Origin of the sequence: Microbacterium sp. CH1 (assembly GCF_001595495.1) — a bacterium.
Lineage (GTDB): Bacteria > Actinomycetota > Actinomycetes > Actinomycetales > Microbacteriaceae > Microbacterium.
This window is the reverse complement of sequence record NZ_LOSO01000011.1, coordinates 381,599-436,735: the sequence shown is the minus strand read 5'-3', so window position 1 is coordinate 436,735 and position 55,137 is coordinate 381,599. Positions and strand designations below refer to the sequence as shown.

Annotated in this window: 54 protein-coding genes and 4 tRNA genes (2 of these 58 only partly in view); 26 read left to right on the top strand and 32 right to left on the bottom strand. The window is 70.5% G+C overall.

All coding sequences use genetic code 11. From position 1 onward, the window contains the following. Positions 1-1,068, top strand: the 3' portion of a protein-coding gene (locus tag AUV07_RS05455) for an aminotransferase class I/II-fold pyridoxal phosphate-dependent enzyme (protein ID WP_062634461.1). Its footprint begins 240 nt before the window's first position; only the last 1,068 of its 1,308 coding nucleotides appear in the window; its start codon lies beyond the left edge, outside the window; its stop codon occupies positions 1,066-1,068. A 46-nt stretch (positions 1,069-1,114) separates the two neighbouring features. Further along, positions 1,115-1,966, top strand: a complete 852-nt coding sequence (pdxY, locus tag AUV07_RS05450; protein ID WP_062634460.1) for a pyridoxal kinase PdxY — start codon at positions 1,115-1,117, stop codon at positions 1,964-1,966. A gap of 228 nt (positions 1,967-2,194) precedes the next feature. Here the strand turns inward: pdxY and AUV07_RS05445 are convergent, their stop codons facing one another. From AUV07_RS05445 to AUV07_RS05435, 3 genes are all read right to left on the bottom strand, one after another. After that, positions 2,195-2,749 (bottom strand): HIT family protein, encoded by a 555-nt coding sequence (locus tag AUV07_RS05445; RefSeq protein ID WP_062634459.1) that lies wholly within the window; start codon positions 2,747-2,749, stop codon positions 2,195-2,197. Beyond that, positions 2,746-4,686, bottom strand: a complete 1,941-nt coding sequence (gene thrS, locus AUV07_RS05440; protein ID WP_231868218.1) for a threonine--tRNA ligase — start codon at positions 4,684-4,686, stop codon at positions 2,746-2,748. Before thrS ends, AUV07_RS05445 begins: the two co-directional genes overlap by 4 nt. A 121-nt stretch (positions 4,687-4,807) precedes the next feature. Further along, positions 4,808-5,167, bottom strand: a complete 360-nt coding sequence (locus tag AUV07_RS05435; RefSeq protein ID WP_062634455.1) for a YnfA family protein — start codon at positions 5,165-5,167, stop codon at positions 4,808-4,810. 50 nt (positions 5,168-5,217) lie between these two features. Between AUV07_RS05435 and AUV07_RS05430 the strand changes: the two genes are divergently transcribed. The 6 genes from AUV07_RS05430 to AUV07_RS05405 all read left to right on the top strand — a co-directional run bounded on the left by AUV07_RS05430 (position 5,218) and on the right by AUV07_RS05405 (position 10,099). After that, on the top strand, positions 5,218-5,595 hold the full coding sequence (locus AUV07_RS05430) for a DoxX family protein (protein ID WP_062634453.1): 378 nt from the start codon (positions 5,218-5,220) through the stop codon (positions 5,593-5,595). Then, a complete protein-coding gene (locus AUV07_RS05425) occupies positions 5,592-6,941 on the top strand; it encodes a cryptochrome/photolyase family protein (protein ID WP_062635180.1) in 1,350 nt (449 codons plus the stop codon). The genes AUV07_RS05430 and AUV07_RS05425 overlap by 4 nt, the downstream gene beginning before the upstream one ends. Positions 6,942-6,991: 50 nt before the next feature. Beyond that, positions 6,992-7,597 (top strand): hypothetical protein, encoded by a 606-nt coding sequence (locus AUV07_RS05420; protein WP_062634451.1) that lies wholly within the window; start codon positions 6,992-6,994, stop codon positions 7,595-7,597. A 113-nt stretch (positions 7,598-7,710) separates the two neighbouring features. After that, positions 7,711-8,331 carry a copper resistance CopC family protein gene (locus AUV07_RS05415; protein WP_231868202.1) on the top strand — a complete coding sequence of 207 codons (621 nt, stop codon included), beginning with the start codon at positions 7,711-7,713 and terminating at the stop codon, positions 8,329-8,331. An 11-nt stretch (positions 8,332-8,342) separates the two neighbouring features. Further along, on the top strand, positions 8,343-8,873 hold the full coding sequence (locus tag AUV07_RS05410; protein ID WP_062634450.1) for a copper chaperone PCu(A)C: 531 nt from the start codon (positions 8,343-8,345) through the stop codon (positions 8,871-8,873). Then, positions 8,873-10,099 carry a Dyp-type peroxidase gene (locus AUV07_RS05405; protein WP_062634448.1) on the top strand — a complete coding sequence of 409 codons (1,227 nt, stop codon included), beginning with the start codon at positions 8,873-8,875 and terminating at the stop codon, positions 10,097-10,099. Before AUV07_RS05410 ends, AUV07_RS05405 begins: the two co-directional genes overlap by 1 nt. Positions 10,100-10,108: 9 nt before the next feature. Here AUV07_RS05405 and AUV07_RS05400 read toward each other — a convergent pair whose 3' ends face one another. Further along, positions 10,109-10,861 (bottom strand): MBL fold metallo-hydrolase, encoded by a 753-nt coding sequence (locus AUV07_RS05400; protein WP_062634446.1) that lies wholly within the window; start codon positions 10,859-10,861, stop codon positions 10,109-10,111. Further along, entirely contained in the window at positions 10,858-11,352 is a 495-nt protein-coding gene (locus AUV07_RS05395; protein ID WP_231729437.1) for a DUF6098 family protein, read from the bottom strand. The genes AUV07_RS05400 and AUV07_RS05395 overlap by 4 nt, the downstream gene beginning before the upstream one ends. A 188-nt stretch (positions 11,353-11,540) precedes the next feature. Here AUV07_RS05395 and AUV07_RS05390 point away from each other — a divergent pair, with 188 nt between their 5' ends. Beyond that, positions 11,541-12,014, top strand: a complete 474-nt coding sequence (locus tag AUV07_RS05390) for a DUF4383 domain-containing protein (RefSeq protein WP_062634444.1) — start codon at positions 11,541-11,543, stop codon at positions 12,012-12,014. Between the two features lie 75 nt (positions 12,015-12,089). Here the strand turns inward: AUV07_RS05390 and AUV07_RS05385 are convergent, their stop codons facing one another. The 5 genes from AUV07_RS05385 to AUV07_RS05365 all read right to left on the bottom strand — a co-directional run bounded on the left by AUV07_RS05385 (position 12,090) and on the right by AUV07_RS05365 (position 13,416). Next, positions 12,090-12,419 (bottom strand): DUF7882 family protein, encoded by a 330-nt coding sequence (locus AUV07_RS05385; RefSeq protein ID WP_062634442.1) that lies wholly within the window; start codon positions 12,417-12,419, stop codon positions 12,090-12,092. A gap of 172 nt (positions 12,420-12,591) precedes the next feature. Then, positions 12,592-12,912, bottom strand: coding sequence for a hypothetical protein (locus AUV07_RS05380; protein WP_025103546.1), 321 nt, complete (start codon positions 12,910-12,912; stop codon positions 12,592-12,594). A gap of 206 nt (positions 12,913-13,118) precedes the next feature. Further along, a tRNA-Val gene (locus tag AUV07_RS05375) sits at positions 13,119-13,193 on the bottom strand. A gap of 27 nt (positions 13,194-13,220) precedes the next feature. Next, positions 13,221-13,291, bottom strand: a tRNA-Cys gene (locus AUV07_RS05370). A gap of 52 nt (positions 13,292-13,343) precedes the next feature. Then, positions 13,344-13,416, bottom strand: a tRNA-Gly gene (locus AUV07_RS05365). 151 nt (positions 13,417-13,567) lie between these two features. Here AUV07_RS05365 and AUV07_RS05360 point away from each other — a divergent pair. Next, positions 13,568-13,640, top strand: a tRNA-Val gene (locus AUV07_RS05360). Positions 13,641-13,724: 84 nt separating this feature from the next. Here AUV07_RS05360 and AUV07_RS05355 read toward each other — a convergent pair. Further along, positions 13,725-14,690: a TIGR03885 family FMN-dependent LLM class oxidoreductase gene (locus AUV07_RS05355; RefSeq protein ID WP_062634440.1), complete on the bottom strand. Its 966-nt coding sequence runs from the start codon at positions 14,688-14,690 to the stop codon at positions 13,725-13,727. Between the two features lie 103 nt (positions 14,691-14,793). Here AUV07_RS05355 and AUV07_RS05350 point away from each other — a divergent pair, with 103 nt between their 5' ends. Both AUV07_RS05350 and AUV07_RS17520 read left to right on the top strand, forming a co-directional pair. After that, a complete protein-coding gene (locus tag AUV07_RS05350) occupies positions 14,794-15,219 on the top strand; it encodes a GIY-YIG nuclease family protein (RefSeq protein WP_062634439.1) in 426 nt (141 codons plus the stop codon). A gap of 111 nt (positions 15,220-15,330) precedes the next feature. Continuing rightward, positions 15,331-15,504, top strand: coding sequence for a hypothetical protein (locus AUV07_RS17520; RefSeq protein WP_153244978.1), 174 nt, complete (start codon positions 15,331-15,333; stop codon positions 15,502-15,504). 60 nt (positions 15,505-15,564) lie between these two features. Here AUV07_RS17520 and AUV07_RS05345 read toward each other — a convergent pair whose 3' ends face one another. The 4 genes from AUV07_RS05345 to zapE form a co-directional block, all read right to left on the bottom strand. Further along, complete coding sequence (locus AUV07_RS05345; protein WP_025103550.1) at positions 15,565-15,951, bottom strand: SPW repeat domain-containing protein; 387 nt, start codon at positions 15,949-15,951, stop codon at positions 15,565-15,567. Between the two features lie 83 nt (positions 15,952-16,034). Next, on the bottom strand, positions 16,035-16,628 hold the full coding sequence (locus AUV07_RS05340; protein WP_025103551.1) for a type II toxin-antitoxin system PemK/MazF family toxin: 594 nt from the start codon (positions 16,626-16,628) through the stop codon (positions 16,035-16,037). A gap of 19 nt (positions 16,629-16,647) precedes the next feature. Further along, a complete protein-coding gene (locus AUV07_RS05335) occupies positions 16,648-17,886 on the bottom strand; it encodes an ammonium transporter (protein WP_025103552.1) in 1,239 nt (412 codons plus the stop codon). Positions 17,887-18,020: 134 nt separating this feature from the next. Next, complete coding sequence (gene zapE / locus AUV07_RS05330) at positions 18,021-19,058, bottom strand: cell division protein ZapE (protein WP_062634437.1); 1,038 nt, start codon at positions 19,056-19,058, stop codon at positions 18,021-18,023. A 144-nt stretch (positions 19,059-19,202) separates the two neighbouring features. Between zapE and AUV07_RS05325 the strand changes: the two genes are divergently transcribed. Then, complete coding sequence (locus AUV07_RS05325) at positions 19,203-20,096, top strand: sulfurtransferase (protein ID WP_025103554.1); 894 nt, start codon at positions 19,203-19,205, stop codon at positions 20,094-20,096. Positions 20,097-20,114: 18 nt separating this feature from the next. Further along, positions 20,115-20,546 carry a SufE family protein gene (locus AUV07_RS05320; RefSeq protein WP_025103555.1) on the top strand — a complete coding sequence of 144 codons (432 nt, stop codon included), beginning with the start codon at positions 20,115-20,117 and terminating at the stop codon, positions 20,544-20,546. On the opposite strand, the gene AUV07_RS05315 is transcribed toward AUV07_RS05320, so the two are convergent. After that, a complete protein-coding gene (locus AUV07_RS05315) occupies positions 20,530-21,687 on the bottom strand; it encodes an alpha/beta hydrolase family protein (RefSeq protein WP_062634434.1) in 1,158 nt (385 codons plus the stop codon). The genes AUV07_RS05320 and AUV07_RS05315 overlap by 17 nt on opposite strands. A gap of 25 nt (positions 21,688-21,712) precedes the next feature. On the opposite strand from AUV07_RS05315, the gene AUV07_RS05310 reads away from it, so the two are divergent. From AUV07_RS05310 to AUV07_RS05295, 4 genes are all read left to right on the top strand, one after another. Further along, a complete protein-coding gene (locus AUV07_RS05310; protein WP_025103557.1) occupies positions 21,713-22,294 on the top strand; it encodes a DUF3000 domain-containing protein in 582 nt (193 codons plus the stop codon). After that, complete coding sequence (locus AUV07_RS05305) at positions 22,287-23,480, top strand: ribonuclease D (RefSeq protein ID WP_062634432.1); 1,194 nt, start codon at positions 22,287-22,289, stop codon at positions 23,478-23,480. Before AUV07_RS05310 ends, AUV07_RS05305 begins: the two co-directional genes overlap by 8 nt. 73 nt (positions 23,481-23,553) lie before the next feature. Further along, on the top strand, positions 23,554-24,759 hold the full coding sequence (locus AUV07_RS05300) for a thiolase family protein (RefSeq protein WP_062634431.1): 1,206 nt from the start codon (positions 23,554-23,556) through the stop codon (positions 24,757-24,759). Beyond that, positions 24,756-26,897, top strand: coding sequence for a 3-hydroxyacyl-CoA dehydrogenase NAD-binding domain-containing protein (locus AUV07_RS05295; protein WP_062634429.1), 2,142 nt, complete (start codon positions 24,756-24,758; stop codon positions 26,895-26,897). The genes AUV07_RS05300 and AUV07_RS05295 overlap by 4 nt, the downstream gene beginning before the upstream one ends. Here AUV07_RS05295 and AUV07_RS05290 read toward each other — a convergent pair whose 3' ends face one another. The 3 genes from AUV07_RS05290 to AUV07_RS05280 are packed head-to-tail and all read right to left on the bottom strand — an operon-like array spanning position 26,898 to position 31,099. Then, entirely contained in the window at positions 26,898-28,562 is a 1,665-nt protein-coding gene (locus tag AUV07_RS05290) for a GMC oxidoreductase (RefSeq protein WP_062634427.1), read from the bottom strand. Beyond that, positions 28,552-29,466: a YegS/Rv2252/BmrU family lipid kinase gene (locus AUV07_RS05285; protein WP_062634425.1), complete on the bottom strand. Its 915-nt coding sequence runs from the start codon at positions 29,464-29,466 to the stop codon at positions 28,552-28,554. The genes AUV07_RS05290 and AUV07_RS05285 overlap by 11 nt, the downstream gene beginning before the upstream one ends. 1 nt (position 29,467) lies before the next feature. Continuing rightward, a complete protein-coding gene (locus AUV07_RS05280; RefSeq protein ID WP_231868201.1) occupies positions 29,468-31,099 on the bottom strand; it encodes an FAD-binding oxidoreductase in 1,632 nt (543 codons plus the stop codon). Positions 31,100-31,119: 20 nt separating this feature from the next. On the opposite strand from AUV07_RS05280, the gene AUV07_RS05275 reads away from it, so the two are divergent. Both AUV07_RS05275 and AUV07_RS05270 read left to right on the top strand, forming a co-directional pair. Next, positions 31,120-31,728 (top strand): TetR/AcrR family transcriptional regulator, encoded by a 609-nt coding sequence (locus AUV07_RS05275; protein WP_062634421.1) that lies wholly within the window; start codon positions 31,120-31,122, stop codon positions 31,726-31,728. Further along, positions 31,725-33,167 carry a glycerol-3-phosphate dehydrogenase/oxidase gene (locus AUV07_RS05270; protein WP_062634419.1) on the top strand — a complete coding sequence of 481 codons (1,443 nt, stop codon included), beginning with the start codon at positions 31,725-31,727 and terminating at the stop codon, positions 33,165-33,167. Before AUV07_RS05275 ends, AUV07_RS05270 begins: the two co-directional genes overlap by 4 nt. Before the next feature lie 28 nt (positions 33,168-33,195). Here the strand turns inward: AUV07_RS05270 and dxs are convergent, their stop codons facing one another. The 5 genes from dxs to dut form a co-directional block, all read right to left on the bottom strand. Next, complete coding sequence (gene dxs / locus AUV07_RS05265; RefSeq protein WP_062634418.1) at positions 33,196-35,136, bottom strand: 1-deoxy-D-xylulose-5-phosphate synthase; 1,941 nt, start codon at positions 35,134-35,136, stop codon at positions 33,196-33,198. A 155-nt stretch (positions 35,137-35,291) separates the two neighbouring features. Continuing rightward, positions 35,292-38,171: an aconitate hydratase gene (locus AUV07_RS05260; protein ID WP_197462117.1), complete on the bottom strand. Its 2,880-nt coding sequence runs from the start codon at positions 38,169-38,171 to the stop codon at positions 35,292-35,294. Between the two features lie 108 nt (positions 38,172-38,279). Beyond that, positions 38,280-39,014, bottom strand: a complete 735-nt coding sequence (locus tag AUV07_RS05255) for a DUF3159 domain-containing protein (protein WP_062634414.1) — start codon at positions 39,012-39,014, stop codon at positions 38,280-38,282. Then, on the bottom strand, positions 39,011-39,598 hold the full coding sequence (locus AUV07_RS05250; RefSeq protein ID WP_025103569.1) for a DUF3710 domain-containing protein: 588 nt from the start codon (positions 39,596-39,598) through the stop codon (positions 39,011-39,013). Before AUV07_RS05250 ends, AUV07_RS05255 begins: the two co-directional genes overlap by 4 nt. Beyond that, positions 39,595-40,065 carry a dUTP diphosphatase gene (gene dut, locus AUV07_RS05245; protein WP_025103570.1) on the bottom strand — a complete coding sequence of 157 codons (471 nt, stop codon included), beginning with the start codon at positions 40,063-40,065 and terminating at the stop codon, positions 39,595-39,597. The genes AUV07_RS05250 and dut overlap by 4 nt, the downstream gene beginning before the upstream one ends. 12 nt (positions 40,066-40,077) lie before the next feature. On the opposite strand from dut, the gene AUV07_RS05240 reads away from it, so the two are divergent. Beyond that, positions 40,078-40,542, top strand: a complete 465-nt coding sequence (locus AUV07_RS05240; protein ID WP_082802860.1) for a DUF3093 domain-containing protein — start codon at positions 40,078-40,080, stop codon at positions 40,540-40,542. Positions 40,543-40,616: 74 nt separating this feature from the next. Here the strand turns inward: AUV07_RS05240 and AUV07_RS05235 are convergent, their stop codons facing one another. Next, positions 40,617-40,910: a DUF4193 domain-containing protein gene (locus AUV07_RS05235; protein ID WP_025103572.1), complete on the bottom strand. Its 294-nt coding sequence runs from the start codon at positions 40,908-40,910 to the stop codon at positions 40,617-40,619. 199 nt (positions 40,911-41,109) lie between these two features. On the opposite strand from AUV07_RS05235, the gene sepH reads away from it, so the two are divergent. After that, positions 41,110-42,159 carry a septation protein SepH gene (gene sepH / locus AUV07_RS05230; protein ID WP_062634410.1) on the top strand — a complete coding sequence of 350 codons (1,050 nt, stop codon included), beginning with the start codon at positions 41,110-41,112 and terminating at the stop codon, positions 42,157-42,159. A gap of 15 nt (positions 42,160-42,174) precedes the next feature. Here sepH and AUV07_RS05225 read toward each other — a convergent pair whose 3' ends face one another. After that, positions 42,175-43,296: an alkaline phosphatase family protein gene (locus AUV07_RS05225; RefSeq protein WP_062634408.1), complete on the bottom strand. Its 1,122-nt coding sequence runs from the start codon at positions 43,294-43,296 to the stop codon at positions 42,175-42,177. Between the two features lie 44 nt (positions 43,297-43,340). On the opposite strand from AUV07_RS05225, the gene AUV07_RS05220 reads away from it, so the two are divergent. Next, complete coding sequence (locus AUV07_RS05220; protein WP_062634406.1) at positions 43,341-45,782, top strand: DNA gyrase/topoisomerase IV subunit A; 2,442 nt, start codon at positions 43,341-43,343, stop codon at positions 45,780-45,782. Between the two features lie 60 nt (positions 45,783-45,842). Here AUV07_RS05220 and AUV07_RS05215 read toward each other — a convergent pair whose 3' ends face one another. Further along, entirely contained in the window at positions 45,843-47,954 is a 2,112-nt protein-coding gene (locus AUV07_RS05215; protein WP_082802859.1) for a DNA topoisomerase IV subunit B, read from the bottom strand. 181 nt (positions 47,955-48,135) lie between these two features. Between AUV07_RS05215 and AUV07_RS05210 the strand changes: the two genes are divergently transcribed. Next, entirely contained in the window at positions 48,136-48,354 is a 219-nt protein-coding gene (locus AUV07_RS05210) for a DUF7455 domain-containing protein (RefSeq protein ID WP_025103577.1), read from the top strand. Between the two features lie 26 nt (positions 48,355-48,380). Here AUV07_RS05210 and AUV07_RS05205 read toward each other — a convergent pair whose 3' ends face one another. After that, complete coding sequence (locus tag AUV07_RS05205; protein ID WP_062635174.1) at positions 48,381-49,418, bottom strand: alanine racemase; 1,038 nt, start codon at positions 49,416-49,418, stop codon at positions 48,381-48,383. 11 nt (positions 49,419-49,429) lie between these two features. Then, positions 49,430-50,134: an alanine racemase gene (locus tag AUV07_RS05200; protein WP_231868200.1), complete on the bottom strand. Its 705-nt coding sequence runs from the start codon at positions 50,132-50,134 to the stop codon at positions 49,430-49,432. Between the two features lie 84 nt (positions 50,135-50,218). Here AUV07_RS05200 and AUV07_RS05195 point away from each other — a divergent pair, with 84 nt between their 5' ends. Then, entirely contained in the window at positions 50,219-51,235 is a 1,017-nt protein-coding gene (locus AUV07_RS05195) for a sugar-transfer associated ATP-grasp domain-containing protein (RefSeq protein WP_062634404.1), read from the top strand. A gap of 151 nt (positions 51,236-51,386) precedes the next feature. Here the strand turns inward: AUV07_RS05195 and AUV07_RS05190 are convergent, their stop codons facing one another. From AUV07_RS05190 to AUV07_RS05180, 3 genes are all read right to left on the bottom strand, one after another. Further along, positions 51,387-52,079, bottom strand: coding sequence for a coenzyme F420-0:L-glutamate ligase (locus AUV07_RS05190; RefSeq protein ID WP_062634402.1), 693 nt, complete (start codon positions 52,077-52,079; stop codon positions 51,387-51,389). Next, the gene (locus AUV07_RS05185) at positions 52,079-53,272 is read right to left on the bottom strand and encodes an RNA polymerase sigma factor (RefSeq protein WP_370670652.1); all 1,194 of its coding nucleotides are present in this window, start codon (positions 53,270-53,272) and stop codon (positions 52,079-52,081) included. The genes AUV07_RS05190 and AUV07_RS05185 overlap by 1 nt, the downstream gene beginning before the upstream one ends. Before the next feature lie 215 nt (positions 53,273-53,487). Further along, positions 53,488-54,429, bottom strand: a complete 942-nt coding sequence (locus tag AUV07_RS05180) for a proteasome assembly chaperone family protein (RefSeq protein ID WP_025103583.1) — start codon at positions 54,427-54,429, stop codon at positions 53,488-53,490. Positions 54,430-54,543: 114 nt separating this feature from the next. On the opposite strand from AUV07_RS05180, the gene AUV07_RS05175 reads away from it, so the two are divergent. Next, positions 54,544-55,137, top strand: partial view of a leucyl aminopeptidase gene (locus AUV07_RS05175; protein ID WP_062635170.1) — the beginning only. The gene runs 885 nt beyond the window's last position; 594 of the gene's 1,479 nt are visible here — the first part of the coding sequence; the start codon lies at positions 54,544-54,546; its stop codon lies off the right edge, out of view.

The window sequence follows — 55,137 nt, the reverse complement described above, 5'->3', positions numbered from 1 at the left end:
GAGGGCTACGCGCCGGACACCGTGCTCCGCGACATCGGCACCGGCAACCCTGACCCGGCCCGCATCCCCGACCCGTCGCCGGCGCTCGGCACGATCGGTCGTCGTCCCGTGCTCTACGGAGAGCCGGTGATCGACCGCGGTCTCGAAGCGTGGGCGCGGGAGTGGATGGGCGCCGACCTCCCCGGTCACGACTTCCGGGTCACCGTGACCAGCGGTGCGGTGGATGCCGTCGAACGTCTGCTCGCGCAGGCGCTCATGCGTGACGACGCCGTGGCCCTCGAGGACCCCTGCTTCCTCGCGAGCATCCACACCGTGCGGCTGGGCGGATACCGGGCCATCACGGTGCCGGTGGACGAGGAGGGGATGACGGTCGACGGTCTCCGCGCCGCTCTGGACGCGGGCGTCCGCGCCGTCATCTGCACCCCGCGCGCGCAGAATCCGACGGGGGTGAGCCTCTCCCCCGCCCGCGCGGAGGCGCTGCGGGGCGTGCTCGCCGACCACCCCTACGTGCTCGTCATCGAGGACGACCACTTCTCTCTGCTCTCCCAGCGTCCCTACGAATCGCTGATCGGACCCGGGCACCGGCGATTCGCCCTGGTCCGCTCGGTGTCGAAGTTCCTCGGCCCTGACATGTGCCTCGCGCTCGCGGCGACCGACCCGGAGACGGCGGAGCGCCTCGCGATGCGGCTCAGCCCCGGCACCACGTGGGTCAGTCACCTGCTGCAGCGCCTCACGCTCGCCCAGCTCACCGACCCCGACGTCCGCGAGGAGATCGCGGAGGCGGGCCGGCACTACGCCGCGCGGAACGCCGCGTTCGCGGGACGCCTGCGCGCGGAGGGGATCGACGCGCCCGACCCGGACGGCCTGAGCCTGTGGGTCGGATTCGAGAAGCCCGCGCGCACCGTCGCCGACCACCTCATGCGGCGCGGCTGGCTTGCGCGCACCGGTGACGACTTCGCGCTCGACGAGCGCGCCGAGCCCTCGCATCACCTCCGCCTCACCGTGCACGACCTCTCCGAGGACGACACGGAGACCCTCATCGCCGACCTCGTCGCCGCCGGACGATGACCACCCGACGCGGGCACCGCCCCGCCCAGAATGAAAGGGACCGGGTATGAAGATCCTGTCCATCCAGTCCGCCGTCGCGTACGGTCACGTCGGCAACTCCGCCGCCGTCTTCCCGCTGCAGCGCATCGGCGTCGAGGTGCTGCCGGTCTACACCGTGACGTTCTCGAACCACACCGGCTACGGCGCCTGGCGCGGCCCGCTGATCGACCCGACCGACGTCGGCGAGGTCATCACCGGCATCGAGGAACGCGGCGTGTTCGGGTCGATCGACGCGGTGCTCAGCGGCTACCAGGGCAGCGAGGGCATCGGCGACGTCATCATCGACGCGGTCTCCCGGGTGAAGGCGGCCAACCCGAATGCGCTGTACGCGTGCGACCCGGTCATGGGCAACGCCAAGTCCGGCTGCTTCGTGGCTCCGGCCATCCCGATCCTGCTCCGCGAACGCGTCGTTCCCGTGGCCGACATCATCACGCCGAACCAGTTCGAGCTCGGCTTCCTCACCGAGACCGAGCCGGACACGCTCGAGTCGACCCTGGCCTCGGTCGACCTCGCGCGGGCGATGGGGCCGCGTACGGTGCTCGTCACGAGCGTCGAGCGGCCCGACCGCGAAGAGGGCACGATCGAGATGCTCGCCGTCGACGACGCGGGCGCCTGGCTCGTGCAGACCCCGCACCTGCCGATGAAGGCCAACGGCTCCGGAGACGTGACGGCCGCGCTCTTCACCGCGCACTACGTCGCCACCGGCAGCGCGCAGACCGCTCTGGAGCGCACCGCCTCGAGCGTCTACGACCTTCTGCAGGCCACGCTCGACTCGGGCGAGCGCGAGCTGCAGCTCGTCGAGGCGCAGGAGTTCTACGCGAACCCCCGGATGCAGTTCACCGCCCGCCAGGTGCGCTGACTCCTCCCCGACGCTGGGCCCCTGAGCGGGCCCGTCCTGGGTCCCTGAGCCTGTCGAAGGGCCTGGGCCACTCGAGGGTGGGTCCCTGAGCCTGTCGAAGGGCCTGAGCCTGTCGAAGGTGGGTCCCTGAGCCTGTCGAAGGGCCTGAGCCTGTCACGCTTCGACAGGCTCAGCGACCCACTCCTGGGCTCAGCGACCCACTCCTGGGCTCAGCGACCCAGAGGCGGATCAGCGATCGGCGGCGGGCCAGGCCGCCGCGACGGCCTCCCGCACCTCACCGAGGAGCTGCGGGAGCGCCTTCGTCTTGGCGATGATCGGGAAGAAGTTCGCGTCCGAGCGCCACCGCGGCACCACGTGCTGATGCAGATGCGCGTCCACGCCCGCTCCGGCCACCGCTCCCTGGTTCATCCCGAGGTTGAACCCGTCGCAGCCGGAGACCTCGCGGAGCACGCGCATCGCCGTCTGCGTGAGCGCACCGATCTCCGCGACCTCCTCAGGCGTCGCCTGGTCGTAGGTGGCGATGTGCCGGTACGGGCACACGAGCAGGTGCCCCGAGTTGTATGGGAACAGGTTCAGCAGCACGTACGCGGTCTCCCCGCGCGCCACGATGAGCCGCTCCGCATCCGGGTACTTCGGCGCCTCGCAGAACGGGCATTCCTCGCGCAGTGGTTCCGGCCCGGCCTGGATGTACGCCATGCGATGCGGGGTCCACAGCCGCTGGAACTCGTCGGGCACCCCGACGAGACGGGAGGCGTCCTCGAGGTCCGCCTCACCGCCCGTCATGCGAGGTCTCCCGCCTTCAACACCAGCGCGTGCGCGGCGATGGCGGCGCTGATCCGGCGCACCGCGTCGGCCACCGGCACGCCGTTCTCCTGCGTGCCGTCGCGGAAGCGGAACGACACCGTGCCGGCGGCGCGGTCCTGCTCCCCCACGATGAGGATGACCGGGACCTTCGCCGTGGTGTGGGTGCGGATCTTCTTCTGCATACGGTCGTCGGAGTGATCGACGTCGGCCCGCACGCCCGCCGCCCTGAGCTGCGCGATGACGTCGTCCAGGTAGTCGCCGTACTGCTCGGCCACCGGCACACCCACCACCTGGCTCGGCGCGAGCCAGAGCGGGAAGTCGCCGGCGTAGTGCTCGAGGAGGATCGCGAAGAAGCGCTCGACGGAGCCGAGGAGCGCCCGGTGGATCATCACAGGCCGGTGCTTCTGCCCGTCGGGACCGGTGTACTCCAGCTCGAAGCGGTCGGGCTGGTTGAAGTCGAGCTGGATCGTCGACATCTGCCACGTGCGGCCGATGGCGTCGCGGGCCTGCACCGAGATCTTCGGCCCGTAGAAGGCGGCGCCGCCCGGGTCGGCCACGAGCTCGAGACCGGATTCGATCGCGACCTCGCGCAGCGTGTCGATCGCCGTCGACCACTGCTCGGGCTCGCCGAGGAACTTGGGGTTGCCCTCCTCGTTCGTCGAGAGCTCGAGGTAGAAGTCGTTGAGGCCGTAGTCGCGGAGCAGGTCGAGCACGAGGTTCAGGTTGGTGGTGAGCTCCTCCTTCACCTGGTCCTGCGCGACGTAGATGTGCGCGTCGTCCTGGGTCAGGCCGCGCACCCGGGTCAGCCCCGACAGCGTTCCGCTTTTCTCGTAGCGGTAGACCGTGCCGAACTCGGCCAGACGCAGCGGCAGCTCCCGGTAGGAGCGCCCGCGCGAACGGAAGATGAGGTTGTGGAACGGGCAGTTCATCGGCTTCAGGTAGTAGTCCTGGCCCTGGCGCGTCACGTTGCCCTCGTCGTCGACGACCTCGTCGAGGTGCATCGGGGGGAACATGCCGTCCGCGTAGGTCTGCAGGTGCCCCGACGTCATGAAGAGATCCTTCTTCGTGATGTGCGGGCTGTTGACGAGGTCGTAGCCGTTGCGCAGCAGGTGCTTGCGCAGGTTCTCCTCGATCTCGTAGCGGATGATGCCGCCCTTGGGGTGGAAGACCGCCAGCCCCGAGCCGATCTCGTCCGGGAAGGAGAAGAGGTCCATCTCGGCGCCGAGCTTGCGGTGGTCGCGACGCTCGGCCTCGGCGATGCGCTCCTGGTAGGCGCGCAGCTCGTCCTTCGTCGGCCATGCGGTGCCGTAGATGCGCTGGAGCTGCGGGTTCTTCTCGCTCCCCCGCCAGTACGCGGCGGCGATGCGGGTGAGGTCCCAGCCGTTGCCGATCATGCGCGTGTTGGGCAGGTGCGGACCGCGGCAGAGGTCCTTCCAGACGACCTCGCCGTCACGGGTGGTGTTGTCGTAGATCGTGAGCTCGCCCTCGCCCACCTCGACGGAGGCCCCCTCGGCGATCTCACCTTCGGAGCCTGTCGAAGGGCCCTTGAGTCCGATGAGCTCGAGCTTGAACGGCTCGTCCGCGAGCTCCGCACGAGCCTCCTCGTCCGTCACGACACGACGGACGAAGCGCTGGCCCTCGCGGACGATGCGCTGCATCTCCTTGGAGATCGCCTTGATGTCCTCCGGCGTGAACGGGGTGTCGACGCCGAAGTCGTAGTAGAAACCGTCCGTGATGGGCGGACCGATGCCGAGGTTCGCCTGCGGGTTGATCCGCTGCACCGCCTGGGCGAGGACGTGCGCGGTCGAGTGACGCAGGATGTTCAGGCCGTCGGGGCTGTCGATCGTGACGGGCTCGACGTCGTCGGTCTCGGTGACCGTCGCGGCGAGGTCCTTGAGGACGCCGCCGACGCGCATGGCGACGACGTTTCGGTCAGAGAACAGGGCGAAGCCGTCGGTCGGCTGGGCGTTTTCAGGCACTGATCACTCCATCTGGGTCTGGATCTAGGCTACTCGTCCGCTCGCGGGTCGCCGACCGTCACGCAGCGGTCTCCGACGGCGAATCCGTCGCCGTCGGCGCGAAGATGATGATCGCCGCCCCGGCCAGCGCCACCACGGAGCCGATGACGTCCCACGAGGTGGGGCGGAATCCGTCGACGATGACGCCCCAGGCGAGGGAGCCGGCGATGAAGATCCCGCCGTACGCGGCCAGGACGCGACCGAAGTTCGCATCCGGCTGGAGAGCCGCGATGAATCCGTAGGCACCGAGCGCCATGACCCCGAGGACCGCGAACAACCAGCCTCTCTCCTCCTTCACCGCCTGCCAGATGAGCCAGGCGCCGCCGATCTCGGCGATGGCGGCGAGGAGGAAGAGGACGGTGATGCGCAGCACGGTCATCGCCTCAGTGTGACAGCCACGGCGTCCGACGGGGACGGTAGCGTGGGCGCATGACACGGACGATCGCCCGCTGGCTCCTCGCTCTCGCCCTCGGCGCGATGGGCGTGCTGCACTTCACGCAGACACGCGGGTTCCGGGTCGTCGTGCCCGACTGGGCGACCCGCCTCACCCGGATGGACAAGGACGCGATCGTCCTGGCGTCCGGTGCGGCCGAGGTCGCGCTCGCCGCGGGTCTGGTGGCTGTGCCCCGCGAGCGCCGACGGATGGGAGTGGCGACGGCCGGTTTCTTCGCCGCGGTCTTCCCCGGCAACTGGCATCAGTGGCGCACCGGGCGATCGACGCCGGGGCTCGACACGGACCGGCGGCGGTTCGGCCGCCTGTTCCTGCAGCCTCTGCTGATCGCCTGGGCGCTGTGGGCGACCCGATGACCTCGCCCTCGATCGTCTGGTTCCGCGACGATCTCCGCCTGGCGGACAACCCCGCGCTGCGCGCCGCCGTCGAGCGCGACGAACCGATCATCGCGCTCTTCGTCCTCGACGAGGAGTCCCCCGGCGTCCGTCCGCTGGGCGGCGCGGCGCGCTGGTGGCTGCACCATTCGCTGGCCTCGCTCGCCGAGCGACTGCGTGAGAAGGGGGCGACGCTGGTGCTGCGGCGCGGGCCCGCCGACCGGGTCGTGCGAGAACTGATCACCGAGTCGGGTGCGGGAGCGGTCTTCTGGAACCGTCGCTACGGCGCCGCCGGGCGCGAGATCGACGCCGGGCTGAAGACGACGCTGCGCGACGAGGGGCTCCAGGTCGCGTCTTTCGCGGGGTCGCTCCTGCACGAGCCGTGGACGGTCACCACCGGGAGCGGCACGCACTATTCCGTCTTCACGCCGTTCTGGCGGGCCTGTCTGGCCCTTCCGGCCCCGCGCGCCCCGATCCCCGAGCCCCGCGAGCTCCGCGGCGCCGCGAGGCGGCTCCCCTCTGACGCGTTGGACGACTGGGGGCTCCTGCCCACCGCCCCGGACTGGGCGGGCGGTCTGCGCGACACCTGGGAGCCCGGCGAGCCCGCCGCGCGGCGCCGGTTGCGGCACTTCCTCGCCGAAGACCTCCGTTCGTACGATCGCGCTCGCGACGCCCCGGCCGCCGGTGCCACCTCCCGGCTGTCTCCGCGTCTGCGCTGGGGCGAGCTCAGTCCGTTCACCGTGTGGCACGAGGCGATCGACGTCGACGGGGCCGGCGGATTCCTCTCCGAGCTCGGCTGGCGCGAGTTCGCCTGGCACACGCTGTTCCACTTCCCGGATCTCGCGACGAAGAACCTGCGGCGCGAGTTCGACGCGTTCCCGTGGCCTCCCCTGGACCCCGCGCGGCTGGAACTCTGGCAGCACGGCGAGACCGGAGTCCCCCTCGTCGACGCGGGCATGCGCGAGCTCTGGCACACCGGGTACATGCACAACCGGGTGCGGATGGTCACGGCATCGTTCCTCGTCAAGAACCTCCTCATCGACTGGCGGCTCGGCGAGGAGTGGTTCTGGGACACGTTGGTGGACGCCGACGACGCGAGCAACCCCTTCAACTGGCAGTGGGTCGCGGGTTCCGGCGCGGACGCCGCCCCGTACTTCCGCGTGTTCAACCCGGAGCTGCAGGCCAAGAAGTTCGACGGCGAAGGACAGTACATCGGGCGCTGGGCCGCAGACGCCCCCGCCGAGCCGATCGTCGACCTCGGCGAGACCCGCAAGGCAGCGCTCGCGGCCTACGACGTCGTGAAGCGCTCCGGCGCACCGCGGAGCTGACGCCCGGCTCACGCCCGCGGCGACCGCCGCCGCATGGCAGACTGGTGCCCGTGAGCCCGTCCCGCAAGCCCGCCGTCGTGCGGGGCTTCGCGACCTCGTCGCTCGCGATCTTCGTGGCTCTCGCCGGTCACGTGAGCGGCGGCGGAGAGATGCCGGGTCCTCTGGGCATCCTGGTGCCCTGGCTGTTCGCCTTCATGGTCAGCGTGCTCCTCGCCGGGCGGACGCTCTCCCTCACCCGGCTCACCCTCTCGGTGGCCGTGAGCCAGTTCCTCTTCCACGTGCTCTTCGTGCTCGGCACGGTCAGCGCGTCCGGCGTGGCTCTCCGTCACGTGCACGGCGCTCCGCTCGTGCTCCCCGCGGCCGAGGGCACGGCCGTCGTCGCGACCGCCGACGCCTCGATGTGGCTCGGGCACGCCCTCGCCGCCCTCCTCACCGTGACGGCGCTCCACCGCGGGGAGCGGCTGCTCCTCACCCTGCGCGCTCTCGCCGTCCGACTGGTCCGCTGGGTACGTCGGCGTGCGGACGCGACGCTCGCCCCGCGCGCCGCTGCTTCTCCGTTCCGCCTCGCCGGGCTCTTCCTCGTGCCGGCGGGCCGCGGTCTGCGCCTCCTCACTCCGCTTCTCGGGCGCGCCCCGCCCTCTCTCCCCGCGCTCTGATCCGCGCCCGCGGCCTCCCGCCGTGCGGTGCGTCCTCGCGCCGTCCCCGGTGACGCGCGCGTCCGAACGCAGGTACCCGCGTCGCTCGGCGACGTCTGAAGAGAGGCTCTTCCATGTCCCCTGTCCGCAGATTCGCGGCCGGGGCGGTGCTGGCGGCTGTCGCGATCCTCGCGACGGCAGCGCCGGCGACCGCCCACGACCAACTCATCGAGAGCAGCCCCGCCGACGGGGAACGGCTCGACACCGCGCCCGTCAGCGTCACGATGACGTTCTCGGGCGAGCTCCTCGTCCTCGACGAGTCGACCGCCGGGGCCGTCGTCCTCGTCGTCGACGCGGAGGGCAAGGACTGGGCGACGGGCGAGGTGGAGGTGCGCGGACGGAACGTCACCGCTGCCCTCCTGCCCGACATGCCGGACGGCGGGTACCAGGTGCGCTGGCAGGTCGTCTCCGAGGACGGGCACCCGATCGCGGGGGTCATTCCCTTCGCCGTCGGAGACGCCGTTCCACTGGAGTCGACAGGGAACCCGGAGCCGACCGCGTCCGCCTCGGGCGGGTCGTCGACCGCATCGGATCAGAACGCAGAAGAGACGGGCGGCCCGGTCCGGGTCCTGCTCGTCGGCGGGGCGGGCGCGGCACTCGCCGTCGCCGCCTTCGCCCTCCTCCTCATCCTCCGCCGCCGTCGCGCGGCCGCCGTGTCGCCGTCATCCGGCGACGACACGGCAGAGAACTCCTGAAAGGCATCATCGTGAACATTCGCACTTCCCTCCCCCGCCTCGGCGCGGCGATCGTCCTCTCGCTCGTCGCGCTCACCGGGTGCACCGCGCCCACAGCCGAGACCCCGACCAGCGCCCCCGCCGGTGACGATCTCCGGATCGACGACGCCTGGGTCAAGGCCGCCGACGACGGCATGTCCGCGGCTTTCGGCGTGCTCGTCAACGAGGGCGAGGAGGACGTGACGGTGACATCGGTCGCCTCCGCCGCCTCGCCGATGATCGAGCTGCACGAGACCGTGGAGAACGAGGCCGGGGAGATGATCATGCGGGAGATCGCCGGGGGTTTCGTCGTCCCCGCCGGCGGCAGCCTCGCCCTCGAGCCCGGGGGGAATCACATCATGATGATGGACCTCTCCGAGCCTCTGGAAGCCGGTGACGAGGTCGCTTTCACCGTCACCCTGTCGGACGACTCCACGTTCGAGTTCGCCGCGCCGGTGAAGGACTACTCCGGCGCGAACGAGAACTACGACGGTGCCGACGACCACGAGGGCATGGACCACTGATGTCCGCGCGCGTCTCGGGCGCGCGCACCGGCCGCACCGGCTCGACCCGGCGGCAGTTCCTCCTCGGAGGGGCTGTCGCCGGTGTCGGCGCCGCCGTCGCGGTCGGGGCCGACCTCGCCCTCACGCGAGCGGACACGGAGGCTCCCGCGGCCCCCTCACCGCTCAACGGCTCCCTCACGGTCCCGTTCCACGGTGTCCATCAGGCCGGGATCGACACCCCTGCCCAGGCGCACGGCTCGTTCGTGGCGCTCGACCTCCGGCCGGAGGTCGACCGCGACGGACTCCGCCGGCTCCTGCGTATCCTCACGGACGACGCGGCGCGGCTCACCCAGGGACGATCGGCGCTCGCGGACTCGGAGCCGGAGCTCGCACTCGCCCCGGCCCGGTTGACCGTCACGTTCGGCTTCGGCCCGGCTCTCGTGGCACGGGCCGGCGGCAGCAGTCCGTCCTGGCTCGCTCCGCTGCCCGCCTTCCGCGTGGACCGCCTGCAGCCGGAGTTCTCGAATGGGGACCTGCTCCTCCAGCTCGCCGCCGACGACCCTCTGACCGTCGCGCACGCTCAGCGCATGCTCCTGAAGGACGCGCGCGGCTTCGCGACCGTGCGATGGATCCAGCAGGGCTTCCGCCGGGCACACGGCACCGAGCGACCGGGTACGACCATGCGCAACCTCTTCGGCCAGGTCGACGGCACGAGCAACCCGCAGCCGGGGACCGACGACTTCGACCGGGTGGTCTGGAGTGAGGACGGCTGGCTGGCCGGCGGCACGGGCATGGTCCTCCGCCGCATCCGCATGGACCTCGACGCCTGGGACCGCCTGGATCGCGGAGGCCGCGAGGCCTCGGTGGGGCGGACGCTCCGCGACGGTGCGCCGCTCACGGGGACGTCGGAGTTCGACGAGCCGGACTTCGACGCGACGACGGCCATCGGGTTCCCCGTCATCCCGGCGTTCGCGCACATCCGGCGCGCACGCGGGGACGGGACGGAGCGCATCTTCCGACGGGCGTACAACTACGACGAGCGCCCGGCCGGAGGCGGCGTCTCCGAATCCGGGCTGCTCTTCGCCGCGTTCCAGGCCGACGTCGCGCGGCAGTTCGTCCCGATGCAGCAACGGCTCGACGAGCTCGACCTGCTCAACGAGTGGACGGTCCCGATCGGATCCGCCGTGTTCGCGGTGCCCCCGGGGTGCGCGGAGGGCGGCTACATCGGGGAGACGCTGCTCGACTGAGGTGCGGGGTCAGTGGGGTCCGCGTCGCCGGGCGGCGGCGACCGCGGGCCCCACACCGTCCAGGAGGGGCTCTCCGTGGCCCGTCAGGACGACCCGCGCGCTCGTGCGCGCCAGGGTGTCCAGCGACTCCATCGCCTCCGTGGTGTCGGCCGTGGCCGCCCTGGCGACGATCTGAGGCCCCGTTTCGCCGGTGTACGGGTCGAGCGTCACGAGGGCGTCGCCGGCGATGAGCACCCCGGACTCCTCGAACAGGTATGCGCAGTGCCCTTCCGTGTGCCCGGGAGTCCACAGCGCGATCGGGGTCCCAGGGGCGTCGATCGGATGCTCGTGCCTCACGCGCGGCTGCGCCTCGACGCCGCGGACGTTCAGGGCTCCGGCGAGTGCCATCCGGGTGATCGTCGGGATCCCCCGCGGATGGGTGAGCACGTAGGGGACGCGCGGTGAGGCCGGACGGTAGCTGTACGGGTGACGGGCCAGCTGTGCGTCGCGAGGGTGGACGAACACGGAGACCCCCTCCTCGTGCAGCCGGCACGCGACACCGACGTGGTCGAAGTGCCCGTGCGTCAGGACGACCGCATCGATGTCGGACTCCGTCGCCCCGAGGTGGCTGAGCAGGTCGCGCAGCACGCCCCGGCTGCGCGGCAGTCCCGCATCGAACAGCGTCAGCCCGTCCGCGGTCTGCACGAGGTAGCAGTTGACGTCCGCCACGCTGATGCCGAAGAAGCCGGGAACGACCTCCGTCCACCGCCGCCCTCTGCTCATCCCCGGTCCTCCTCGTCGTCGGCGGGCCCGCGCCCCGCATCGAAGTTGCGCTCGTACCGCTCCCTGGCCTCGAGCAGCACGTGTGCGCCGATCACGGCGATCGGCTCCACGTCCGTCAGCAGCGGCTCGCAGTCCGGGCCGCGGCCGCAGTGCTCGCCCCGGAGGACCCAGGCGATGCGCTGCGGATCCTGCTCGGCGAGGTGCCGGTACTGGCAGAGTTGGCGCGCCAGCCAGTCCTCCAGGGGACGCGTCCACCACCGCTCGGCGTCGAGAGGATTGACGGAGAGCCCGGGGAGCTCCAGTCCGCTCTCGGTGTCGACGCTGGAGCGGCGGGCATCCGCGTCCGGTCCCTCGGAGTAGCGGACATGCAGACCGGGGCATGCGCGGACGACCGCGGCCAGCTGCGCCAGGTGGTCGATGCGTCGCAGCCCGGTCGCAGCGTCGCGATCGGTCGAGGTGCCGCAGGTGCGGTCGAGAGCGGCGTCGGTCATGGGCTGAGCGTAAGAAGCGGCCGTGACGACGCCGAGGGGGATTGACAATCCGGGCTTCGAGCGCATCATCGCCGGAGCGCTCGCGGACGCGCGAGAAATTAGCGCGCCGCTTCCGCCGCGTCAATGCCCTCTCAGCCCGCACCCAGGGGTTCTACCTTCGGGCAACCGCACCCACCTTGGAGGGGATCATGAGCGACACCACCCGCACCACCCGCTACGCCGAGACACCGATCCAGAAGACGGCGCTGATCGTCGGCATCGTCTTCCTCGTCGTCGGCATCGCCGGCTTCATCCCCGGCCTGACCCACTCGGCCGAACACCTGCACGGAGCCGGAGCAGCGTCGGAGGCCCTGCTCCTCGGCCTCTTTCAGGTCTCGGTCCTGCACAACGTCGTGCACCTGCTGTTCGCCGTCGCGGGCATCGCGCTCGCCGCCTCGCCGCGCGCCTCCCGCCTCTACCTCATCATCGGCGGGCTCGCGTACCTCGTCGTCTGGCTGTACGGCCTCATCGCGGTCGGCAACGAGCAGCTGAACTTCCTGCCGGTGAACAACGCCGACAACTGGCTCCACCTCGGTCTTGCGATCGGCATGGTGCTGCTGGGCATCTTCGTCAGTCGAGAGCCGCGCGTCCCGCGGAACGGCGTAGGCACCGCGCGCGTCTGACGCTCGGTGCACCACGTCGGGACGCCTCCTCCTCGCCTCGCGGAGGGGGCGTCCCTGCTGTCGCCGTCCCGTGCCCTACGACAGGTCCAGGTTGCCGGTGACGGCGCTCCCGGCGGGCTCCGGCACCAGATACAGACCACCGGGCGAGTTCGCCGTGTACGCCAGCGCGTCGACCCAGGCGCGGTTGATCTCCGGCTGGCGGCTGCCGACGTACTTGAACACCATAGAACTCCCGGCGTGGAGCCAGACGGTGATCCGTCCGCCCCCGACGCTGGCGTCCTCCTTCCAGGTGTACGGGAAGGGCTCGCCCCGCCGCAGCTTCGCGGTCATCACCAGCTGCAGATGCCGCAGCGCGCGGTCCTCGACCTCGACCTTGGTGCTTCCGTCGTAGATGAATCTGCCCATGTCCGCCCTTCCTGAGATGATCGCCACGAGGTCTCGTCCCACGGAGGTGCGATCGTCGATCGCCGGTGGTGATGTCCGTCCACCCTGTCACCGGCACCGCACCCGGGAAGACGAAGACACCGTTGTGCGGACAGGAAACGAACAGTTCGTGCGAGCGGTGTCCATTCCCCGGTCACCCCTCCGCCGGCTGCACGGCATTCCCCCAGACCCAGCAGCGGTAGGTGCGCTCGCCGGCACGGAACTCTATGCCCGCCGCGAGCGGAGTGGAGCGGACGACCTTGGCCTCCACGCGGATCGCCTCCGGGCCGAACCGCACCCACGCCCGCACCCGCCGCTGGAGCGCGTGCGGATAGACGGTGACGGCGGACTCGCGCAAGGCGAGCTCGCGATCGGACAGGGACTGCAGGGGGCCGCGGCGTGCGGCGGCCTCGATGGCCTGATGCTGCGACCGCATGTCGTTGTACGCGGAGAGCGCGCGACCCGAGTTCCCCACACCGGCTCCTTCCTCCGGCCTCTTCCAGGATACCGATATTCGAACACATCTTCGAACTCGATCCCGAGGGCGCAGACACGCAGATTCGCACCGAGGTCGCAGGGCTCCGCCGTGAGGCTGCGACCTCGCGCGGATCTGCGACGCCGCGAGAGGGGAGGATGCCCCGCGGGCAAGAAAAAACCCCCGGCAGAACCGGGGGTTTCAGGTGGTGCGCGATACTGGGATCGAACCAGTGACCTCTTCCGTGTCAGGGAAGCGCGCTACCGCTGCGCCAATCGCGCCCGTTGGGGCTATTCAGTTTTCCCGTGAGGTGGCGACGGGATTCGAACCCGTGTAAACGGCTTTGCAGGCCGGTGCCTAGCCGCTCGGCCACGCCACCGTGTGGATTGACCCCACGTGCCGCCGATCTTCGAGAAGATCTACTGCACTCGAGCGGATGACGAGACTCGAACTCGCGACCCCAACCTTGGCAAGGTTGTGCGCTACCAACTGCGCTACATCCGCATTTCGTTCCCGGTTGTCCCGGGCACTTATGAAACATTAGCCGATGATCCGCGCTCCGCCAAACCCGTGGCGAATCTCGCGCGTGTCTCCCCGACTGGTCATCGAGGCGCCCGCGGGTCGGGTAGTATCGGTTGACGTACCCCGCGGGTATGGGCGATTGGCGCAGTTGGTAGCGCGCTTCCTTCACACGGAAGAGGTCATCGGTTCGAGTCCGGTATCGCCCACAGAATCCCTCCGAAGGCCCCGATCATCCGGGGCCTTCGGCGTTTCCACCGGTCAGAGGATCCCGCCGTCCCGAGGCGGGATCCTCACGTGCGCTCCCTCAGGGCGGGCAGGATCTCGGAGGCGGCCGCCTTCAGGAACCCGGTCTGCTCGCGGCCCACGTGGTGCAGGTAGATCCGGTCGAAGCCGACACCGACGAGCTCCGCCAGTCGTCCCGCGAGGGAACGGGCATCATGATCGACGAGGACCGCCTTGCGCAGCCCCGTCTCGTCGACCTCGCCCACCGCCGCGTCGAAGTCCTCCGGCTGCTCGATGTTCCATGCGAGCGGCGGGGTGACGACCCCCTGCCGCCACTGCTCCTTCGCGGTCGCGTACGCCTCGGCGTCGTCGGCGCCCCAGCTCACGTGGGTCTGCAGGATGCACTGCCCCTGTCCCCCGGCCGAGCGGTAGGCCTCGACCACCCTCCGGAGCGCGGACGGCTCCTGGGCGACGGTCGCGAGCCCGTCCGCCCACCCGGCCGCCCACTCCGCGGTCTCCGGGCTGACGGCGGTGGCGAAGAGGGGTGGCGGCTGCGCCGGTCGGGTCCAGATCCGCGCGCGGTGCACGCGCACGAGACCGTCATGGTCGACCTCCTCTCCGGCCAGCAGCCGGCGGATCACGTCCACGCTCTCGCGCAACCGCGCGTTCCGGACGTCCTTGGCGGGCCAGACGTCGCCGGTCACGTGCTCGTTCATGGCTTCCCCGCTGCCGAGCGCGGCCCAGAACCGTCCGGGGAACATCTCCTCCAGCGTCCCGAAGGCCTGAGCGACGATCGCCGGGTGGTATCGCTGTCCCGGCGCGTTGACCATGCCGATCGGGAAGCGGGTGCGGACCAGCGCCGCGGCGATCCAGCTGAACGCGAATCCCGACTCCCCCTGCTCGGGCAGCCACGGGGCCAGGTGATCGGAGCACATCGCCCCGTCGAAGCCGGCCCACTCCGCGCTGACGACCGCGTCGAGCAAGGCGCCGGGCGGGATCTGCTCATGGGAGGCGTGGAATCCGATGAAGACCATAGGCCGAGTCTGGCAAGCGACGACGCCCCACGGCAGTGGTTGACAGAAGCGCCGGGTACTGGCAGGTACGGCCGATGTCCGAGGGCGGACGTAGGCTGCACCGGTGCCGAAACCCCGCCTTCTCCCCGGACCCTGCCCGCTCTGCGGCGGTCTCACCGGGCTGCGGACGGACGATGCCTGGCACTGCGCGCTCTGCGGCTGGCGCTACGGGGACTCCCCCGACCCCGACCTGCCGTTCCCGCGGATCGACGTCGTGTACTACCTCCGGTACGACCGCAGGGTGAAGATCGGCACGAGCAGGCAGCCACGGCGCAGACTCGCGAGCATCCGTCATGACGAGCTCCTCGCCTTCGAACGGGGCGACCGGGTGCGCGAACAGCAGCGTCACCGCGAGTTCGCCTCCGCGCGCGAAGGCGGCGAATGGTTCACCCTGACGCCCGAGATCGGCGCTCACATCGCCCGCTTGCAGCAGGACGGCGACCCCTGGCACCAGTACGCCCGCTGGCTCAGCGCCGCTCTCCGGGGCTGAGCCGCCTATCACCACGCGCCGGATCGCACCAGGGGATCCCGTCCTTCGCGGACGGCAGGCAGACTCGCCGATGAACGGGCGCACCCGGCGCCCCGCGTGAGAGGACCGGACATGAACGGACGAGAGAACATCCCCGCCGACGACGTCAGCGCGCAGGATCCGCTCGCCGGCGACGGGAGCGGCGACCCGAACAGCGACCGCCAGTTCCTGCAGGATCTGCCTCCCGCCCAGGTCGACACCGAGCAGCAACAGGAGCATCAGGCCGAGGCCGACGACGAGGAGTAGTCCTCGCGACGACGAGGGGCGACCGGATCGGCATCCGGTCGCCCCTCGTCGTGTCCGGCGTCAGGCAGTCGCGGCGCGTCCGCGGGTGCTCTGCGGCTGCGGCTGGGAGAACAGCACGACGACGATGACGGCGGCACCGACGACGACGTGCGGGAGCCAGACGTTCAGCGCCTCGCCCGCGAAGCCGAACAGCCACGGCGACAGGGCGAGGAAGAGGCTCGCGACGATGTCGAAGACGAGGTGCACGGGCATGGGGATCAGACCGAACGGACCCCACTCGTACTTCGTGAAGAGGCTGTAGACGATGAGGCCGACGCCGAGGACGATCGGGATGACGACGGGGGCTCCGCCCATGCCGGCGAAGCCGAAGAGCCAGGGCGCGGCGATCAGAGCGATTCCGACGACGTAATCGAGAACTCCATGGACCTTGGTCGGGATGAAACGCATGATTCCTCCTTGGGTGCCGCCGGCGGCGACTCACAGGAAGGTTCGGAGCCCTGCCCCCATCGGATGGGAACGCGGCATCCGCCTCAGCTCTGCGCCCACCCGTATCGCCGCTGGAGCGCCGCAGCGACCCGGGCGTACCGGGTACGGTCCAGGGCCGCTGCCTCCCGGCGGAGACCACGCTCGTGGACGCTGTAGAGCTGTTCGATGTCGACCCAGGACTCGCGGCCCTGCCCGTCCCACTCCCCGCTCCCGATCGAGAGGTAGTCGCGGTCGCCGTCGTGCGGCCGGCTGGTCATCCGCACCGCGTACACCCGTTCGGAGGACTGCCGCCCGATCACCAGCACCGGTCGGTCCTTTCCTCGGCCGTCGTTCTCCTCGTACGGCACCCAGGTCCAGACGACCTCGCCCGCATCCGGGGCCCCGTCCCGCTGCGGCGCGTAGGACACGCGGACGGCCGGCATGCGCCCGGCATCGAGCCGCACGGTCTCGGTCCCGCGGGCGCGTCCCGGCTCGACGCCGGCATCCGATGCCGACCGCCGCTCGCGCTCCTCGGCCGTCCGCAGACGCGCGTCCGGGCGCCGCGGACCGGGAGAGGTCCGCGACGCCCGGGGGGAGCCCACTGCTCGGCGCAGGAGATCCGCGAGTGTCTTCAGGATGCCGTTGCTGGTCGTGCCCACACGGTCACCCTAACCGTCGTCACGCGTTCGCGAGAGCGTAGCCCTCCTCGCCGTGGACGACCTGGTCGACACCGGCGATCTCGTCCTCGTTCGTGATGCGGAACCCGATCGTCTTCTGGATCACGAAGCCGATCACCCAGGCGACCACGAAGGAGTAGATCAGCACGCCGGCGGCGGCGATCACCTGGACGGCGAGCTGACGGGCGTCGCCGCCGACGAAGAGGCCGGTGCCGGTGGCGAAGAAGCCGAGGTACACGGTGCCGATGAGACCGCCGACGAGGTGGATGCCGACCACGTCGAGCGAGTCGTCGAACCCGAGGCGGAACTTCAGCTCCACCGCGAGGGCGCAGACGATGCCGGCGACCGCGCCGAGCAGGAGGGACCACCCGGGGGTGAGGTTGGCGCACGCCGGGGTGATCGCCACGAGGCCCGCCACCGCACCGGAGGCGGCTCCGACGGACGTGGGCTTGCCGTCCTTGATGCGCTCGATGAGGATCCAGCCGAGGATCGCGGCCGCCGTCGCGCCCAGGGTGTTCAGGCCGATGAGGCCGACGCCGCCCATGTCCTCGGCCAGCCACTCCGCACCCGCGTTGAAGCCGAACCAGCCGAACCACAGCAGGGCGGCGCCCAGCAGCGTCAGCGGCACGTTGTGCGGCTTGAGGATGCCCTTCTGGAAGCCGATGCGCTTGCCCAGCACCAGGGCGAGGGCCAGCGCCGCGGCGCCCGCGTTGATGTGCACCGCGGTGCCGCCGGCGTAGTCGATCACGCCGATGCCGCTGTCCTCGCCGAACAGGGTGGTGCCGAGGTTCATGATCCAGCCACCGCCCCAGACCCAGGCGGCGACCGGGAAGTAGCCGACCGTGGCGAAGACGCCCGCGAAGATCAGCCAGCTGCCGAACTTCGCCCGATCGGCGATCGCCCCGGAGATGAGGGCGACGGTGATGATCGCGAAGGTCGCGCCATACGCGACGCTGAGGAGGGCGACGTTCGACCCCTCACCCGAGGCGAGGCTGGACAGGCCGATGTCCGCGAAGGGGTTGCCCGCGAAGGCCGTCGGGCTGTCCACGGCGCTCATCGAGAAGCCGAAGAGAATCCACAGCACGGCGACGAGTCCGATCGAGCCGAAGCTCATCATCATCATGCTGACGACGCTCTTCGCCTTGACGAGACCGCCGTAGAAGAACGCGACGCCGGGCGTCATGAGCAGCACCAGTGCCGTCGCGGTGATCGCCCACGAGATGTTGCCGGGAGCATCCATAGGAAAACCTCACATCCGAAGTAGTTGAGAGCTTCAGTGTGACCACGGGCGATTTCGCCCATGCGTGAGGTTTGTTTCCCCGCGGTTACAGCCCGGCTCCGGGTGTGAACATCGCGTTACGCGGGACTGCGGGCTTACGCAGAATGCGTGAGCGCGTTGAGCCGGGAGATGGCGCGCAGGTACTTCTTGCGGTAGCCGCCGGCGAGCATCTCGTCGGAGAACACGGCGTCGAGCCCGAGGCCCGTCGCGAGGATCGGGATCTGGGCGTCGTAGACGCGGTCGACGAAGGCGACGAACCGCAGGGCCTCGGACTGGTCGGTGAGCTGGCGCACGCCCCGCAGCCCCACACGGTGCAGGCCATCGATGAGCCGGATGTAGCGCGAGGGGTGCACCTGCGCCAGGTGCCGGATGAGGTCGTCGAACGCGTCGTCCGAGACTGCGCCGTCCGCCGCGGCGGCGTCCACGGCGGCGCCGTAGGCGGCATCGTCCAGCGCCACGGCGTGACCGTCGATCGCGCGCTGCCGGAAGTCGACGCCGTCGATGCGCAGGGTCTGGAAGCTGTCCGACATCGCGTGGATCTCGCGCAGGAAGTCCTGCGCGGCGAAGCGCCCCTCGCCGAGCGCGTTCGGCGGCGTGTTGGACGTGGCCGCGAGCCGGGTGCCGGTGGGCACGAGCTCGCCCAGCAGGCGCGTCATGACCATGGTGTCTCCCGGGTCGTCGAGCTCGAACTCGTCGATGCAGAGCAGGTCGGCGCCCTTGAGGAGGTCGACGGTGTTCTTGTATCCGAGGGCACCCACCAGGGCGGTGTACTCGATGAACGAGCCGAAGTACTTCCGTCGGGCCGGCATCGCGTGGTAGATCGAGGCGAGCAGATGGGTCTTGCCCACGCCGAAGCCGCCGTCGAGGTAGACGCCGGGCTTGAGCTCCGGCTCCTTCTTGGCCCGGCTGAACAGACCGCCGCGCTTGACGGGAGCGCCACGTCCGGCGAAGCGGAGCAGCGTCTGCTTCGCCTCCTCCTGGGACGGGTAGGCGGGGTCCGCCCGATAGCTGTCGAACGTGGCGTCGTCGAACTGCGGCGGCGGCACGAGGCTCGCGAGCATCTCGGGTCCGCTGACCGTCGGCGTGCGCTCGGTGAGGTGGACGGTTCCGGTGCGGGTGGTCGGGTCGGTCATCACGGTCCTGAATCAGGCAACGGCCTGTGTCGAAGTCTTACGGATCGGGTCCCGGGGGCGCGCGGAGGATCTATCGTCGAAGGGACGGATCCACACTACGCCGTCCGCACCGCCCGCTCGCCCGCTCACCGCTACGGAGACCCCATGGCCATCGAGTTCGACTCCTCCTCCCCCAAGTTCGCCGAGTACGCCGAGCCCGGCCGCCTGGTGACGACCGAGTGGCTCGCCGCCCACCTGGGAGAGCCCGGCCTCGTGGTCGTCGAGTCGGACGAGGACGTCCTCCTCTACGAGACAGGCCACATCCCCGGAGCGGTGAAGGTGGACTGGCACACCGAGCTGAACGACCCGGTGGTGCGGGACTACGTCGACGGCGAGGGCTTCGCCGAGCTGCTGAGCCGCAAGGGCATCGCCCGGGACGACACGGTCGTGATCTACGGCGACAAGAACAACTGGTGGGCGGCGTACGCGCTGTGGGTGTTCTCCCTCTTCGGCCACGAGGACGTGCGCCTCCTCGACGGCGGTCGTGACCGGTGGATCGCGGAGGGCCGCGAGCTCACCCGCGAGGCGACGAACCGCCCCGCCACGGAGTACCCGGTGGTGGAGCGGGACGACACGGCCATCCGCGCATACAAGGAGGACGTGCTCGCCCATCTCGGCAACCCGCTCATCGACGTGCGCTCGCCGGAGGAGTACAGCGGAGAGCGGACCACGGCTCCCGCCTACCCGGAGGAGGGGACGCTGCGGGCCGGCCACATCCCCACCGCGCAGAGCGTGCCGTGGGCGAAGGCGGTCGCCGAGGACGGCGGCTTCAAGAGCCGTGCGGAACTCGACGCCATCTACCGCGACGGCGCCGGGCTGCAGGACGGCGACGACGTCGTGGCCTACTGCCGCATCGGGGAGCGCTCGAGCCACACGTGGTTCGTGCTGAAGCACCTCCTCGGCTTCGAGAACGTCCGCAACTACGACGGCTCGTGGACCGAGTGGGGCAGCGCGGTGCGCGTCCCGATCGTCACGGGCACGGAGCCCGGCACCGTCTGAGGTGGGAGAATGGCGGGGATGAACGCCTCCGCCCTGCCCGAGACCCTCGCCGAGATCCGCGACGGATTCCTGGAGACCCCGGAATCGGACCGCCTGCTGCTGCTCCTGGAGTACGCGGACGAGCTGCCCGCCGTCTCCGACGAGGTGGCGGCGCATCCGGAGATGTGCGAGCGCGTCGCGGAGTGCCAGTCGCCGGTCTACATCTACGTCGAAGTCCACGACGACGTCGTGACCATGCACGCCACGGCTCCGGAAGAGGCGCCGACGACCCGGGGCTTCGCGAGCATCCTCGTGCAGGGGCTCACCGGGCTGACGGCGGACGAGGTGCTGGCGATCCCCGAGGACTACCCGCAGTCGATCGGGCTCACCAAGGCCGTGTCACCGCTGCGGATCGGCGGCATGACCGGCATGCTGATGCGCGCCAAGAACCAGGTCAGGCAGAAGCGCTGAGCCCCTGCGCCGCGAGCCACTCCGTGATCGCGGTGGTCCAGCCCTTCTCGTCGTAGTTCCAGAGCTTGGTGTGCCTCGCGACCGTGAAGCGCGGCATGGTGACGAGGGCCGGCCGCGCCTCCTGCAGGGCGTGCGAGGCGTCCGCGGGAACGAAGCCGTCGTCGTCGCTGTGCAGGATGAGGATCGGCGCGTGCAGTTCGTCGGCACGGGCGACCATGTCCAGGCGGTCGAACAGGATGGGTTCGTCCGCACCGCTGAGCTTCGCCGTGAGCGGCAGCTGCAGCGCCCCCATGGCGAGGGCGGGCAGGGGCTCGCGCACTCGGGCGACCCGCGCCTGGAAGCGCAGCACGGTGCGCCAGTCCACGACCGGCGACTCGAGGATGATGCCCGCGATGCGATCGCGATGGCCGGAGTTGACCGCAGCCTGCAGGGACACCGCCCCGCCCATGGACCAGCCCATCAGCACGACCCGCTCGGCGCCGTGACGCAGCGCGTAGGCGATCCCGGCGTCCACGTCGCGCCACTCCGACGCCCCGAGGGCATAGGCGCCCGCTCTGGTGCGCGGGGCCTCGCCGTCGTTGCGGTAGGACACGACGAGAGTGGGCAGCCCCGCCGCGTGCATCACCGGCACGGCACGGAGGCATTCGGCCCTGGTCGTGCCCCGACCGTGCACCTGGATGACCCAGGTCGAGGAGTCCCCGGGGAAGAACCATGCGGGGCACGGTCCGGCCGGAGAGCCGATGAGCACGTTCTCCCAGCGCAGGTGCAGCTCGCTCGGCGACGTGTAGTAGCTGCCGCTGAAGGACGCACCTCGGTCCACCCTGGCGCCGGGTTCGATCTTCGTGAGGAGCTTGCGCCGCACCGTCGTGCCGTCGGCGCTGAGGACGGCACCGAGCTTGACGTAGCCGTAGGTGCCCGTCGTGAACAGGCCGTATCGTCCCGGGAGCTCGGTGTCGAGCGTGCGGCGGAGCTCGATCGTCTGAGCGCCGGTGTCGATCGCGAGGATCTCGGTGTCCTGGATGCGGCTTCGCAACGGGGTGACGACCCGGCGCGCCACCACGATCACGAGGACCCCGACGGCGGCGCCCAGGGCGAGGAGCGCGGGGACAACGATCGCAACGGCGTGCCTGAGACTCTTCATCGCCTTCCGACTCTAGCCTGTTGCCGTGACCGCACACCCCGAGGCCGGGACGCCCTTCGACGCCGCCGTCGCCGAACTGCGCGCGACCGCGTTCCGCGACGACATCGCGGTCCGTGAGATCCCCACGCCTCAGAATCTGGCCCCCTTCGCGATCGCCCTGTCCGCCGACGTCCGCCCGGGCGAGGACGGCGACTCCGTGTACGGGACCGGACGGTTCATCCTGCTGCACGATCCGGACGAGCCGGATGCCTGGGGCGGCGCCTGGCGCATCGTGATCTTCGCCCAGGCGCCACTCGAGACCGAGATCGGCACCGATCCCCTGCTCGCCGACGTCACCTGGTCGTGGCTCGTGGACGCGCTGGATTCCCGGGACGCGATCTACCATTCCCCCTCCGGCACGTCGACGAAGACGCTGTCGAAGGGATTCGGGGGCCTCGCCGACGAGGGCGACGGCGCACAGATAGAATTGCGGGCGTCCTGGACTCCGGAGGGCCCGTTCCGACCGCACGTCGAAGCATGGGCCGAGCTGGTCGGAATGCTGGCGGGGCTTCCGCCGGGTTCCGAGGGCATCGCCGTGATCGGCGCGCGAAAGGCTGTACGTGACTGAATACTCCGTGATCTCCGAAACCGAGGAGTTCCGTGCCGCCTGCGCTGCGCTCGCCGCAGGCACCGGCCCGGTCGCCGTCGATGTCGAGCGGGCGTCCGGCTTCCGCTACTCGCAGCGGGCCTATCTGGTCCAGGTGTTCCGGCGCGGGGCCGGGGTGTTCCTGTTCGACCCGCCCGCGATCGGCGACTTCGCTCCCCTGCAGGAGGCCATCGGCGACGTCGAGTGGGTGCTCCACGCGGCCAGCCAGGACCTCCCGTCCCTGCGCGAGCTGCACCTGGAGCCGAAGGAGATCTTCGACACCGAGCTCGCGTCCCGTCTGCTCGGTCACGACCGGGTGGGTCTGGCCGCCGTCGTCGAGGACACGCTCGGCATCACCCTGAAGAAGGAGCACTCGGCGGCCGACTGGTCGACCCGTCCGCTGCCGGACTCCTGGCTGGACTATGCCGCGCTCGACGTGCTGCACCTCGTCGACGTCCGCGACGCCCTCGTCGCCGAGCTGGAGGAACAAGGCAAGACCGCGTTCGCCGCGCAGGAGTTCGCCGCCACCCTGGCGCGCGCCCCGAAGGCACCGCGCGAAGACCCCTGGCGGCGGCTGAGCGGGCTCCACCAGGTGCGCGGCGCCCGCAACCTCGCCGTCGCCCGCGCCCTGTGGGAGGCGCGCGAGATGTACGCGCAGCAGCAGGACATCTCACCCGGACGCCTCGTTCCCGACCGCTCCCTCGTCGCCGCGGTCCTCGCCAACCCCGCCTCCAAGCAGGCTCTCGCGGGAGTCAAGGAGTTCCAGGGGCGCGCGAGCCGCACCCAGCTCGACCGCTGGTGGCAGGCGATCGTCGACGGCCGTGCCGCCGAGACGCTGCCGCGCGAGCGTGTGCCCAGCGACGCGCTCCCGCCGCCCCGTGCCTGGAGCGACCGCAACCCGGAGGCGGACGCCCGCCTGAAGGCCGCCCGTCCCGCCGTCGAGGCCGTCGCGGAGGAGCTGGGCATGCCCACCGAGAACCTCCTCACGCCCGAGTACCTGCGCCGCATCGCGTGGGACGGCCCTGGGACGACGGCGGAAGAGATCGGCGCCGCGCTCTCCGCGCTCGGAGCCCGCCCCTGGCAGGTTGAACAGACTGCACAGAAGATCGCCGACGCCTTTGTAGAGGCGGCGCAATCGCCGGACACCACGTCCGCGACCGCTTCGTAGGTTCGATCCAACCGATTCCTCCCGGTTTCCGGCCGTTCATAGACTGAGGCCACCGCACTAACTTGGAGGCAGAGTGGCCGAGATCTCGGACGTCTTCTTCGTCGATGGAGTGCGCACCCCCTTCGGGCGCGCCGGCGAAAAGGGCATGTACTGGAACACCCGCGCGGATGACCTCGCCGTGAAGGCGACCATCGGCCTGATGGAGCGCAACGCGGCCGTACCGGCGGACCGCATCGACGATGTCGCCATCGCCGCGACGAGCCAGACCGGCGACCAGGGGCTCACCCTCGGGCGGTCGGTGGCGATCCTCGCCGGACTCCCCCAGACCGTCCCCGGACTCGCGGTGGAGCGCATGTGCGCCGGCGCGATGACGAGCGTGACGACCATGGGCGCCTCGATCGGCGTGGGCATGTACGACCTCGCCCTGGCGGGCGGTGTCGAGCACATGGGGCACCACCCGATCGGCGCGAACGCCGACCCCAACCCGCGTTTCGTGGCGGAGAAGATGGTCGACCCCGGAGCCCTCAACATGGGCGTCACCGCGGAGCGCATCTTCGACCGCTTCCCGCACCTCACCAAGGAGCGCTCCGACCGCTTCGGCATGCGCAGCCAGCAGAAGGTGCAGGCCGCCTATGACGCCGGCAAGATCCAGCCGGATCTCGTGCCGGTCGCGATCAAGGGCGCCGACGGCGCCTGGGGCCTGGCCACCGAGGACGAGGGCCGCCGTCCGCAGACCACGATGGAGGACCTCGCCGGCCTCAAGACGCCGTTCCGTCCGCACGGCCGCGTGACCGCCGGAACGTCTTCGCCGCTCACCGACGGCGCGACGATGTCGCTGCTCGCCGGCGGCAGCGCCGTCAAGGAGCTCGGCCTCGCGCCGAAGATGCGGATGGTCTCGTTCGCCTTCGCCGGCGTGCAGCCGGAGATCATGGGCATCGGCCCGATCCCGTCGACCGAGAAGGCGCTCAAGAAGGCCGGCCTCGACATCTCCGACATCGGTCTGTTCGAGCTCAACGAGGCGTTCGCCATCCAGGTCATCTCCCTCCTCGATCACTTCGGCATCGACGACGACGACCCCCGGGTGAATCCGTGGGGCGGCGCGATCGCGGTCGGCCACCCGCTGGCCGCTTCCGGCGTCCGGCTCATGATCCAGCTCGCGGCGCAGTTCGCGGAGCGCCCCGACGTGCGCTACGGCCTGACGGCGATGTGCGTCGGTCTCGGCCAGGGCGGCTCGGTCATCTGGGAGAACCCGCACTACGACGGAAAGAAGAAGAAGTGAGCTACGACGACGTCGACTTCTCGCCCATCCAGGCGCTCACCGAGGGAGAGGTCGTCACGCACTCCCCCGTGCGCGACATCCGCCTCGCATCGGGCAAGGTCCTCGCCCTGATCACGCTGGACAACGGTCGTGACCACACCCGTCCGAACACCCTGGGTCCGGCCACCCTCACCGAACTCGGCGCGACGCTGGACGGCCTCACGGCCCGCGCGGCGGCCGGCGAGATCCAGGCGGTCGGCATCACCGGCAAGCAGTACATCATGGCCGCCGGCGCCGACCTCTCGGACATCAGCAAGGTCGGTTCGCGTGACAACGCGCGGCTGATCGCCCAGCTCGGCCACAAGGTACTCGGGAAGCTGAGCGAGCTCGGCGTGCCGTCGTTCGCGTTCGTGAACGGCCTGGCGCTCGGCGGCGGGCTGGAGATCGCCCTGAACTCCACGTACCGCACGGTCGACGCCTCTGCCGCGGCCGTGGCACTGCCCGAGGTCTTCCTCGGCATCATCCCCGGGTGGGGCGGCGCCTACCTCCTGCCGAACCTCATCGGCATCGAGAACGCCCTCGAGGTGGTCATCTCCAACCCGCTCAAGCAGAACCGCATGCTGAAGCCGCAGCAGGCCTTCGACCTGGGCATCTTCGACGCCATCTTCCCCGCGGCGAACTACCTCGAGAACTCGCTCGCCTGGGCCGACGCGGTCCTCGGCGGCACGAAGGTCGTGCGCAAGAACGAGCCGGGCAAGATCGAGCGCCTCACCAAGTGGCCGATCGCCATCAAGATGGCGCGCGGCATGCTGGAGTCCAAGATCGGCACCGTGCCGAAGTCGCCGTACGCGGCTCTCGAGCTGCTCGACAAGGCGAAGAGCGGCACCAAGGCGGAAGGCTTCGCCCGGGAGGACGAGGCCCTGGCGGAACTGGTGACCGGCGATCAGTTCGCCGCGTCGATGTACGCCTTCGACCTCGTGCAGAAGCGCGCGAAGCGTCCGGTCGGCGCCCCTGACAAGGAGCTCGCGAAGAAGGTCACCAAGGTCGGCATCATCGGTGCGGGTCTCATGGCCAGCCAGTTCGCGCTGCTGTTCGTGCGCAAGCTCCAGGTACCCGTGCTGATCACCGACCTCGACCAGGCGCGCGTCGACAAGGGCGTCGCCTACATCCACGAGGAGATCGGCAAGCTGGAGGCGAAGGGCCGCGTGGACGCGGACACCGCGAACAAGCTGCGCGGTCTCGTCACCGGCACGACCGACAAGAGCCTCTACGCGGACTGCGACTTCGTCATCGAGGCGGTCTTCGAAGAGGTCGGCGTCAAGCAGCAGGTCTTCGGCGAGATCGAGAAGATCGTCGCGGAGGACGCGGTGCTCGCCACGAACACCTCGTCGCTCTCGGTCGAGGAGATCGGCGCGAAACTCGCCCACCCGGAGCGGCTCGTCGGCTTCCACTTCTTCAATCCGGTCGCGGTCATGCCGCTGATCGAGATCGTGAAGACGCCGGCGACCGCCGACACCGCCCTGTCGACGGCGTTCGTCGTCGCCAAGAATCTCGGCAAGAACGCGGTCCTCACCGCCGACGCCCCGGGCTTCGTGGTGAACCGTCTGCTCGCGAAGGTCATGGGCGAGGCAGCGCGCGCCGTCTACGAGGGCACCCCCATCGCCGACGTCGAGAAGGCGTTCGCACCGCTCGGCCTGCCGATGGGCCCCTTCCAGCTCATCGACCTCGTCGGCTGGAAGGTTGCCGCGCACGTGCAGGACACGATGGTGCGCGCGTTCCCCGACCGGTTCTACGCGAACGAGAACTTCCACGCCCTGGCCGAGCTCGACCAGGTCGTCGAGAAGGACAAGGGCGGCCGTGTGGTCGGCTGGACGAAGCAGGCCGAGAAGGTCCTGGCGCCCGCTGTCGGCAAGAGCCCGGCGTCGGCGGCCACGATCCTGCAGCGCGTGCAGGACGGACTCGCGACCGAGATCAAGCTGATGCTCGACGAGGGCGTGGTTCCGGAGGTCGAGGACATCGACCTGTGCCTCATCCTCGGCGCCGGCTGGCCGTTCATCGATGGTGGGGCGTCGCCGTACCTCGACCGCGAGGGGGCCTCCGAGCGCGCGTTCGGCGGCTCGTTCCACACCCCGCAGATCCGCGGTATCGAGAACCGCTGATCAGCTCTCCGCAGGGGGTCGCGCCGTGGGCGTGGCCCCCTGTGTCGTCCGCGGCGCCGGACGGGTATCCGGCTCGCCCTGGCGCGGCCAGTGCGACAGCGCGTGCTCCGCGAGGGCGGTGATGGTCAGGGACGGATTCACTCCCGGATTCGCCGGCACAGCGGCGCCGTCGACGACGTGCAGCCCGGGGTGTCCCCAGACGCGCTGATACTCGTCCACGACACCCTCCTCCGGCGCACCGGAGATCACCGCTCCCCCGAGGAAGTGCGCGGTGAGCGGGATCCCGAAGACCTCGGGCCAGGAGCCGCGCGCCGCCGCGGGCACCCCGCCCTCGCGCTGCAGACGCGCGGCGATGGCTCGGGCAGCGCGATGCGCCTCGGGCAGGTGACTGGGGTTCGGCGCGCCATGCCCCTGGGCACTCGTGAGCCGCGTCCGCCCGAGGCGACGCCGCAGGGACAGGGTGAGCGAGTTGTCGGCGGTCTGCATGACGAGCGCGATGATCCCCCGTTCGCTCCAGCGTCGGAGGGAGGCGAGGCGGAGGGCCTGCACGGGTCGGCGCAGCACCTGCCCCGCGAGTGCGGCGAGGCGGCCCGGCAGGGCGCGATCGCCGGGGACCAGCACGGTGGCGAGAGCGCCCATGAGGTTGGATCCCGGACCGTAGCGGACGTTCTCGACGTGGGTGCGGTCGTCCACGTGGAAAGAGGTGGTGATCGCCACGCCCCGCGCCAGCTCCACCCGTTCCGGCACCCGGACGGCGACGGCGCCGTCCAAGGCCTCCGAGTTCGTCCGCGTGAGCCGGCCCACGGCGTCGGAGATCCGCGGGAGCGCGCCCGACGCCTTCATCCGATGGAGGAGCTGCTGGGTGCCCCAGGTCCCCGCCGCCAGCACGACCTCTCGCGCGGTGACGGTCTGCTCACGCCGCCGGAACCAGGCACCGCTCCGCCGTGTCGTGACGGAGAAGCCGCCGTCCGGCAGCTCGCGCACCTCGGTGACGGTGCGCAGCGGCTCGATGACCGCCCCGCGGCGCTCGGCCAGGGCGAGGTAGTTCTTCACGAGGGTGTTCTTCGCGCCGACGCGGCAGCCGACCATGCAGTTCCCACAGAGCGTGCAGCCCGTGCGCTCGGGGCCCTCCCCGCCGAAGAACGGATCGGCGACCCGCTTCCCTGGTTCCCCGAACCACACGCCGACGGGTGCGCGGCGGAACGTCGCGCCCACCCCGAGGTCCTCCGCGGCTCCGGCCATGATCCGCTCGACCGGTCCGTCGTGCGGATAGCGGTCCACCACGCCGAGCATGCGCCGGGCTGTGGCATAGTGCGGGGCGAGCGCGGTGCGCCAGTCCCGGATCGATGCCCACTGCGGGTCGGCGAAGAACGCCGCGCCCGGTTCGTACAGCGTGTTGGCGTAGTTGAGCGACCCGCCGCCCACGCCCGCACCGGCGAGGATCATGACGTGCGGAAGCCGATGGATGCGCTGCACCCCGAAGCACCCGAGCGCCGGGGCCCAGAGGTAACGACGCACGTCCCAGCTGGTCTTCGCGAAGTCCTCGTCGGCGAATCGCCGCCCGGCCTCGAACACGCGGACGCGGTAGTCCTTCTCCGTGAGCCGGAGGGCCGCGACGGAGCCGCCGAAGCCCGAACCGACGATGACGACGTCCTCATCGAACATGCGCGTCCCTCCGCTCCGCCCGGGTCATGACGATCAGTGCGCCCGCGCGGATCGAGATCGTGCAGGTCTCCGCACCGACACGCTCGCCGTCCGCGTAGGCCACGAGACCCGGGGCGGCGACGGTGACCGTGCGGGCCCGGACGTGCCGCACCTCCCGGCGCGCCAGGTGCGTCCCGCGCAGGAGGAGCGGGAACAGTCGCACCAGGCGGAGGCGGCCGAGGGGACCCACGGCGACGATGTCGAGGGCGCCGTCGTCCGGGGCGGCGCCGATGCACACCGGCATCCCCCCGCCGTAGCTCGCGGTGTTCCCGACCGCGACGAGCGTGCCGGGTGCCGCCGTCTCCGGGCCGTCATCGACGCGGATCGTGAAGTCGAACGGGCGCAGCCGGACGAGCTCGACCAGCAGTGCGAGGTAGTACCGCAGCGCACCGGAGGGCCAGCGGAGGCGGTTGGTGCGGTCGCTCACGCGCGCATCGAAACCCAGCGCCGCCACGGTGAGGAAGAGGGAGGTGCCCGTCGACGTCCGCACCTCGCCGATGTCGATGGCACGGGGCACGCCGGTCAGCGCGAGCTCGACCGCCTCCGCCACGTCCGCGCGAGGCAGCCCGAGCGCGCGCGCGAGATCGTTCCCCGTGCCGGCGGGAACCACCGTCACCGGGACACCCGCCGCACACACGACCTCGAGGATGCCCGAGAGGGTGCCGTCGCCGCCCACGACGACGAGTCCGTCCGGCCCCGCGTCCAGGGCCGCAGCGGCCAGCCGCCTCGTGTCGGCAGCCGAACGCCCGGCGTACACGCGCACGTCCGCCCCGCGCCGTCGGAGGTGAGCGAGCGCGTCGTCCGCGACCCGCTGCCCGCGGCCCTTGCCGGACAGCGGGTTCGACAGCACCGCGATGTGCCCCATCTCAGACGGTCGTCCCGATCGGGACATCGGCGAGGACGGCGCCCGGGTTCATGATGCCGCGGGGATCGAGCTCCCGCTTCACGGCGGTGAGGATCCGCATGCCGGTGTCCCCGATCTCCTCCGCGAGCCACGGGGCGTGATCGCGACCCACGGCGTGATGGTGGCTGATGGTCCCGCCGTTCGCGAGGATCGCGTCGTTCACCCTCCCCTTCACGGCCGCCCACGCGCCGAGGGGGTCCCGTCGCAGCCCGGCGAGGACCGTGAAGTAGAGGGAGGCGCCCGTCGGATACACGTGGGAGACATGACACATGATGTACGAGCGGGCATCCGCCGCGTCGAAGCCGTCCCGCAGCGCCGCCTCGACGGCCTCCTTCAGAGTGCGCAGGTTCGACCAGGTGGTCGCGGTCTCCAGCGTCTCGCAGAACACTCCGGCATCGAGCAGAGCATCGCGCAGATACGGACCGTCGAAGCGTCCTGCGGCCCATTCCTCCGCGTCGTTGGTGCCGGCACTGCGGCCGCCTGCCGCAGCGAGGATCGCGGCGGTCCGGTCCCTGCGGCCGGCGGCGTCGTCGCCCTCGAACACCGTCACGACGCTCGCCCCCTTCGCGAGGGCCTTCCCGATCCGGCCGACCTGGGCGAGGCTCACCGCGGTCTCGGCTTCGTCGGAGAGCCGGATCACCGTGGGACCCGCACCCTGCTGCACCACCCGCCGCAGCGCATCGGCGCCACGGTCGAAGTCCGGGAAGGTCCACGACTCGAAGATCCGGTTCGTCGGCACCGGATGCACCCGGACCCGGACCTCGGTGATCACGCCGAAGATCCCCTCGGAGCCCAGGAAGAGGCGGACGAGGTCGGGGCCGGCAGCCGATCCCGGTGCGCGGCCGAGGTCGAGGTCCCCCGTAGGCGTCGCGACCCGGATCCCCGTCACCATCGCGTCGAAACGCCCGTTGCCCGCGGAGTTCTGTCCGGAGGATCGGGCGGCGGCGAAACCGCCGATCGTGGCGTACCGGAAGCTCTGCGGGAAGTGCCCGAGCTCGAACCCCTGGGCGCCGAGCAGCGCTTCGGCCTCCGGTCCGGTCGTGCCCGCCGCGAGAGTCGCCTGACCACTGAGCGGGTCGAGGTGGAGCAGCCCGGAGAGTCGACGCAGGTCCAGGCTGACGACGGCACGATGCCGGCCGGTCTCCGGATCCAGCGCACCGACCACGCTCGTTCCTCCGCCGAACGGGATGACGGCGATCCCGCGCTCCCCCGCCAGAGCGAGGCAGGCGCGCACGGCGTCATGGTCCGCAGGGAACACCACGGCGTCGGGCGCATCCTGCTCGGGATGCCGCCGTCGCAGAAGGTCGGGGGTGGAGCGTCCTCCGGCGTGCCGGAGGCGCACCGACGTCGTGACGTCCACCCCATCGGGGCCGACCACCGCCGCCAGCGCGTCGCGATCATCCGCGGTCAGTCGCGAGGGCCGCACCCGCACGTCATCCAGCCCCGGCGGACGGGGCGGACGGGGAACGCGGCCCAGCAGCAGGGGCAGCAGGCCGCGGACAGCGAGCGGGAGGTCTTTCGCCCGGTCCGGATCGCCCCAGCCGTTCCAGCGCATCTCGGGCCTGTCGGCCCCTCTGCCATTCGCCTGCTCCATGGGTTACAGTGTGACACATCATGGAACAACGTCAACCGCTCGCCGTGCGCTCGGAGATCCTCGCGCCGACCTGGGACGCCACGCAACGCCGGGTGCTCGACGCCGCCGACGACCTGCTCGTCCGCGCCGGCGTCCACGGGGTGACGATCGCTGCCCTCGCGCGTCGTTCCGGCCTCAGCCGGCCCACCATCTACCGGACGTGGCGGGATGCCGACGACGTCGTCCGGTCCGCGCTCCTCCGGCGGGTCGCCGACCTCCTCAGCCGGTTCCCCGCGACGACCGGCTCCCGGGACACGCTCGTCGCGGACGTGCTGCGGTTCACCTCCCTGTTCCGGGCCGACCCTGTGTACGGCCACCTCCTCGACGAGGAACCCGAGGCGTTCACGCGCTACACCCTGCACCGGGTGGGGTCCAGCCAGCGACTCATCCTCCAGTGGCTCGCCGACGCGATCGCGGCGGCGCAGGCCCAGGGCTCGGTGCGCGCGGGTGATCCCGGCGAGATCGCCGTCATGCTGCTCCTGATCGCCCAGTCCGCCGTGCTGTCGCACGGCACGGTGGCCGACCTCATCGACGAGAAGTCCTGGGAGCGCGAGCTCCGCGCCGCGCTGGACGGCCACCTCCGGCCATGACCTCCGCCCCGACCGCCCTCCACGCGGCCCGCCGCCGAAGCGATCTCGCCGCGGCGGCGGACGGCACCTGTGACGTCCTCGTGGTCGGCGGCGGGATCACCGGGACGGGCGTGGCCCTGGACGCCGCGTCGCGCGGTCTCCGGGTGACCCTGATCGAGGCGGAGGACCTCGCCTTCGGGACGAGCCGGTTCAGCTCGAAGCTCGTCCACGGCGGCCTGCGGTACCTCGCGACGGGCGACGTGGCGACGGCGCGCGAGAGTGCGCGGGAGCGGCATCTGCTGATGTCGGTGATCGCGCCCCACCTCATCCGTCCGCTCGGACAGCTGCTCCCGTTCGCCCCCGGTGTCAGCGGCCGCCAGCGGGGGGCCGGGGCGGCGGGGATGGCCATGGGCGACCTCCTCCGGCTGCAGGCGCGCACGAGCGCGAAGACCCTCCCCGGGCCGCACCCCGTCGGGACGGCGAAGGCGCTGCGCCTGTTCCCCGCCCTGAACCCCCGCGGACTGCGCGGCGGCATGGTCACGTACGACGGCCAGCTGTCCGATGACGCCGCCCTCGTCGTCGCGGTCGCGCGTACGGCGGCCGGTCTCGGCGCGCGGATCCTCACCAGGGTCCGCGCCGAGCGGCTGCACGCGGACGGCGCTGCAGCGACGGACACGCTCACCGGGGAACGCATCGATATCCGGGCGCGGACGGTCATCAACGCCACCGGTGTGTGGGCGGCGACCCTCGACGACGGCCTCACCCTGCGCCCGAGCCGCGGCACCCACATCGTCCTGGACGCTGCGGATCTCGGCGATCCGGCCGCGGCGCTGACCATCCCGCTGGAAGGTTCCATCAGCCGCTACGTGTTCGCCCTGCCACAGCGCGCCGGGCGTGTCATCGTCGGTCTCACCGATGTCGACGCGCCGGGTCCCATCCCCTCCGTCGCCGAGCCCACCGAGGCCGAGATCGGCTTCCTCCTGGCGACCCTGAACCGCCTGCTCGCGGCGCCCGTGGCGCGGGACCGCGTCCGCGGAGCCTTCGCCGGCCTCCGCCCGCTCGTCGACACCGGAGCGGCAGAGACCGCGGACGTCTCCCGTCGGCATCTCGTGCGCGCCTCCGCGTCGGGGGTGATCTCCGTTCTCGGCGGCAAGCTGACGACCTACCGGCGGATGGCCGAGGACGCCGTGGACCTGGCGGTGCGGCAGTACGGCCTCCGCGCCGGCCCCAGTGGCACCGCGACCCTGCGCCTGATCGACGATCCCGCACCGGGCGATGTCGTCGAGGGCGGCGCACTCTCCCGCGCCGCCGTCGAGCACGCTGTGCGCTCGCAGGGCGCGATGACCGCAGCCGATGTGCTCGACCGCCGCACGCGGATAGGGCTGGTCTCCGACGAACGCGCCCGAGCCCTTCCGGCGGTGGAGCGGATCGTCGCCGAGACACTCGCCGACCTGCCCTGACCGGCAGCGGACGCCGTGGGGTCCTCCGTCAGTGACGCTCGTGGAGCGGGAGCTCGATCGCGCCGGTCTCACCGGCGTGGCGGGCCTTCGGGATGCGGGTGCCCAGCACCTGCGCCACGACGTCCTGGGCGATCTTCGAGGCGGTGAGACCGGCGTCGGCGAGGATCTGATCACGTGACGCGTGGTCAATGAACTCGTCGGGAAGGCCCAGCTCGTCCACCGCCGTGTCGATCCCCGCCTCGCGGAGCACCTGCCGCACGCGGGTGCCGATGCCACCCACGCGGATGCCGTCCTCGAGCGTGATCACCAGGCGATGCCGCGCCGCCAGCTCGACCACCGAGGGTTGCACGGGGATCGCCCACCGCGGGTCGATCACGGTGGCGCCGATGCCCTGGGCGCGCAGCCGTTCCGCCACGTCGACGGCCAGCGCGGCGAACGGGCCGATGGCGACGATGAGGACGTCTTCGCCCTCGCCGCGCGCCAGCACGTCCACGCCGTCCGAGAGGCGCTCGAGCGCCGGCAGATCGGCCGAGACGTCGCCCTTCGGGAAGCGGATGACGGTCGGAGCGTCCTCGACGGCGACCGCTTCGTCCAACGCCTCGGTCAGACGCGCACCGTCACGGGGCGCCGCGATCCGGATGTGCGGGACGATCTGCAGCATGGCCAGATCCCACATGCCGTGGTGGCTCGGGCCGTCGGGACCTGTGACGCCGGCACGATCGAGCACGAAGGTCACGCCGGCGCGATGCAGCGCGACGTCCATGAGCACCTGGTCGAACGCCCGTCCCATGAACGTGGCGTACACGGCGACGACGGGGTGCAGGCCGCCGTACGCGAGTCCAGCGGCCGAGGCCACCGCGTGCTGCTCGGCGATGCCGACGTCGTAGACACGGTCGGGGAAGCGCTCTGCGAAGGGGGCGAGCCCGGTGGGCCGGAGCATCGCCGCGGTGATGGCGATCACGTCCGAGCGGCGCTCCCCGACCTTCACGAGGGCGTCGGAGAAGACGTCGGTCCACCCGCGGCCGCCCGAGGACAGCGTCTCCCCCGTCGTCGGGTCGATCTTGCCGACCGCGTGGAACTGGTCGGCCTCATCGTCGCGGGCCGGCTGATACCCGCGGCCCTTCTCGGTGATCGCGTGCACGATGACGGGTGCGCCGTAGGACTTCGCCAGCTCCAGGGTCTCCCGCAGCGCCGGAAGATCGTGGCCGTCCACGGGACCGAGGTACTTGATGTCGAGGTTGGAGTACAGGGCCTCGTTGTTGGTGAACCGCGAGAGGAATCCGTGGGTGCCGCCGCGCACGCCGCGGAACACCGCTCGACCCACCGGCCCGAACGCGCGGAAGAGGCGATCGGACTTGTGGTGGAGATCCTTGTACGCCGCCGCGGTGCGGACCCGGTTCAGGAAGCGGGACATGCCGCCGATGGTCGGCGCGTAGGAGCGGCCGTTGTCGTTGACGACGATCACGAGGTTGCGGTCGTTGTCGTCGGAGATGTTGTTCAGCGCCTCCCACGTCATGCCGCCGGTCAGCGCGCCGTCGCCGACGACCGCGACCACGTGTCGGTCCGCGCGGCCGGTGGCGGTGAGCGCTCGGGACACGCCGTCGGCCCAGCTCAGCGAGCTGGAGGCGTGAGAGGACTCGACGACGTCGTGCGGGCTCTCCGCACGCTGCGGGTAGCCCGCGAGCCCCTCCCGGACGCGCAGCTTCGAGAAGTCCTGCCGGCCGGTGAGGATCTTGTGGACATAGGACTGGTGGCCGGTGTCGAAGATGAAGGGGTCGTCCGGCGAGGAGAACACACGGTGCAGGGCGATCGTGAGCTCCACGACACCGAGGTTCGGACCGAGGTGCCCACCCGTCTGCGAGACGTTCTCGACGAGGAAAGCCCGGATCTCCGCGGCGAGTTCTTCCAGTTGCTCCGGCGAGAGCCGATCAAGATCGCGCGGTCCAGAGATGCTCGGAAGAATGGGCATCTGCGCCTCCTCACAGGCCTCGACAGAGCGTCCGAACGGGTGCGGACGCCTTCCCGATCCTACCGCTCGGAGCCGGGAATCCCCCGAGGGCGGAAGACCCTTGACACGCCGAAGGGGCCCGTGTCCGTGGACACGAGCCCCTTCGCGATCGCGGCTCAGACGAGCGAGCGCAGCACGTACTGCAGGATGCCGCCGTTGCGGTAGTAGTCCGCCTCACCGGGGGTGTCGATGCGGACGACCGCGTCGAACTCGACGGTCTGCTTGCCCTCGGGCGAGTGCTCGCTCGGGGTGGCGGTGACCTTGACCGTCTTCGGGGTGACGCCGTTGTTGAGCTCCTCGAGTCCTGTGATCGAGACGATCTCGGTGCCGTCGAGACCCAGCGACTCCCAGCTCTCGCCGGCGGGGAACTGCAGTGGGACGACGCCCATGCCGATGAGGTTGGAGCGGTGGATGCGCTCGAAGCTCTCCGTGATCACGGCCTTGACGCCCAGGAGGCTCGTGCCCTTGGCCGCCCAGTCGCGGGACGAGCCGGAGCCGTACTCCTTGCCGCCGAAGACGACGAGCGGGGTGCCCTGCTCGGCGTAGTTCATGCACGCGTCGTAGATGTACGACTGCGGGCCGCCCGGCTGCGTGAAGTCGCGGGTGTAGCCGCCCTCGACGACCTGTCCGTCGTTCACGGCCGAGACCATGAGGTTCTTCAGGCGGATGTTCGCGAACGTGCCGCGGATCATGACCTCGTGGTTGCCGCGACGCGAGCCGAAGGAGTTGAAGTCCTTGCGGTCGACGCCGTGCTCCGTGAGGTACTGGGCCGCGGGGGTACCCGGCTTGATGTTGCCGGCCGGCGAGATGTGGTCGGTGGTGACCGAGTCGCCGAGCGTCGCCATGACGCGTGCACCCTCGATGTCCTTCACCGGGGTGAGCTCCATCGTCATGCCGTCGAAGTACGGGGCCTTGCGCACGTACGTCGAGTTCTCGTCCCACTGGAACGTGTCGTCGTCCGGCGTGGGCAGGTTGCGCCAGCGCTCGTCACCGTCGAACACGGTGGCGTACTGCTTGATGAACTGGTCGCGCGAGATCGACGAGTCGACGATCTCCTGGACCTCTTCCGGCGACGGCCAGATGTCCTTGAGGAACACGTCGTTGCCGTCCGCGTCCTTGCCGAGCGCGTCGGTGTCGAAGTCGAAGTGCATCGAGCCGGCGAGGGCGTACGCGATGACCAGCGGCGGGCTGGCCAGGTAGTTCATCTTCACGTCCGGGCTGATGCGGCCCTCGAAGTTGCGGTTGCCCGAGAGGACGGCCGTGACCGCGAGGTCGTGCGAGTTGATCGCCTCGGAGACCTCTTCGATCAGCGGACCGGAGTTTCCGATGCAGATGGTGCAGCCATAGCCGACGGTGTAGAAGCCGAGGCCCTCGAGGTCCTTGTCCAGACCCGACTTCTCGTAGTAGTCGGTGACGACCTTCGAGCCGGGGCCGAGCGTGGTCTTCACCCAGGGCTTCTGCTTGAGGCCCTTCTCCCGCGCCTTGCGGGCGAGGAGGCCGGCGGCGATCATCACCGACGGGTTGGACGTGTTGGTGCACGACGTGATGGCCGCCAGGGTCACGGCGCCGTTGTCGAGGATGTACTTCTCACCCTCGGGGGTCGTGACCGGTACGGGGTTCGACACGTTGGCCGGCGCACCGCTGCTGATGTGCACGGGACGCGTGGTCGGCTCCTCCTCGCCGGGGACCTGACCGGGGTCGGACGCCGGGAAGGAGTGCTTGGACTCGAGGTCGACGATGTCGTCGCTGGTCGAGGCCGTGGCGTAGTTCAGGATGTCCTGCTCGAACTGCGTCTTCGCCTCGGAGAGGAGGATGCGGTCCTGCGGGCGCTTCGGGCCGGCGATGGACGGGACGACCGTGCCGAGGTCGAGCTCCATGTACTCGCTGAAGACCGGCTCGTGGGAGGCGTCGTGCCAGAGCTTCTGCTCCTTGGCGTAGGCCTCGACGAGCGCGACGGCCTCCTCGCTGCGGCCGGTGAGGCGCAGGTAGTCGAGGGTGACGTCGTCGATCGGGAAGATCGCGGCGGTCGAGCCGAACTCGGGCGACATGTTGCCGATCGTCGCGCGGTTGGCCAGCGGCACCGAGGCGACGCCCTCACCGTAGAACTCGACGAACTTGCCGACGACGCCGTGCTTGCGCAGCATGTCGGTGATGGTCAGCACCACGTCGGTCGCGGTCACGCCGGCGGGGATCTCACCCGAGAGCTTGAAGCCGACGACGCGCGGGATGAGCATCGACACGGGCTGGCCGAGCATCGCGGCCTCGGCCTCGATGCCGCCGACGCCCCAGCCGAGCACGCCCAGTCCGTTGACCATCGTGGTGTGCGAGTCGGTGCCGACACAGGTGTCGGGGTAGGCCTGGAGGACGCCGCCGTTGGTGCGGTCGTAGATGACCTTCGCCAGGTGCTCGATGTTCACCTGGTGGACGATGCCGGTGCCGGGGGGCACGACCTTGAAGTCCTGGAACGCGGTCTGGCCCCAGCGGAGGAACTGGTACCGCTCGCCGTTGCGCTCGTACTCGATCTCGACGTTGCGCTCGAGGGCGTTCTCGGTGCCGAAGAGGTCGGCGATGACGGAGTGGTCGATGACCATCTCGGCCGGCGAGAGCGGGTTGATCTTGTTCGGGTCGCCGCCGAGCGCCGTGACGGCCTCACGCATCGTGGCGAGGTCGACGATGCAGGGCACGCCGGTGAAGTCCTGCATGACCACGCGCGCCGGCGTGAACTGGATCTCCGTGTTGGGCTCCGCGTTGGCGTCCCACGACCCGAGCGCCTCGATCTGCGCCTTCGTGACGTTCGCGCCGTCCTCGGTGCGAAGCAGGTTCTCCAGGAGGACCTTGAGGCTGAAGGGGAGCTTGTCGAAACCGGGCACCGTGTCGATGCGGAAGATCTCGTAGTCGGTGCTGCCGACCGTCAGGGTGCTCTTGGCACCGAAGCTGTTCACCGTGGACACGAATCCGTCTCCTTCTATTCGGATGGGAGCGACAGGCGCCTCCATCTTGCTCGCCGGTGCGGCCGCGCGGCTAGCAAGGGGGACCTAACCAGTCTGCTCCGCGCTGGTCACCGGCGAAAGCCCGTGATTTATCTTGATGTCGAGATAAATCTATCACGCCGCCGCGGGGTCGTCGTGCGACGACGCGCGGGGATAGAGCGCACGGACGACCAGCCAGGTCACCGCGATCAGGGGCGCGAACAACGGCAGTCCCATCACGAGCTTGAGGGTTCCGAGAGCGGTGACGTCGCCGGCCAGGTACAGCGGGAACTGCACGATCAGTCGGGCGAAGAACAGCGTGGCCCAGGCGATGCCCAACCAGAAGAAGGCCCGCCGCTTGCGACGGTCCGCACGCCAGGCGGTTCCCTCCCCCATGAGGAAGCCGACCGCGAGACCGATGACGGACCAGCCGATGAGCGCCGAGACGAGGATCGCCGAGCCGTAGACCGCGTTCGTGATGAGGCCGGGGACGAAGTTGTCCTCGCCGCGCCCCGTCCACAGCGCCAGTCCCGCAGCGGCCACGGCCGCGATCAGCCCGCCGAGGGCGGCCGACGGCGGCGACTTCTGCATCAGCCGGACGACGGTGAACACGGCGGCCAGACCGACGGACACTCCGAGGGGCAGCAGCAGGGGCTCCGGCCGAAGGGTGAACAGGATCACGAACGCGAGGCTCGGGAGCACCGACTCGAGGATCCCGCGCCAGCCGCCCATGGCCGACCAGACGACCTTGTGCGTGCTCGCGCTCTCGGACGGGTCGAGCCCGGCCTTGCGCGCGGCGCCGCCGAGTGCTGCTCCGAGGATCTCCGACGCGCTCTGCGTGCGCGGCTCCTCGGCGTCCGGCGTGGTCACGCGGAGCCCGGCGTCGCCGGCATCTTCAGCGGGATGAGGTCGCGCGGCGGCATGGGCGCTCCCCCGCGGACGACGACGATCGAGCGGAAGAGGTCCTCGACCTTCGCCGCCGCCTCCGGGTCGGACGCGGCCGCGCCGCCGATCACACCGCGCAGGAACCAGCGGGGCCCGTCGATGCCGATGAAGCGCGCGAGGCGCAGGCCGGAGCCTTCACTGGCGGTCGCGGGCACCTCCGCGAGCAGCTCCTTGCCGAGCGGCCCCTCCCGCTCCTCGACGCGACCGCCCTGCGCCTTGACCTGGTCGCGCAGCTGGACGCGCGTCTCGTCCCACAGACCGCCGCTGCGCGGAGCCGCGAACGGCTGCACCTGGAGCGACGACTCGGCGTAGTCGAGCCCGACCGCCACGATGCGCTTGCTCTGCTCCTCCACCTCGAGCCGCAGGTTCAGTCCCTCGCGCGGCAGGATCTTGATCCCGCCGAGGTCGATGTACGGGCGGACGGGGTTCGCCTCGGAGTCGTCGAACGGGCCCTCGGTGGCGCGGTTCTCCGGCGCCGACTTGGAAGGAGTCTCGTTGCTGTCGGTCATTTCGCCTGTCCTGCTTCGTTCTCGGGGGTCTGTGCCTGGTAGCCGGTCGAGCCGAATCCGCCGGCGCCGCGAACGCTGTCCGGCAGCTCGTCGACCGGGAGGAACCGGGCACGGGTGACGGGCATCACGATGAGCTGTGCGATGCGATCGCCGACGGCGACATCGTACGCGCTGTGGATGTCCGTGTTGATCAGACTGACCTTGATCTCGCCCCGGTAGCCGGCATCGACGGTGCCGGGAGAGTTCACGATCGAGATGCCGTGCTTCGCCGCGAGACCGCTGCGGGGCACCACGAAGGCCGCATAGCCGTCCGGCAGCGCGATGCGTACGCCGGTGGGGACGAGAGCGCGCTCCCCCGGCTCCAGCCGCACGGCCTCGGCGGCGACGAGATCGGCTCCGGCGTCACCCGGATGCGCATAGCCGGGGACCGCTGCGGCGATAATGGGGACATCAACGGAATCGGTCACCCCATGAGGCTAATGCAGAACCCCGCAACGGACGCACGTCCCCGCTACCACGAACGCCTGGCCCCCAGCCTGTGGCTGCTGGTCACGATCGCCCTGGCGGGACCGATGGTGTCCCTGATCTTCGTGCCGGTCGGCTCGACCTTCGCGCTGCTGCTCGGCGGAGCGGTGTCCGCACTGCTCGTGGTGGCGGCCATCGCCCTGGCTCCGGTCGTCTCGGTGCAGGACGGCGTGCTCCGCGCCGGACCCGCCCACATCGACGTGCGCCACCTCGGCGAGCCGGTGGCGCTGACCGGCGACGAGGCACGGGCCGCACGAGGACCGGAGCTCCCGGCTCGCGGGTGGCACCTCATCCGCGGCGGCATCGACGGTGTCGTCGTGGTGCCGAACATCGACGAGGCAGACCCCGTCATCACGTGGACGATCTCGACCAGGACGCCCGATCGGCTCGCCGCGGCCATCCGCGCGGCGCGGGGCTGACCACCCTCCGGAGAAACGACAGCGCGCCCCTGACCGGAGGTCGGGGGCGCGTGAGGCGTCGCGCAGAGGGCTGCTCAGGCAGCGCACTCCTTGCAGATGGGGCCATCGGGTCCCTCGTGGTCGAGCTGCGAGCGGTGCTTCACGAGGAAGCAGCTCATGCAGGTGAACTCGTCCTGCTGCGCGGGCAGCACGACGACATCCAGCTCGAGGTCGGAGAGGTCCGCGCCCGGGAGATCGAAGTTCGACGGGTTGTCGGAGTCCTCGTCTCCGGTCGTGCCGGACAGCTTGTCCGGCACACGCTCCTTGAGGGCTTCGATCGACTCGGAGTCGTCTTCACTCTTTCGGGGAGCGTCGTAATCGGTTGCCATGCGGTGAATCTCCACTTTCATGGTGCGAGTGGGCGGGTGCGCCGTCGGGTAATCGGCGGCCATAGTTTGCATGACCGGCGGGCGTTTCGCAAATGCCCTCCCATGCGACAGGGCAAACTCACGGCACGCCCGCCGTATTCCCTCTCCCGACGCGTCTCCCGTGACACCATGAACGCACACCCATCAGAGGGGCATTCGCATGGAAAACGTCACCATCGTCGGCACAGAAGCAGGAGTGCTCGTCCTCGCGACCGAGGCGGGCGAGCGGTTCGCGCTGCCCATCGACGCCGTGCTGCAGCGGGAGATCCGCCGCGCGACCCGCCAGGCCGAGCCGGCGGCGCAGAAGCTCGCCGCGAGTCCGCGGGACATCCAGGCCCAGATCCGCGCCGGTCTCACCGCCGCCGAGGTCGCGGAGCTCCTCGGGATCAGCGTCGACGACGTCGCACGCTTCGAGGGTCCCGTCCTCGCCGAGCGGGAGCACATCATCGGGCAGGCGCTCGCCGTCCCCGTCCTCATCGGGAGCGAGGTCGAGCCCGACGCGCAGCCGACGTTCGGCGCCGCGGTGCGCGCCAAGCTGGCCGAGGTGGGCGCGTCGTCCGAGCGCTGGGCGAGCTGGAAGGAGGAGTCCGGCTGGATCATCAAGCTGGAGTTCTCCGCCAACGACGTCGAGCACGACGCGCGCTGGAGCTTCGACCCTCGACGGAGCGCCCTCTCGCCGCTGAACGCCGACGCCACGCAGCTCTCGCGACAGGGGTCCCTGCCGGAGGGCCTGATCCCGCGACTGCGAGCTGTGGAGGCCGACCGCGCCGCCTCCCCCTACAAGGACGACAGCCGCTTCGACTCCGGCGCCTTCGGACCGCGCCTGGTCCCGGCCCCCGCGGCCGAGGCAGAGGAGCCGGCGCAGCTCGAGCGCTCGGCGCCGGCGGTCCAGGACGCCGCGATCAACCGCGCCCCCGACGCCGCCTCGACGAGCCCCGAGACCGCCGACCTCCTCGAGGCCCTGCGCCGCCGCCGCGGACAGCGCGAGGCGGCGCCGATCGAGCACGCGATCGAGGACGTTCAGGACGACACGGACCCGATCGCCCTCTTCGCCGCATTGGAGGAGCCGGACGACGAGCCTGCGGCCCCGGAGCCCACGCCTCGTCAGCCGTCCCCGAACGACGCCGGCGACAGCGGCGGCCGTCGGCGGCGCCGCAACGCCATGCCGTCGTGGGACGAGATCGTCTTCGGAGCACGCACCGACGAGTGACCGCGGTCGCTCGCGTCAGGAGGCGAAGGCGCCGAGCCGCAGGAACGGCACCCTGGTCTCCTCCGGGGTGAGTGCGCCATGCTGCCCGATCATGCCGCGGTTGCGCTGGTCCTCGGCGGTGCCGTCGTAGAGCGCGCGCACACCCGTGGCGGCGATCAGCACGTCACCGATCCGGGGCCGGGCGTCGTCGCTGACGACGGGGCCGAAGAGACCGGCCCGCAGCGCCTCCTCCCGGGTGGCTACCTCGGCCACCCCCTCCAGATCGCGGCGCAGACGCATGGCGAGCACCGCGGTGTCGGTGTCCGGCTCCCGGTACAGGTGCAGCATGCGGGGCTCGCCCCCGACGTGCCGGATGCCGACGAGATGCTCCTCCTCGAGCACGACCTGCCGATGGGACGGTACGTCGACCATGCCGTGATCCGATGTCACCACCACGCCCACGCGCGGCGGGACGCGGACCGAGAGCGCGCCGTCGATCCGCTCCAGCGCGGTGACCCATTCCGCGGAGGCCACCCCGTGCTTGTGCCCCGCCTTGTCGACCTCGGGCAGGTAGCAGTAGACGAGGGAGCCCGGATTCTCCGCAGCCAGCGCGTAGGAGGCCTCGACCCGTTCCTCCGGCGTCGCCGCGGGGACGAATGTCGCGCCGCGGAGGGTCGCACGTGTGAAGCCGCTGTGCGCGTACGCCGCCAGCCCCACGGCGAAGGCCGGCCGGCCCGTCGCCGCCATGCGCTCGAACACCGTGGGGGCGGCCTGCCAGGTGAGCGGGTCCAGGCCGTCCGTCTCCCACCCGCTGAGCTGATTCACGAGGACATCCCGCTCCGGATCCCGGACGCGATAGCCGACGAGACCGTGCTGCCCCGGCCAGACCCCGGTGGTGAGACTCGTGAGGGCGGCCGCCGTCGTCGTCGGGAAGACCGTCTGCGCGATGTCCTTCTTCGTCATCGTCGCGGTGAGCGAGCGGGCGTGACCGGCGTGCCCGCGGAGGCTGATCGCCCCGAGGCCGTCGATCACCACGAGCACGGTCGAATCGACGCGCGGCAGCGTGGCGGATTCGCCGCGGAGAGCGGCGCACAGGTCGTCCGCCACCCCGACGACGCTCCGGGCGCCCGGCGGCGCGGACGGTAGCATGAAGGACATCCGAGCCAGTCTGACACAGGCTCCCGTACGCCCTCAGGAAGTCCATGCCGAAAACCCCGCCGCCCGAGCCTGTCGAGGAACGCATCCAGGACATCGATCTCTCTCACGAGATGCAGGGCTCCTTCCTGGAGTACGCGTACTCCGTCATCTACTCGCGGGCACTCCCGGACGCCAGAGACGGCCTCAAGCCGGTGCAGCGGCGCATCCTGTTCCAGATGGCCGAGATGGGCCTGCGCCCGGACCGCGGCCATGTGAAGAGCGCCCGCGTCGTCGGCGAGGTCATGGGAAAGCTGCACCCCCATGGCGACTCGGCGATCTATGACGCGCTCGTCCGCCTCGCGCAGGAGTGGGCCCTCCGGGTGCCGCTCGTCGACGGTCACGGCAACTTCGGATCCCTGGACGACGGCCCCGCCGCCGCGCGGTACACCGAGGCGCGTCTCGCCGCCCCCGCGCTCTCGCTCACCGAGAACCTCGACGAGGACGTCGTCGACTTCATCCCGAACTACGACGGCCAGTTCCAGCAGCCGGCTGTGCTGCCCGCGGCGTTCCCCAACCTGCTCGTCAACGGTGCCAGCGGCATCGCGGTGGGCATGGCGACCAACATGGCGCCGCACAACCTCATCGAGGTCGTCGCCGCGGCGACCCACCTGCTCGAGAACCCGGACGCCACCACCGAGGACCTCATGGAGTACGTCCCCGGTCCCGACTTCCCGTCGGGCGGGATCCTCATGGGGCTCGACGGCGTGAAGGACGCCTACACGACGGGTCGCGGCGCCCTCAAGGTCCGCGGACGCACGTCGATCGAGCCGCTGGGCCCCCGGCGCACGGGCATCATCGTGTCGGAGCTGCCCTACATGGTCGGGCCGGAGCGTCTCATCGAGAAGATCCGCGACGCGGTACAGGCGAAGAAGCTGCAGGGCATCAGCGACGTCACCGATCTCACCGACCGCAACCACGGCCTCCGCGTCGCCATCGGGATCAAGACCGGTTTCGATCCGAACGCCGTGCTGGAGCAGCTCTACCGGCTCACCCCGCTGGAGGACTCCTTCAGCATCAACAACGTCGCCCTCGTCGACGGCCAGCCCCGCACCCTCGGGCTCAAGGAGATGCTCAGTGTCTACGTCGGCCACCGCATCGAGGTCATCACCCGCCGCAGCCGGTACCGCCTCGCCCGCCGGGAGGAGCGCCTGCACCTGGTGGAGGGTCTGCTCATCGCGATCCTCGACATCGACGAGGTCATCCAGGTCATCCGGTCGTCGGACGACACCGAGCAGGCCCGCACCCGGCTCCGGTCCGTGTTCGACCTCAGCGAGCCGCAGGCCGAGTACATCCTCGAGCTGCGGCTGCGCCGTCTGACGAAGTTCTCGCGCATCGAGCTCGAGGCGGAGCGCGACGCCCTCCTCGCGGAGATCGCGTCGCTGCGCGAGCTGCTCGCCAGCCCGGCCCTGCTGCGCGCGGCCGTCGCCCGGGAGCTGGACGCCGTGGCCGAGGCGTACGGGACGCCGCGGCGCACCCTGCTGATGAACGCGGCCCCGCCGAAGCCCCGTGCGACGAAGGGCGCCGTCGACCTGCAGATCGCCGACGCGCCGACCACCGTCGTCCTCTCGACGACGGGCCGCGCCGTGCGCGTGGACCTCGGCGAAGGACAGGAGCTGACGGCTCCGGCCCGGCGGAGCAAGCACGATGCCATCCTCGCGACGGTCGAGACGACGGTCCGCGGCGAGGTCGGGGCGCTCACCAGCACGGGACGCGTCGTCCGCTTCTCCCCCGTGGACCTGCCCTCGGTGCCGGGCACCTCGGTGCAGCTCGCCGCGGGGACTCCGCTTCGCGACTACCTGGGGATCACGACCAAGAGTGAGCGCATCCTCGGGTTCGTCCGTTTCGACAGCGAGACCCCCGTCGCGCTCGGCACCGCCCAGGGCATCGTGAAGCGCATCGTGCCGTCGACCCTGCCCGTGCGGCCCGACCTGGAGGTCATCGGCCTCAAGACCGGAGACTCCGTGGTCGGGGTGGCCGACGCGGAGGATGACGCCGACCTCGTGTTCCTGACGACGGATGCGCAGCTGCTGCGGTTCTCGGCCTCGACGGTCCGCCCCCAGGGCGCGCCGGCCGGTGGCATGGCGGGCATCAAGCTCGGCTCGGGCGCCTCTGTCCTCTTCTTCGGCGCCGTCCGCCCGGACACCGACGCCGTGGTCGCCACGGTGTCCGGCGCGGAGAGCATCCTGCCCGGCACCGATCCCGGCCGCGCGAAGGTCTCGGCCTTCACGGAGTACCCGTCGAAGGGCCGCGCGACCGGTGGCGTCCGCGCCCACGCCTTCCTGAAGGGCGAGGACCGCCTCACCGTCGCCTGGGTCGGCCCGAACCCGGCTCTGGCCGTCGACCCCACCGGCGCGGTACGCAAGCTGCCGGACGTGGGGGCACGACGCGACGCCTCCGGTCAGCCGATCGACGGCGTCATCGGCAGCATCGGCCGCACGCTCGTCTGATCCGTTCCACGAAGAAGGGGACCCGGCCGCGCCGGGTCCCCTTCTTCGTGACCTCTGCTCTCAGGCGTCGATGGACTCGCGGGAGAGCTGGTCGGCGGAGTCGATGATGAACTCCCGCCGCGGGGCGACCTCGTTGCCCATGAGCAGTTCGAAGACGCGGCCCGCCGCCTCGGCGTCCTCCATCCGGACGCGGCGGAGCAGGCGACCGGAGCGGTCCATCGTCGTGTTCGCGAGCTGCTCGGCGTCCATCTCGCCGAGACCCTTGTAGCGCTGGATCGGCTCGTGCCAGCGCTTGCCGGCCTTGCGGAGCTTCGCGAGCAGCGCGTGCAGCTCCTGCTCGCTGTAGGTGTAGATCGTCTCGTTCGGCTTGGATCCCGGGTTGATGACGATGATCCGATGCAGCGGCGGCACGGCGGCGAACACCCGTCCGTGCTCGATGAGCGGCCGCATGTAGCGGAAGAAGAGCGTGAGCAGGAGGGTGCGGATGTGCGCGCCGTCGACGTCGGCGTCGCTCATGAGGATGATCTTCCCGTAGCGTGCGGCGTCGATGTCGAAGGTCCGCCCGGAGCCGGCCCCGATCACCTGGATGATGGACGCGCATTCGGCGTTGGACAGCATGTCGCCGACCGACGCCTTCTGCACGTTGAGGATCTTCCCGCGGATCGGCAGCAGCGCCTGGAACTCGCTGTTGCGCGCGTTCTTCGCCGTGCCGAGGGCCGAGTCTCCCTCGACGATGAAGAGCTCGCTGCGCTCCACGTCGTTCGTCCGACAGTCGACGAGCTTGGTCGGCAGGGTGGACGACTCGAGCGCGTTCTTCCGGCGCTGCGTCTCCTTGTGGGCGCGTGCCGACACGCGCGCCTTCATCTCGGAGACGATCTTGTCGAGCAGCTGCGTGGCCTGGCTCTTGTCGTCGCGCTTGGTGGAGGTGAAGCGCTGCTGGAGGTCCTTGCGCATCACCTGGGCCACGATCTGGCGCACGGCGGGCGTGCCGAGCACCTCCTTCGTCTGACCCTCGAACTGCGGCTCCGGCACGTTGACCGTGAGGACCGCGGTGAGGCCGGCGAGGACGTCGTCCTTCTCCAGCTTGTCGTTGCCGACCTTGAGCCGGCGGGCGTTCTGCTCGACCTGGCTGCGGAGCACCTTCAACAGCTCCTGCTCGAAGCCCTGCTGATGCGTGCCGCCCTTCGGGGTGGAGATGATGTTCACGAAGGAGCGGATGCGGGTGTCGTAGCCGGTGCCCCAGCGCAGGGCGATGTCGACGGCGCAGACGCGCTCGACCTCGGTCGCCACCATGTGCCCGTCCGGCTGCAGGACCGGGACGGTCTCGGTGAACGTGCCCTCCCCCTGGATGCGCCAGGTGTCGGTCACCGGCGGGTCGACCGCGAGGTAGTCCACGAACTCGGAGATGCCGCCCTCGTAGAGGTACGAGGTCTCCACGGGGCCGGTCGGCGCACCGTCCTCCCCCACCGCGGCGCTCGCGGCGCGCTCGTCGCGCACCACGATCTCGAGCCCGGGGACCAGGAAGGCCGTCTGACGCGCCCGCGTCTCGAGCTCGGCGAGCTGGAACGCGGCGTCCTTGGTGAAGATCTGGCGGTCGGCCCAGTACCGCACCCGGGTACCGGTGACGCCGCGCGGCGCCTTGCCGACGACGCGCAGCTCGCTGTTCTCCTCGAACGGGGTGAACGGCGCATCGGGCCGCTTCTCCCCCGAGTCCTGGAAGATGCCGGGCTCACCGCGGTGGAAGGACATCGCGTAGGTCTTGCCGCCGCGGTCGACCTCGACGTCGAGGCGCTCGGAGAGGGCGTTCACGACCGAGGCGCCGACGCCGTGCAGACCGCCCGATGCCGCATAGGAGCCGCCGCCGAACTTCCCTCCGGCGTGCAGCTTCGTGTAGACGACCTCGACGCCGGTCAGACCGGTTCGCGGCTCGACGTCGACGGGGATGCCGCGACCGCGGTCATGCACCTCGACGCTGCCGTCGTCGTGGAGGATGACGTCGATGCGCGAGCCGTTGCCGGCCACCGCCTCGTCGACGGAGTTGTCGATGATCTCCCAGAGGCAGTGCATGAGCCCGGGCGAACCGTTCGAGCCGATGTACATGCCGGGGCGCTTGCGGACCGCTTCGAGTCCTTCGAGCACCTGGAGATGATGGGCGGAGTACTCGGCATTCACAATCTCCGAGTCTATTCGCGGGAGGGAGCCGCCCTTCGCAGACACTCCCCGGGTCGCCGCGTTCGCGGGTGCGCGCGTACGCGCTGAGCGAAACACGCCGTCGACCGGGCATGCCCCCAGGTGCAGCGTGGTTGTATTGAGCACGACCAACAAGGACGCCGACACCCGAGGAGGCCCCGAGATGAATGCAACGACCGAACGTGAGACCTCCGCTGTCGAGTACCGCCTGACCGCGATGGACCGCTGCGACTCGTGTGGAGCGCAGGCCTACATCGCCGCCGAGGTCAACGGTTCCGAGCTGCTCTTCTGCGCCCACCACGGCCGCAAGTACGAAGAGAAGCTGCGCAGCGTGGCCACGAGCTGGCACGACGAGACCGCTCGTCTCATCGAGACGGTCTGATCAGCGCCTGAGCCGGCCGAACCGGTTCAGTCCACGACCCTCCGCCGAATCCGCGGACCGAGGCGGGTGAGGATCTCCTCGCCCACTGTATCGATCCGCTCGGCGAGGGTCGTTGCTGTCTCCTCCCCCTGTGCGCCGGGACCGAAGATCGTCACCTCGTCGCCGACCGCCATCCCCGGCCAGCCTTCGACGGTCATCGTGGCGACATCGATGGTCGAGACCGCACGCGAGCCGGCGGGGGTGCCCACCGTCATCCCGGTCAGCGTGGAGGGGACGCCGTCCAGACTCCCGACGGCGACGATCGCGCTCTCGCCCTCCACCCGCACGACCGGCGCGACGAGACACGCCGCGGGACGGACCCCGTCGAGGTCCGGACCGTCCGCCGAGCGGATGCCGTAGCAGAACGCGCCGATCCGCGACACGGTCCCGCGCAACTCGGGTCGCCACCAGGACGCGGCCGAGGCCGTGAGGTGCACAGACGCCGGCTGCGGCCCGGTCAGGCCGACCTGCCGGACGGCGTCGAGGAACACGGCCTGCGCCTCGTCGTCCTCGGCATCGCTCGCCTCGGCGATGTGGCTCCAGACCCCGACGAGGGCGAGTGCGCCGGAGCGCTCGGCCTCTCGGGCTTCGGCGACCGCAGCCGCCCAGTCCTCCGGGCGCACGCCGTTGCGGTGCAGCCCGGTGTCGATCTTGAGGTGGATCCGTCCGCGCACGCCGAGGATCTCCGCCCGGGCGATGATCCGTCGGAGGTACTCGACTGTGCCGACGCCGAGCTCGATGTCCTGCAGGAGCGCCTCGTCGATCTCCTCATCGGTCGAGGTCGCCCAGGCGAACACCGTCACCTCTCCGCCCGCGATGCGCCGGACCTCGACGCCTCCGCGCACGTCATAGCTGCCGAACGAGGTCACCCCGGCCTCGAGGGCCGTCTCGACGGCCCAGCGGAGCCCGTGGCCATAGGCGTCGTCCTTGAGGACCAGCATCAGCGTCGACTCGCCGAGGCGGTCACGGACCGCCGCGATGTTCGTGCGGAAGACGGCGCTGTCCAGACGCAGTTCGGGGCGCATCGGGCCTCCCATCATGCCTCCCATCCGCGCACGGCGTGCGCTCCCGGGACCGCGACGAGCTCGGCCGGGGTCATCCGAGTGAGCTCCGCCCAGCGCGCGATGGCACCGGAGGCGGGTCCGGTCCCTCCGAAGTAGGTCACCGCGTCGCCCACCTCCGCGGGAGCGCCCTGGAGGTCGATGACGCAGACATCCATCGCGACACGCCCGACGATGGGGTGCAGTGCGCCGTCGATCTCCACGTCGGCGTGGTTGCCCAGGGCCCGGACGACGCCCTGAGCGTAGCCGCCCGTCACGAGCGCAACCGTGGTGTCCGCCGCCGCCCGGAAGGTGTAGCCGTACGAGACGGCCTCTCCCGCCCGCAGGCGCTTGGTGGACATGACGCGGCCGACCAGGCGCATGACCGGGGGCGTCGTCGGGAGGCCCTCCGCGGACGGCAGCCCGTAGAGGAGACCGGGATCGAGGTCCGGCTCTCCGGTGGTCGTGGCGGTGATGCCTTCGAGACGGAGCGCCTCGACCTCTCCGGGAGAGTCCACGAGGACCTCCTCCGCTCCCGCCGCGGTCACCGCCTGGGCGACGGCGAGCAGACCGTGACCCCATGCATCGCGCCGGAGGTCGGCCCGGCGACCCCCCGCCCGGATCGCCGCGGACGCGCCGGCAGCGAGGGCCGAACGCGAGATCATCGCCTGCGGAAGCGCACTCGAACTCGTGTCACACACGTGCTCCAGCCTAGCTTCCGCGCTCCCAGGAGCCTGGGGGCTCCCCGCGTAGACTGGGACGTCGATCCCTAGACCCGGAGCTTCATGTCTCGTCTTACTCTCGCGCCCCGCATCCGCTACCTCCTCGGCCGTGCCCGCCGCATCGACGTCGGTTCGGTGTTCGAACGCGCCAAGGAGGCCTCGGCCCAGCATCACCGGCCCGTGCCCACGATCGTCGCGGACATGCTCTGGTCGGCGGCCCGTCACAACGTCGGCTTTCAGGACTACATCGACTACGACTTCGCGATGCTGAACCGCGCCGAGCGCGAGACGTACATGACGCATCCCGTGTCCAACCAGCTCTCGCAGAAGTACGACCACCCGGACTTCCGCTGGATCTTCCAGGACAAGATCGAGTTCAACCGCAAGTGCTCCCCGCACCTTCACCGCGAGTGGATGGTCGTCGAGGAGGGGAACGCCGACGAGGTCCGCGCCCTCACGGAGCGCCTCGGCACGATCGTCACGAAGGAGCCGGTCGGTCAGGCCGGCACCGGTGTGCACCGGTATCACGCGGCCGACATCACGGACTGGACCGAGTTCCACCGCGGCCTCCTCGATCGCGGCGAGCTGCTGATCGAAGAGGTCATCCGCCAGCACGACGACCTGGCGGCGGTGTGCCCCGGGACCGTGAACACCACGCGCATCACCGCGTTCTTCGACGGCGAGAAGGCGCACATCCTCGCGATGGCGCAGAAGTTCGGCCGCGGCGCGGTGAGCGACCAGATGACCTTCGGCGGCTTCTACACGATGCTCGACGAGAACGGGCACGCGGTGGGCGCCGGCTACGACTCGCACGGTCACGTTCACGAGACGCACCCCGACTCCGGGTTCCGCATCGCCGACTTCCAGCTGCCGTACATGGACGAGGTGCGCGCGTTCATCGATCAGGTCGCCCGCGTCGTGCCGCAGGTGCAGTACGTCGGCTGGGACGTCGTCGTGACCCCGGACGGCCCCGTGCTCGTCGAGGGCAACTGGGGCGCGGGCGTCTACGAGAACAAGCCCAGCGTCACCGGGATCCGGACCGGGCACAAGCCGCGCTACCGCGAGGTCATCGGCTTCTGAGCTTCGACAGGCTCACCCTTCGACAGGCTCAGGGACCCAGCCTGGGTCGCTGAGCCTGTCGAAGCGTCGACCCGGCCCTCTACGCGCAAACCGGCCCCTTGCGTTCGCACGCAAGGGGCCGGTTCGTTCGTAAGGGGGTGGGTCGACCTGCTCAGACCGCGCGGACGATGCCGAGCGGGGTGGACTCGAGGCCCTGGCCGAGCGGGTTGTCACCCAGGATCTTCACCAGCCGCAGCTCCCCCGCCTTGTCCAGCGTGGAGCCGAGGATGTTGCCGCCGAGATCGTTGATGTCGACCACGGCCACCTCGGCCTGACCGCCGATCAGCGTCTTCAGGTGCGCGGCGACGCCATCCGGATCCTTGGGGCCGAGCACGACCGCCTCGTTGTACGGCGGGATGGTGTGCTTCGTCGGGCCGTCGATCGCGCGCGCCTTGTCCCCCGCGATGCGGTAGAAGTCGCCCTTGCGCCCGAAGGCCTTGGTGACCGCCGAGACGGCCGCCGCGAAGAGGATGCGCGGCGTACCGCACTCGCGCAGCGCCATCTCCATCGTCTCCGGCATGCCGAGACCGATGCCGTACGGCGTGCGGGTGACGTACTTCGACAGGAACAGCGCGAGCTTGCGCGGCTTGATCTCGTCCAGGCGGTAGGACCGCCCCTGCGTGATCGCGACGATCTTCTCGGTCACGAAGAGGACGTCGCCCGGCTGGACGGCATCCTTGGCGTACTCCGTGATGATGGCGTCGAGATCGTCGTCCGGCATCACGACACGGGTGCGCAGCGGAATCCGCGCGTAGCTCTTTCCGTCGACGCTCGTCTCGAGCGCCTTGCCCTCGTTCGCCTGCATCACTCGAGGTAGTCCCGCAGCGACTGCGAGCGGCTCGGGTGGCGCAGCTTGGCCATCGTCTTGGACTCGATCTGGCGGATGCGCTCACGCGTCACCCCGAACGTGTCACCGATCTGGTCGAGCGTCTTCGGCTGACCGTCGCCGAGGCCGAAGCGCATCCGGATCACGCCGGCCTCGCGCTCCGAGAGCGAGTCGAGGAGCTGCTCGAGCTGACGCTGCAGCATCGTGAAGCCCACGGCATCGGCGGGGACCACGGCCTCGGTGTCCTCGATGAGGTCACCGAACTCGCTGTCGCCGTCTTCGCCGAGCGGCGTGTGCAGGGAGATCGGCTCGCGACCGTACTTCTGCACCTCCACGACCTTCTCCGGCGTCATGTCGAGCTCGCGGCTCAGCTCTTCCGGAGTGGGTTCGCGACCGAGGTCCTGCAGCATCTGGCGCTGCACGCGGGCGAGCTTGTTGATGACCTCGACCATGTGCACCGGGATGCGGATCGTGCGGGCCTGGTCGGCCATGGCGCGGGTGATGGCCTGACGGATCCACCAGGTCGCGTAGGTCGAGAACTTGAAGCCCTTGGTGTAGTCGAACTTCTCGACCGCGCGGATGAGACCGAGGTTGCCCTCCTGGATCAGATCCAGGAACTGCATGCCGCGACCGGTGTAGCGCTTGGCGAGGGAGACGACGAGACGGAGGTTCGCGCCGAGGAGATGGCTCTTCGCGCGCTGACCGTCACGGGCGACCCACTGCAGGTCGAGTCCGAGCTGGCTCGTCTTCTCGGCGGGAGACATCGCGGAGAGCTTCTCCTCCGCGAACAGGCCCGCCTCGATGCGCATCGCGAGCTCGACCTCTTCGGCCGCGTTCAGCAGTGCGACCTTTCCGATCTGCTTCAGATAGTCCTTGACCGGGTCGGCCGTCGCGCCGGTGATCTGGGTCGAGTAGACCGGGACCTCTTCGTCGTCCTTGGAGGAGATGACGATCGCACCGGTCGGCAGCGGCTCGGTGAAGGCCGGCTTCGCGTCGTCCTCCTCCTCGTCGCCCGCGGCGTCTTCGGAGCCCTCGGCCGCAGCGGCGTCGTCTTCCTCGACGACGTCGTCCGACTTCTTCTTCTTCGCGGGGGCGCGCTTGGCCGCGGCGCGCTTGGGCGCGGGAGCCGCTTCGGTCGCTTCGACGTCCTCGACCTCGGGATCCGCGGTGATCTGATCGGCCTTCTTCGTCCGCGTGTTCTTCGTCGTGGCAGGAGTCACGTTTCGCCTTTCACGGGGCCGCTGGGAGACCCCGGGACATTTCGGACACTAGTAAGACCCTTGTCAAGTCCAGCGCTCGAAAACACTGATTGACAACGGGTCGGACTCCTAGTATCGCACACGTATGGCGATGAGGACGCATTCGCGCCCGATCCGCACGGACGGATTCAGCCGCGGCCCGGCTTGTCGTCGTCGCCCGACGGACGGGTGGCGAGGTAGCGCTCGAGCTCGGCCGCGAGCTCATCGGCGCTGGGCAGGTCGCGTTCGCTGAATCCGCCTTCGTCGTACGAGTCGTCTTCGGGGTCACGGCCGGCCATGTAGGCGTCGTAGCGACGTTCCAGGTTGTGAACCATCTGCTGCAGCTCGTCATTCGCCGCGACCTGCTCGTCGACCCGGGCGATGTAGTCCGCGCGCCGCTCCTGCACCGCGTCCAGCATGAGCACGAGACCGGTCGACGCCATGAGCTTCTCCGCCGCCGCGCTGACCGCCTCGGGATTCTCGGTCTCGGCGAGGTAGTGCGGCACGAGGAGGACGAAGCCGACGACGCGTTCCCCGCGCTCCGCGAAGCGGTACTCGAGCAGGTGGCCGGCGGTGGCGGGGACCTGCGTGCGCGGACGCCACACGGAGTGCGACACGACGAGGTCGCGCCGGTTCCCGCTCACCGTCGTCCCGATGGGACGCGTGTGCGGCACGGGCATGGCGATGGAGTGCACCCAGTGCAGTCCCGACGCCTCGAACTCCGCTGCGAGGTCCAGCACCGTCTCCGCGAAGGCGTTCCAGGCGAAGTCGGGCTCGTAGCCCGTGAGGAGCAGGAACGGGCGTCCGAGCGCGTCCGTGGCGAGGGAGAGCTCGAGTCGGGGCGGGCGGAACTCGGCGAGGTGGTCCTGGTCGAACGAGATCACGGGGCGACGCGCCCGGTAGTCGAGGAGCACATCGTTGTCGAAGATCGCCAGCGGCTGCGGCGACGTCGTCTCCCTCAGGTGATCGATGAGCCCCGACACCGCACTGCCCGCGTCGGTGAATCCGGTGAGCAGCATCACGAGAGGCAGGCCGTGGGGCACCGTGGGGGCGTTCGCGACGCGTTCGTGGATTTCTCCGGAGAAGGGCATGTCTCCATGCTACGAGCCGCACCCGGACCCGGGCTCTGACCTGTCTCGCTGAGAGCGAACACACCCCGCCGGGCGGGCCGACGACCCCGGGGCGGAGATCCTAGGATGGAGACCATGACGCTTCCCGTGCTCTCGCACACCACCGATCAGTTCCCCGGAAGCGCTGCCGATGCCGCAGTGCTCGTCGTCCCCGATCTCTCCGAGTCGGCCGAGCCTCTGGCGGCTCACCCCGGTCTCGCCGACGTCCTCGCGGGCATCGGCTTCACCGGCGCCGCCGGAGCGTTCGCGCGGGTCTACGCCCCCGAGGTGACGACGCTCCCCTTCGCGGTCGTCGGCGTCGGCTCCACCATCGACGACGCGTCCGTGCGCAGCGCCGCCGGCACGGCTCTCCGCTCCCTCACCGGCTTCGACACCGTCTCGCTCGGCCTCGCCTCCGGGCTCGAGGCGCACGCGGCCGCGGCGGCGGAGGGCGCCGTCCTCGGCGGCTACCGCTTCGACGACTATCGCGCCGAGAACGGCAGGAAGAAGCGGGCGACGGCGGTCGTCGTCCACGCCCCGCTCGACGACGCCACGATCGCCCGTGCCCACGCGACGGGCGAGGCCGTCGCCCTCATCAAGGACCTCGTGAACGTGCCCGCCGAGTGGCAGAGCCCTGCGCAGCTCGCGCAGAGCGCCGCCGACAGTGTCGCCGACCTCGACGTCACCGTG

Bases quoted from the DNA above. Each gene is read 5' to 3' on its own strand.
- pdxY (WP_062634460.1), top strand. From the start codon at position 1,115: ATGAAGATCCTGTCCATCCAGTCCGCCGTCGCGTACGGTCACGTCGGC.
- AUV07_RS05445 (WP_062634459.1), bottom strand. From the start codon at position 2,749: ATGACGGGCGGTGAGGCGGACCTCGAGGACGCCTCCCGTCTCGTCGGG.
- thrS (WP_231868218.1), bottom strand. From the start codon at position 4,686: ATGCGCGTCGGCGGCGTCCTCAAGGACCTCGCCGCGACGGTCACCGAG.
- AUV07_RS05435 (WP_062634455.1), bottom strand. From the start codon at position 5,167: ATGACCGTGCTGCGCATCACCGTCCTCTTCCTCCTCGCCGCCATCGCC.
- AUV07_RS05430 (WP_062634453.1), top strand. From the start codon at position 5,218: ATGACACGGACGATCGCCCGCTGGCTCCTCGCTCTCGCCCTCGGCGCG.
- AUV07_RS05425 (WP_062635180.1), top strand. From the start codon at position 5,592: ATGACCTCGCCCTCGATCGTCTGGTTCCGCGACGATCTCCGCCTGGCG.
- AUV07_RS05415 (WP_231868202.1), top strand. From the start codon at position 7,711: ATGTCCCCTGTCCGCAGATTCGCGGCCGGGGCGGTGCTGGCGGCTGTC.
- AUV07_RS05405 (WP_062634448.1), top strand. From the start codon at position 8,873: ATGTCCGCGCGCGTCTCGGGCGCGCGCACCGGCCGCACCGGCTCGACC.
- AUV07_RS05400 (WP_062634446.1), bottom strand. From the start codon at position 10,861: ATGAGCAGAGGGCGGCGGTGGACGGAGGTCGTTCCCGGCTTCTTCGGC.
- AUV07_RS05395 (WP_231729437.1), bottom strand. From the start codon at position 11,352: ATGACCGACGCCGCTCTCGACCGCACCTGCGGCACCTCGACCGATCGC.
- AUV07_RS05390 (WP_062634444.1), top strand. From the start codon at position 11,541: ATGAGCGACACCACCCGCACCACCCGCTACGCCGAGACACCGATCCAG.
- AUV07_RS05385 (WP_062634442.1), bottom strand. From the start codon at position 12,419: ATGGGCAGATTCATCTACGACGGAAGCACCAAGGTCGAGGTCGAGGAC.
- AUV07_RS05355 (WP_062634440.1), bottom strand. From the start codon at position 14,690: ATGGTCTTCATCGGATTCCACGCCTCCCATGAGCAGATCCCGCCCGGC.
- AUV07_RS17520 (WP_153244978.1), top strand. From the start codon at position 15,331: ATGAACGGACGAGAGAACATCCCCGCCGACGACGTCAGCGCGCAGGAT.
- AUV07_RS05345 (WP_025103550.1), bottom strand. From the start codon at position 15,951: ATGCGTTTCATCCCGACCAAGGTCCATGGAGTTCTCGATTACGTCGTC.
- AUV07_RS05335 (WP_025103552.1), bottom strand. From the start codon at position 17,886: ATGGATGCTCCCGGCAACATCTCGTGGGCGATCACCGCGACGGCACTG.
- zapE (WP_062634437.1), bottom strand. From the start codon at position 19,058: ATGACCGACCCGACCACCCGCACCGGAACCGTCCACCTCACCGAGCGC.
- AUV07_RS05325 (WP_025103554.1), top strand. From the start codon at position 19,203: ATGGCCATCGAGTTCGACTCCTCCTCCCCCAAGTTCGCCGAGTACGCC.
- AUV07_RS05320 (WP_025103555.1), top strand. From the start codon at position 20,115: ATGAACGCCTCCGCCCTGCCCGAGACCCTCGCCGAGATCCGCGACGGA.
- AUV07_RS05315 (WP_062634434.1), bottom strand. From the start codon at position 21,687: ATGAAGAGTCTCAGGCACGCCGTTGCGATCGTTGTCCCCGCGCTCCTC.
- AUV07_RS05290 (WP_062634427.1), bottom strand. From the start codon at position 28,562: ATGTTCGATGAGGACGTCGTCATCGTCGGTTCGGGCTTCGGCGGCTCC.
- AUV07_RS05285 (WP_062634425.1), bottom strand. From the start codon at position 29,466: ATGGGGCACATCGCGGTGCTGTCGAACCCGCTGTCCGGCAAGGGCCGC.
- AUV07_RS05280 (WP_231868201.1), bottom strand. From the start codon at position 31,099: ATGGAGCAGGCGAATGGCAGAGGGGCCGACAGGCCCGAGATGCGCTGG.
- AUV07_RS05275 (WP_062634421.1), top strand. From the start codon at position 31,120: ATGGAACAACGTCAACCGCTCGCCGTGCGCTCGGAGATCCTCGCGCCG.
- AUV07_RS05270 (WP_062634419.1), top strand. From the start codon at position 31,725: ATGACCTCCGCCCCGACCGCCCTCCACGCGGCCCGCCGCCGAAGCGAT.
- dxs (WP_062634418.1), bottom strand. From the start codon at position 35,136: ATGCCCATTCTTCCGAGCATCTCTGGACCGCGCGATCTTGATCGGCTC.
- AUV07_RS05260 (WP_197462117.1), bottom strand. From the start codon at position 38,171: ATGGAGGCGCCTGTCGCTCCCATCCGAATAGAAGGAGACGGATTCGTG.
- AUV07_RS05250 (WP_025103569.1), bottom strand. From the start codon at position 39,598: ATGACCGACAGCAACGAGACTCCTTCCAAGTCGGCGCCGGAGAACCGC.
- AUV07_RS05240 (WP_082802860.1), top strand. From the start codon at position 40,078: ATGCAGAACCCCGCAACGGACGCACGTCCCCGCTACCACGAACGCCTG.
- AUV07_RS05235 (WP_025103572.1), bottom strand. From the start codon at position 40,910: ATGGCAACCGATTACGACGCTCCCCGAAAGAGTGAAGACGACTCCGAG.
- sepH (WP_062634410.1), top strand. From the start codon at position 41,110: ATGGAAAACGTCACCATCGTCGGCACAGAAGCAGGAGTGCTCGTCCTC.
- AUV07_RS05225 (WP_062634408.1), bottom strand. From the start codon at position 43,296: ATGTCCTTCATGCTACCGTCCGCGCCGCCGGGCGCCCGGAGCGTCGTC.
- AUV07_RS05220 (WP_062634406.1), top strand. From the start codon at position 43,341: ATGCCGAAAACCCCGCCGCCCGAGCCTGTCGAGGAACGCATCCAGGAC.
- AUV07_RS05210 (WP_025103577.1), top strand. From the start codon at position 48,136: ATGAATGCAACGACCGAACGTGAGACCTCCGCTGTCGAGTACCGCCTG.
- AUV07_RS05205 (WP_062635174.1), bottom strand. From the start codon at position 49,418: ATGCGCCCCGAACTGCGTCTGGACAGCGCCGTCTTCCGCACGAACATC.
- AUV07_RS05195 (WP_062634404.1), top strand. From the start codon at position 50,219: ATGTCTCGTCTTACTCTCGCGCCCCGCATCCGCTACCTCCTCGGCCGT.
- AUV07_RS05190 (WP_062634402.1), bottom strand. From the start codon at position 52,079: ATGCAGGCGAACGAGGGCAAGGCGCTCGAGACGAGCGTCGACGGAAAG.
- AUV07_RS05180 (WP_025103583.1), bottom strand. From the start codon at position 54,429: ATGCCCTTCTCCGGAGAAATCCACGAACGCGTCGCGAACGCCCCCACG.